This window comes from Nocardioides sp. AN3, assembly GCF_054653495.1.
The window spans coordinates 1-55,405 of record NZ_BAAIGC010000006.1 but is presented as its reverse complement, the minus strand read 5'-3'; the positions used below and the strand labels follow the sequence as shown (position 1 = coordinate 55,405).

General features: G+C 69.2%; 57 protein-coding genes and 1 riboswitch. Of the genes, 25 read left to right on the top strand and 32 right to left on the bottom strand.

Going from position 1 to position 55,405, the window contains the following annotated elements; all coding sequences use genetic code 11:
* Positions 1–9: 9 nt before the first annotated feature.
* The 4 genes from htpX to ACYQ1K_RS08950 are packed head-to-tail and all read left to right on the top strand — an operon-like array spanning position 10 to position 3,725.
* A complete protein-coding gene (gene htpX, locus ACYQ1K_RS08965) occupies positions 10–939 on the top strand; it encodes a zinc metalloprotease HtpX (RefSeq protein ID WP_459982499.1) in 930 nt (309 codons plus the stop codon).
* The gene (pspAB, locus tag ACYQ1K_RS08960) at positions 939–1,538 is read left to right on the top strand and encodes a PspA-associated protein PspAB (protein WP_459982498.1); all 600 of its coding nucleotides are present in this window, start codon (positions 939–941) and stop codon (positions 1,536–1,538) included. Before htpX ends, pspAB begins: the two co-directional genes overlap by 1 nt.
* A gap of 58 nt (positions 1,539–1,596) precedes the next feature.
* On the top strand, positions 1,597–2,319 hold the full coding sequence (locus ACYQ1K_RS08955; RefSeq protein ID WP_459982497.1) for a response regulator transcription factor: 723 nt from the start codon (positions 1,597–1,599) through the stop codon (positions 2,317–2,319).
* Positions 2,319–3,725, top strand: a complete 1,407-nt coding sequence (locus ACYQ1K_RS08950; protein ID WP_459982496.1) for a sensor histidine kinase — start codon at positions 2,319–2,321, stop codon at positions 3,723–3,725. The genes ACYQ1K_RS08955 and ACYQ1K_RS08950 overlap by 1 nt, the downstream gene beginning before the upstream one ends.
* A 22-nt stretch (positions 3,726–3,747) precedes the next feature.
* Here the strand turns inward: ACYQ1K_RS08950 and nadA are convergent, their stop codons facing one another.
* Together nadA and ACYQ1K_RS08940 are read right to left on the bottom strand one after the other, a co-directional pair.
* Positions 3,748–4,914, bottom strand: a complete 1,167-nt coding sequence (gene nadA, locus ACYQ1K_RS08945; protein ID WP_459982495.1) for a quinolinate synthase NadA — start codon at positions 4,912–4,914, stop codon at positions 3,748–3,750.
* Positions 4,915–5,046: 132 nt separating this feature from the next.
* Positions 5,047–5,919 (bottom strand): GNAT family N-acetyltransferase, encoded by an 873-nt coding sequence (locus tag ACYQ1K_RS08940; RefSeq protein ID WP_459982494.1) that lies wholly within the window; start codon positions 5,917–5,919, stop codon positions 5,047–5,049.
* Positions 5,920–5,954: 35 nt separating this feature from the next.
* Here ACYQ1K_RS08940 and ACYQ1K_RS08935 point away from each other — a divergent pair, with 35 nt between their 5' ends.
* Together ACYQ1K_RS08935 and erpA are read left to right on the top strand one after the other, a co-directional pair.
* Positions 5,955–7,028, top strand: a complete 1,074-nt coding sequence (locus tag ACYQ1K_RS08935; RefSeq protein ID WP_459982493.1) for a glycerate kinase family protein — start codon at positions 5,955–5,957, stop codon at positions 7,026–7,028.
* Between the two features lie 119 nt (positions 7,029–7,147).
* Entirely contained in the window at positions 7,148–7,501 is a 354-nt protein-coding gene (erpA, locus tag ACYQ1K_RS08930) for an iron-sulfur cluster insertion protein ErpA (protein WP_459982492.1), read from the top strand.
* 94 nt (positions 7,502–7,595) lie between these two features.
* Here the strand turns inward: erpA and ACYQ1K_RS08925 are convergent, their stop codons facing one another.
* Positions 7,596–7,850 (bottom strand): hypothetical protein, encoded by a 255-nt coding sequence (locus ACYQ1K_RS08925; RefSeq protein WP_459982491.1) that lies wholly within the window; start codon positions 7,848–7,850, stop codon positions 7,596–7,598.
* A gap of 64 nt (positions 7,851–7,914) precedes the next feature.
* Between ACYQ1K_RS08925 and ACYQ1K_RS08920 the strand changes: the two genes are divergently transcribed.
* The gene (locus ACYQ1K_RS08920) at positions 7,915–8,895 is read left to right on the top strand and encodes a carbohydrate kinase family protein (RefSeq protein ID WP_459982490.1); all 981 of its coding nucleotides are present in this window, start codon (positions 7,915–7,917) and stop codon (positions 8,893–8,895) included.
* A gap of 4 nt (positions 8,896–8,899) precedes the next feature.
* On the opposite strand, the gene ACYQ1K_RS08915 is transcribed toward ACYQ1K_RS08920, so the two are convergent.
* Entirely contained in the window at positions 8,900–9,133 is a 234-nt protein-coding gene (locus ACYQ1K_RS08915; RefSeq protein ID WP_459982489.1) for a sulfurtransferase TusA family protein, read from the bottom strand.
* Positions 9,130–10,284, bottom strand: a complete 1,155-nt coding sequence (locus ACYQ1K_RS08910) for a cysteine desulfurase family protein (protein WP_459982488.1) — start codon at positions 10,282–10,284, stop codon at positions 9,130–9,132. Before ACYQ1K_RS08910 ends, ACYQ1K_RS08915 begins: the two co-directional genes overlap by 4 nt.
* A 211-nt stretch (positions 10,285–10,495) precedes the next feature.
* On the opposite strand from ACYQ1K_RS08910, the gene ctaC reads away from it, so the two are divergent.
* From ctaC to ACYQ1K_RS08890, 4 genes are all read left to right on the top strand, one after another.
* Positions 10,496–11,380, top strand: a complete 885-nt coding sequence (gene ctaC / locus ACYQ1K_RS08905) for an aa3-type cytochrome oxidase subunit II (RefSeq protein ID WP_459982487.1) — start codon at positions 10,496–10,498, stop codon at positions 11,378–11,380.
* Positions 11,377–13,089: an aa3-type cytochrome oxidase subunit I gene (gene ctaD / locus ACYQ1K_RS08900; protein WP_459982486.1), complete on the top strand. Its 1,713-nt coding sequence runs from the start codon at positions 11,377–11,379 to the stop codon at positions 13,087–13,089. The genes ctaC and ctaD overlap by 4 nt, the downstream gene beginning before the upstream one ends.
* On the top strand, positions 13,086–13,502 hold the full coding sequence (locus tag ACYQ1K_RS08895) for a cytochrome c oxidase subunit 4 (RefSeq protein ID WP_459982485.1): 417 nt from the start codon (positions 13,086–13,088) through the stop codon (positions 13,500–13,502). The genes ctaD and ACYQ1K_RS08895 overlap by 4 nt, the downstream gene beginning before the upstream one ends.
* Positions 13,503–13,666: 164 nt before the next feature.
* On the top strand, positions 13,667–14,887 hold the full coding sequence (locus ACYQ1K_RS08890; RefSeq protein ID WP_459982484.1) for a L,D-transpeptidase: 1,221 nt from the start codon (positions 13,667–13,669) through the stop codon (positions 14,885–14,887).
* Here ACYQ1K_RS08890 and ACYQ1K_RS08885 read toward each other — a convergent pair.
* The 5 genes from ACYQ1K_RS08885 to ctaE form a co-directional block, all read right to left on the bottom strand.
* Positions 14,876–15,970 (bottom strand): LLM class flavin-dependent oxidoreductase, encoded by a 1,095-nt coding sequence (locus tag ACYQ1K_RS08885; protein WP_459982483.1) that lies wholly within the window; start codon positions 15,968–15,970, stop codon positions 14,876–14,878. The genes ACYQ1K_RS08890 and ACYQ1K_RS08885 overlap by 12 nt on opposite strands.
* 160 nt (positions 15,971–16,130) lie before the next feature.
* Positions 16,131–17,894, bottom strand: coding sequence for a cytochrome bc1 complex cytochrome b subunit (gene qcrB / locus ACYQ1K_RS08880; protein ID WP_459982482.1), 1,764 nt, complete (start codon positions 17,892–17,894; stop codon positions 16,131–16,133).
* Positions 17,891–18,964 (bottom strand): cytochrome bc1 complex Rieske iron-sulfur subunit, encoded by a 1,074-nt coding sequence (qcrA, locus tag ACYQ1K_RS08875; protein ID WP_459982757.1) that lies wholly within the window; start codon positions 18,962–18,964, stop codon positions 17,891–17,893. Before qcrA ends, qcrB begins: the two co-directional genes overlap by 4 nt.
* A gap of 47 nt (positions 18,965–19,011) precedes the next feature.
* The gene (gene qcrC, locus ACYQ1K_RS08870) at positions 19,012–19,896 is read right to left on the bottom strand and encodes a cytochrome bc1 complex diheme cytochrome c subunit (protein ID WP_459982481.1); all 885 of its coding nucleotides are present in this window, start codon (positions 19,894–19,896) and stop codon (positions 19,012–19,014) included.
* 38 nt (positions 19,897–19,934) lie between these two features.
* Positions 19,935–20,573, bottom strand: a complete 639-nt coding sequence (gene ctaE / locus ACYQ1K_RS08865) for an aa3-type cytochrome oxidase subunit III (protein ID WP_459982480.1) — start codon at positions 20,571–20,573, stop codon at positions 19,935–19,937.
* A gap of 73 nt (positions 20,574–20,646) precedes the next feature.
* Between ctaE and ACYQ1K_RS08860 the strand changes: the two genes are divergently transcribed.
* The 4 genes from ACYQ1K_RS08860 to ACYQ1K_RS08845 all read left to right on the top strand — a co-directional run bounded on the left by ACYQ1K_RS08860 (position 20,647) and on the right by ACYQ1K_RS08845 (position 24,636).
* Complete coding sequence (locus tag ACYQ1K_RS08860; protein WP_459982479.1) at positions 20,647–21,594, top strand: cytochrome c oxidase assembly protein; 948 nt, start codon at positions 20,647–20,649, stop codon at positions 21,592–21,594.
* A gap of 10 nt (positions 21,595–21,604) precedes the next feature.
* Entirely contained in the window at positions 21,605–22,012 is a 408-nt protein-coding gene (locus ACYQ1K_RS08855) for an Rv3143 family two-component system response regulator (RefSeq protein WP_459982478.1), read from the top strand.
* Between the two features lie 2 nt (positions 22,013–22,014).
* A complete protein-coding gene (gene trpD / locus ACYQ1K_RS08850) occupies positions 22,015–23,046 on the top strand; it encodes an anthranilate phosphoribosyltransferase (protein ID WP_459982477.1) in 1,032 nt (343 codons plus the stop codon).
* 90 nt (positions 23,047–23,136) lie between these two features.
* Entirely contained in the window at positions 23,137–24,636 is a 1,500-nt protein-coding gene (locus tag ACYQ1K_RS08845) for a DUF2142 domain-containing protein (protein ID WP_459982476.1), read from the top strand.
* Here the strand turns inward: ACYQ1K_RS08845 and ACYQ1K_RS08840 are convergent.
* On the bottom strand, positions 24,565–25,311 hold the full coding sequence (locus ACYQ1K_RS08840; protein ID WP_459982475.1) for a class I SAM-dependent methyltransferase: 747 nt from the start codon (positions 25,309–25,311) through the stop codon (positions 24,565–24,567). The two genes, ACYQ1K_RS08845 and ACYQ1K_RS08840, sit on opposite strands and share 72 nt — an antisense overlap.
* A 344-nt stretch (positions 25,312–25,655) precedes the next feature.
* Between ACYQ1K_RS08840 and ACYQ1K_RS08835 the strand changes: the two genes are divergently transcribed.
* Positions 25,656–26,264 carry a class I SAM-dependent methyltransferase gene (locus tag ACYQ1K_RS08835; protein WP_459982474.1) on the top strand — a complete coding sequence of 203 codons (609 nt, stop codon included), beginning with the start codon at positions 25,656–25,658 and terminating at the stop codon, positions 26,262–26,264.
* Here ACYQ1K_RS08835 and ACYQ1K_RS08830 read toward each other — a convergent pair.
* The 8 genes from ACYQ1K_RS08830 to ACYQ1K_RS08795 all read right to left on the bottom strand — a co-directional run bounded on the left by ACYQ1K_RS08830 (position 26,216) and on the right by ACYQ1K_RS08795 (position 33,856).
* Positions 26,216–27,610: a lipopolysaccharide biosynthesis protein gene (locus ACYQ1K_RS08830; RefSeq protein ID WP_459982473.1), complete on the bottom strand. Its 1,395-nt coding sequence runs from the start codon at positions 27,608–27,610 to the stop codon at positions 26,216–26,218. The two genes, ACYQ1K_RS08835 and ACYQ1K_RS08830, sit on opposite strands and share 49 nt — an antisense overlap.
* Positions 27,611–27,668: 58 nt before the next feature.
* Positions 27,669–28,784, bottom strand: a complete 1,116-nt coding sequence (locus ACYQ1K_RS08825) for a glycosyltransferase (RefSeq protein ID WP_459982472.1) — start codon at positions 28,782–28,784, stop codon at positions 27,669–27,671.
* Complete coding sequence (locus tag ACYQ1K_RS08820; protein WP_459982471.1) at positions 28,781–29,653, bottom strand: glycosyltransferase; 873 nt, start codon at positions 29,651–29,653, stop codon at positions 28,781–28,783. The genes ACYQ1K_RS08825 and ACYQ1K_RS08820 overlap by 4 nt, the downstream gene beginning before the upstream one ends.
* Entirely contained in the window at positions 29,646–29,999 is a 354-nt protein-coding gene (locus tag ACYQ1K_RS08815) for a DUF2304 domain-containing protein (protein ID WP_459982470.1), read from the bottom strand. Before ACYQ1K_RS08815 ends, ACYQ1K_RS08820 begins: the two co-directional genes overlap by 8 nt.
* Positions 29,996–30,688 (bottom strand): glycosyltransferase family 2 protein, encoded by a 693-nt coding sequence (locus ACYQ1K_RS08810; protein WP_459982469.1) that lies wholly within the window; start codon positions 30,686–30,688, stop codon positions 29,996–29,998. The genes ACYQ1K_RS08815 and ACYQ1K_RS08810 overlap by 4 nt, the downstream gene beginning before the upstream one ends.
* 105 nt (positions 30,689–30,793) lie before the next feature.
* Complete coding sequence (gene galE, locus ACYQ1K_RS08805) at positions 30,794–31,792, bottom strand: UDP-glucose 4-epimerase GalE (RefSeq protein ID WP_459982468.1); 999 nt, start codon at positions 31,790–31,792, stop codon at positions 30,794–30,796.
* A gap of 2 nt (positions 31,793–31,794) precedes the next feature.
* Positions 31,795–32,073, bottom strand: coding sequence for an Lrp/AsnC family transcriptional regulator (locus ACYQ1K_RS08800; RefSeq protein ID WP_459982467.1), 279 nt, complete (start codon positions 32,071–32,073; stop codon positions 31,795–31,797).
* 4 nt (positions 32,074–32,077) lie between these two features.
* Entirely contained in the window at positions 32,078–33,856 is a 1,779-nt protein-coding gene (locus tag ACYQ1K_RS08795) for a DEDD exonuclease domain-containing protein (RefSeq protein WP_459982466.1), read from the bottom strand.
* 110 nt (positions 33,857–33,966) lie between these two features.
* On the opposite strand from ACYQ1K_RS08795, the gene ACYQ1K_RS08790 reads away from it, so the two are divergent.
* From ACYQ1K_RS08790 to ACYQ1K_RS08775, 4 genes are all read left to right on the top strand, one after another.
* Complete coding sequence (locus tag ACYQ1K_RS08790) at positions 33,967–34,173, top strand: hypothetical protein (RefSeq protein WP_459982465.1); 207 nt, start codon at positions 33,967–33,969, stop codon at positions 34,171–34,173.
* Positions 34,174–34,315: 142 nt separating this feature from the next.
* A riboswitch (cyclic di-AMP (ydaO/yuaA leader) is annotated at positions 34,316–34,503 on the top strand.
* Positions 34,504–34,583: 80 nt separating this feature from the next.
* Positions 34,584–35,522: an NlpC/P60 family protein gene (locus ACYQ1K_RS08785; protein WP_459982464.1), complete on the top strand. Its 939-nt coding sequence runs from the start codon at positions 34,584–34,586 to the stop codon at positions 35,520–35,522.
* A 259-nt stretch (positions 35,523–35,781) separates the two neighbouring features.
* The gene (locus ACYQ1K_RS08780; RefSeq protein WP_459982463.1) at positions 35,782–36,768 is read left to right on the top strand and encodes a hypothetical protein; all 987 of its coding nucleotides are present in this window, start codon (positions 35,782–35,784) and stop codon (positions 36,766–36,768) included.
* Positions 36,765–38,021 (top strand): M48 family metalloprotease, encoded by a 1,257-nt coding sequence (locus ACYQ1K_RS08775; protein ID WP_459982462.1) that lies wholly within the window; start codon positions 36,765–36,767, stop codon positions 38,019–38,021. Before ACYQ1K_RS08780 ends, ACYQ1K_RS08775 begins: the two co-directional genes overlap by 4 nt.
* A gap of 3 nt (positions 38,022–38,024) precedes the next feature.
* On the opposite strand, the gene ACYQ1K_RS08770 is transcribed toward ACYQ1K_RS08775, so the two are convergent.
* From ACYQ1K_RS08770 to ACYQ1K_RS08720, 11 genes are all read right to left on the bottom strand, one after another.
* Positions 38,025–38,207: a Flp family type IVb pilin gene (locus tag ACYQ1K_RS08770; RefSeq protein ID WP_459982461.1), complete on the bottom strand. Its 183-nt coding sequence runs from the start codon at positions 38,205–38,207 to the stop codon at positions 38,025–38,027.
* A 75-nt stretch (positions 38,208–38,282) separates the two neighbouring features.
* Positions 38,283–38,486: a Flp family type IVb pilin gene (locus tag ACYQ1K_RS08765; RefSeq protein WP_459982460.1), complete on the bottom strand. Its 204-nt coding sequence runs from the start codon at positions 38,484–38,486 to the stop codon at positions 38,283–38,285.
* Positions 38,487–38,847: 361 nt separating this feature from the next.
* Positions 38,848–39,051, bottom strand: coding sequence for a Flp family type IVb pilin (locus ACYQ1K_RS08760; RefSeq protein ID WP_459982459.1), 204 nt, complete (start codon positions 39,049–39,051; stop codon positions 38,848–38,850).
* Positions 39,052–39,221: 170 nt separating this feature from the next.
* Complete coding sequence (locus ACYQ1K_RS08755) at positions 39,222–39,896, bottom strand: response regulator (protein ID WP_459982458.1); 675 nt, start codon at positions 39,894–39,896, stop codon at positions 39,222–39,224.
* Positions 39,893–41,497 carry a sensor histidine kinase gene (locus ACYQ1K_RS08750; RefSeq protein WP_459982457.1) on the bottom strand — a complete coding sequence of 535 codons (1,605 nt, stop codon included), beginning with the start codon at positions 41,495–41,497 and terminating at the stop codon, positions 39,893–39,895. The genes ACYQ1K_RS08755 and ACYQ1K_RS08750 overlap by 4 nt, the downstream gene beginning before the upstream one ends.
* Positions 41,497–42,423 (bottom strand): type II secretion system F family protein, encoded by a 927-nt coding sequence (locus tag ACYQ1K_RS08745; protein WP_459982456.1) that lies wholly within the window; start codon positions 42,421–42,423, stop codon positions 41,497–41,499. Before ACYQ1K_RS08745 ends, ACYQ1K_RS08750 begins: the two co-directional genes overlap by 1 nt.
* A gap of 1 nt (position 42,424) precedes the next feature.
* Positions 42,425–44,326, bottom strand: coding sequence for a type II secretion system F family protein (locus ACYQ1K_RS08740; protein WP_459982455.1), 1,902 nt, complete (start codon positions 44,324–44,326; stop codon positions 42,425–42,427).
* Positions 44,326–45,867: a TadA family conjugal transfer-associated ATPase gene (locus ACYQ1K_RS08735; protein WP_459982454.1), complete on the bottom strand. Its 1,542-nt coding sequence runs from the start codon at positions 45,865–45,867 to the stop codon at positions 44,326–44,328. Before ACYQ1K_RS08735 ends, ACYQ1K_RS08740 begins: the two co-directional genes overlap by 1 nt.
* A complete protein-coding gene (locus ACYQ1K_RS08730; protein ID WP_459982453.1) occupies positions 45,864–47,045 on the bottom strand; it encodes a CpaE/TadZ family protein in 1,182 nt (393 codons plus the stop codon). Before ACYQ1K_RS08730 ends, ACYQ1K_RS08735 begins: the two co-directional genes overlap by 4 nt.
* 6 nt (positions 47,046–47,051) lie before the next feature.
* The gene (gene cpaB, locus ACYQ1K_RS08725; RefSeq protein ID WP_459982452.1) at positions 47,052–47,792 is read right to left on the bottom strand and encodes a Flp pilus assembly protein CpaB; all 741 of its coding nucleotides are present in this window, start codon (positions 47,790–47,792) and stop codon (positions 47,052–47,054) included.
* A 276-nt stretch (positions 47,793–48,068) separates the two neighbouring features.
* Complete coding sequence (locus tag ACYQ1K_RS08720; RefSeq protein WP_459982451.1) at positions 48,069–49,877, bottom strand: AMP-dependent synthetase/ligase; 1,809 nt, start codon at positions 49,875–49,877, stop codon at positions 48,069–48,071.
* 170 nt (positions 49,878–50,047) lie between these two features.
* Between ACYQ1K_RS08720 and ACYQ1K_RS08715 the strand changes: the two genes are divergently transcribed.
* From ACYQ1K_RS08715 to ACYQ1K_RS08695, 5 genes are read left to right on the top strand one after another with little or no spacing between them, the layout of a single operon-like run.
* On the top strand, positions 50,048–50,485 hold the full coding sequence (locus ACYQ1K_RS08715; protein ID WP_459982450.1) for an SRPBCC family protein: 438 nt from the start codon (positions 50,048–50,050) through the stop codon (positions 50,483–50,485).
* Entirely contained in the window at positions 50,482–51,693 is a 1,212-nt protein-coding gene (locus tag ACYQ1K_RS08710; RefSeq protein ID WP_459982448.1) for an ArsA family ATPase, read from the top strand. Before ACYQ1K_RS08715 ends, ACYQ1K_RS08710 begins: the two co-directional genes overlap by 4 nt.
* Positions 51,690–52,103, top strand: a complete 414-nt coding sequence (locus ACYQ1K_RS08705; protein WP_459982447.1) for a hypothetical protein — start codon at positions 51,690–51,692, stop codon at positions 52,101–52,103. The genes ACYQ1K_RS08710 and ACYQ1K_RS08705 overlap by 4 nt, the downstream gene beginning before the upstream one ends.
* Positions 52,100–53,035, top strand: a complete 936-nt coding sequence (locus ACYQ1K_RS08700; RefSeq protein ID WP_459982446.1) for an ROK family glucokinase — start codon at positions 52,100–52,102, stop codon at positions 53,033–53,035. The genes ACYQ1K_RS08705 and ACYQ1K_RS08700 overlap by 4 nt, the downstream gene beginning before the upstream one ends.
* Positions 53,036–53,039: 4 nt before the next feature.
* Complete coding sequence (locus ACYQ1K_RS08695) at positions 53,040–54,137, top strand: ROK family protein (RefSeq protein WP_459982444.1); 1,098 nt, start codon at positions 53,040–53,042, stop codon at positions 54,135–54,137.
* Here ACYQ1K_RS08695 and ACYQ1K_RS08690 read toward each other — a convergent pair.
* Positions 54,085–54,549 carry a hypothetical protein gene (locus ACYQ1K_RS08690; RefSeq protein WP_459982443.1) on the bottom strand — a complete coding sequence of 155 codons (465 nt, stop codon included), beginning with the start codon at positions 54,547–54,549 and terminating at the stop codon, positions 54,085–54,087. The two genes, ACYQ1K_RS08695 and ACYQ1K_RS08690, sit on opposite strands and share 53 nt — an antisense overlap.
* A 75-nt stretch (positions 54,550–54,624) precedes the next feature.
* A complete protein-coding gene (locus ACYQ1K_RS08685) occupies positions 54,625–55,398 on the bottom strand; it encodes an alpha/beta hydrolase (protein ID WP_459982756.1) in 774 nt (257 codons plus the stop codon).
* Positions 55,399–55,405: the final 7 nt, after the last annotated feature.

Here is a 55,405-nt window from a genome sequence, read left to right as displayed (position 1 = left end):
ACTTGCCTCATGGCACGCACACGGTTCGTGGGAGACCCGGGCCTCTCCGCGCGGATGACGCTGGTGATGGCTCTTCTCGGGTCCCTCTTCGTCGCGCTCATCGTGATCCTGATGAGCCTCTTCTGGAACTCGAGCCCGGGCATCGCGGTGCTCATCGGACTCGCCGGCCTCGGGGTGGCGTGGTGGCAGTGGTACTCCTCCGACACCCTGGCCATGCGGGCGATGCGCGCCCGCGAGGTGTCCCCGCAGGAGGCGCCCGAGCTGCACGGCATGATCGAGCGCCTCTGCGTGCTCGCCGACATGCCGAAGCCGCGGGTGGGCATCGCTGACACCGACATGCCCAACGCCTTCGCCACGGGGCGCTCGCCGAACCGCTCGGTCGTCGTGGTGACGACCGGGATCCTGCGTCGGCTCAACGCCGAGGAGCTCGAGGGCGTGCTGGCGCACGAGCTCTCCCACGTCGCTCACCGCGACGTGCTCGTCATGACCGTCGCGTCGTCGGCGGGCATCGTGGCCGGCATGCTGACCCGAGGCGCGCAGTACGGCGCCTTCTTCGGCGGCGGACGTCGCGACAACCGGGACAACAACGGGCTCCCGATCTGGCTGATCGTGCTCGTCGTCAGCCTCGTGGTCTACGCCGTCAGCTTCATCCTGCTGCGCCTCCTCTCGCGCTACCGCGAGCTGTCGGCCGACCGCGCCGGCGCGCAGCTCACCATGAAGCCGCGTGCGCTCGCCAGCGCGCTGCAGAAGATCACCGGCGAGATCAACCAGATCCCGAACGCCGACCTGCGCCAGTCGCAGGCCATGAACGCGTTCTTCATCGCCCCCGCCGTCAGTGGGCTCTCCCTCAAGACCCTCACCTCGACCCACCCCTCGCTCGAGCAGCGCCTCGAGCAGCTGGCACGGATCGAGGCCGAGCTCGGCAGGCCCAGCGCCTGATGGGCCTCTGGGACACCATCACGGGCCGTTCGCGGCCCAAGCAGGCGAAGCTCGACGCGCTCTTCCACGTGCCGAGCGCGGCCATCACCCTGCAGACGGCGCTCGGGCGCACGCCGACCGGCGACGGTGCGGTCTGCTACCGCGGCGCGGCCGGCGCGGGCTTCGCCACGACCCAGGCCGACCTGGTCAGTCTGGTCTCGTCGGGGCCCGAGGCCCCGCGCGTGACGACCAGCACCGACGAGTTCGGGTTCACCTGGCTCGAGGTCGACAACGACCCGATCGACCCCGCCAACCCTGACCTCACGTCGCTGTGCACCGACCTGCATGCGGTGAACTCGACGCTCGAGGAGCAGGGGTATGGTCCCGGGCTGCTGTGCTCGCTCGTGCCGTTCACCGGCGCGGACGGGCGCCGAGTGGGACTCGTCTACCTCTACAAGCAGGGCACGTTCTACCCGTTCGCCCCCGCTGCTGGCGGCCACGGCGGTCAACAGCGCGACAACCTGCTCGAGCTCCAGGTGCGCGACACGCTGGCCGGCGAGCTTCCGATGGAGGCCGACCTCAGCCGCTGGCTGGCGATCTGGGGCGCCCCGGGACTCTGAGGCAGGGTCCACAGATGCTTCACAGACTTCTCACAGATTGCGAGGAGACTGTAGAGCCATGACCGACGCCGAGACCCTGTCCCGCCCCGACGGCTCCCCGCTGCGGGTCCTCGTCGTCGACGACGAGGTCAACATCGCCGAGCTGATCGGTCTGGCGCTGCGCTACGAGGGCTGGCAGGTCCAGACGGCGCACACGGGCACCAAGGCGGTGGCCGCGGCCAAGGAGTTCGAGCCCGACGCGGTCGTGCTGGACATGATGCTGCCCGACTTCGACGGCCTCGAGGTGCTGCGCCGCGTGCGGACGACCCAGCCCGACCTTCCCGTCGTCTTCCTCACCGCCAAGGACGCCGTCGAGGACCGGGTCGCGGGGCTGACGGCGGGTGGCGACGACTACGTCACGAAGCCGTTCTCGCTCGAGGAGGTCGTCGCCCGGCTGCGGGGCCTGATGCGGCGTGCCGGCGCACGGCGGCAGGCGTCCAGCTCGGTGCTCACCGTCGGCGACCTGCGGCTCGACGAGGACAGCCATGAGGTCTTCCGCGGCGAGGACGAGATCAGCCTGACGGCGACGGAGTTCGAGCTGCTGCGCTACCTGATGCGCAACCAGCGTCGCGTGCTGTCGAAGGCCCAGATCCTCGATCGCGTGTGGAACTACGACTTCGGTGGCCAGGCCAACGTGGTCGAGCTCTACATCTCCTACCTGCGCAAGAAGATCGACGCCGGCCGGCCGCCGATGATCCACACGCTGCGTGGGGCGGGCTACGTGCTCAAGCCGGCCACCTGATGAGGCTCTTCGCCACGCTCACCTCGCGGCTGGTGGTCACGGCCGTCGCCCTCGTGGCCCTGGTGTGCCTGCTCATCGGCACGGTCACGACGGTCGCGATGCGCAAGCAGCTGATGGACCGCCTCGACGGCGACGTACGCTCCCTCGCCCACCCGGGCCCCGAGAGCGGCCGCAACTTGGGCCCGGGGACGCTGCGCGTCGTGCTCCCCGCCGCTGGCAGCTCGTTGCGGGGCCAGGGACAGATCCTCGGCCGCGACGCCGAGGAGTTCTCGACGATCTCGGACCTGAGCGAGTTCGGCGACGTGCCCGCCGACCGCACGCCGCACACCGTCGACGTGCCGGGCCACGGCTCCTACCGCGTGGTCGCCTTCGACGCCCGGCTGCCGTCCGGCGAGGCGGTCACCGCGGTGACCGGTCTGCCGACGTCCACGGTGGACGACACCATCGGCGGTCTCATCCGCTGGGAGGCGCTCCTGACGCTCCTGGGCGTGCTGGTCGCGGCCGGCGCCGGCACGGTCGTCGTACGCCGCCAGCTCCGACCGCTGCGCGAGGTGGCCGCCACCGCCCACACCGTCGCGGGCATCCCGCTGGCCACGGGTGACGTCGAGGTGACCGAGCGCGTGCCCGAGCGGCTCACCGACGCCCGCACCGAGGTCGGTCAGGTGGGCAACGCCCTCAACACGCTCCTCGAGCACGTGGAGTCCTCGCTCGCTGCTCGGCACCGCAGCGAGCAGCAGGTGCGTCAGTTCGTCGCTGACGCCTCCCACGAGCTCCGCACGCCGCTCACCACGATCCGCGGCTACACCGAGCTGGCTCGCAAGCACCCCGAGGACGGCGAGGCGGCGGCGCTCGCGTTCGCGAAGGTCGAGGAGGAGTCCGGCCGGATGACCTCGCTGGTCGAGGACCTCCTGCTGCTGGCGCGGCTCGACGCCGGCCGACCGCTCGAGCACCACCCGGTCGACCTCACGCGCCTGCTCATCGAGGCGGTCTCCGACGCCCGCGTCGTGGACACCGAGCGGCGTTGGCAGCTCGTGCTGCCCTCCAGCGCCGATCCCGAGGCCCAGGCCGAGGTCATCGTGCCGGGCGACGAGCAGCGCCTGCACCAGGTCGTGACGAATCTGCTCAGCAACGCCAGCCGCTACACCCCACCCGGGACGACCGTGACCGTCCGGGTCCTGGCCGACGGGTTCGACGTCCACGACGACGGACCGGGGTTCCCGCCCGCCATCGCGGCGCATGCGTTCGAGCGGTTCGTCCGGGGCGACGAGTCCCGCAACCGCGCCGGTGAGTCAGGAGCAGGCCTCGGCCTGGCGCTCGTGCAGGCGATCGTGCAGTCCCATGGCGGCACGGTCGGGCTCGAGAGCCGCCCCGGCGACACGACGATCCGGGTGCGCCTCCCGCGCTGAGGACGCCAGAAGGAGAGAGGGGTCAGTCCTTCTCGGTCTTGCCCGGCAGCTCGAGCATCCGCTCCAGGGCGACCTTCGCGTAGTGCTCGGTGTCGGGGTCGACCTCGATGACGTTGGGCACGACACCGTTGACCAGCGACTCCATCGCCCAGACGAAGTGGGGCAGGTCGATGCGGTTCATCGTGCTGCAGTAGCAGACGTTGCGGTCCAGGAAGACGATGCGCTTGTCGGGGTGGGCGGCTGCGAGCCGCTTCACGAGATTCAGCTCGGTGCCGACCGCCCACGCGGAGCCCGCCGGCGCGGCCTCGATCGTCTTGATGATGAACTCGGTCGAGCCCACGAGGTCGGCCTTGAGCACGACCTCGTGCTGGCACTCGGGGTGCACGAGGATCTGGATGCCCGGGATGGTCGCGCGCAGCTCGTCGATCGTGTCGGGGGAGAAGCGGCCATGCACCGAGCAGTGGCCCTTCCACAGGATCATCGTCGCGTCGGCCAGCTCCTCGGCGGTGAGGCCGCCGTTGGGCAGCCACGGGTCCCAGACGACGCACTTGTCGAGACCGATGCCGAGCTTGAGCACCGCGGTGTTGCGGCCCAGGTGCTGGTCGGGCAGGAAGAGCACCTTCTCGCCGCGCTCGAACGCCCAGGTCAGCACGGTCTCGGCGTTCGACGACGTGCACACGACCCCGCCGTTGCGGCCACAGAAGGCCTTGATGTCGGCGCTGGAGTTCATGTAGGTCACGGGGACGACCTGGTCGGCGATGCCGGCGGCCTTCAGCGCCGCCCAGGCAGCCTCCACCTGGCCGAGCCGCGCCATGTCGGCCATCGAGCAGCCCGCGGCGAGGTCGGGCAGGATGACCTTCTGCTCGGGGCCGGTCAGGATGTCGGCCGACTCCGCCATGAAGTGCACACCGCAGAAGACGATGTACTCGGCGTCCGGGCGCGCCGCCGCGTCGCGGGCGAGCTTGAAGGAGTCGCCGGTGACGTCGGCGAACTCGATGACCTCGTCGCGCTGGTAGTGGTGACCCAGGACGAACACCCGATCTCCGAGGGCCGCCTTGGCCGCGCGGGCACGCGCCACCAGGGAGGGGTCGGAGGCCGGAGGCAGGTCGCCGGGGCACTCGACGCCGCGCTCGGAGTCGAGGTCGATGCCACGGCCCAGCGGCAGCAGCGGGAGGTCGACGGTCGTCATGACCGCATCGTACGTTCACGTCGTCAGGTGCTGGACCCGGTCCCACGAGGCGTCAGGCGTGACCTGCACCTCCACCCTCCCCTCCTCCCAGGTGAACGATGCTCGGCGCAGCCGGTCGGCGGCACCAGCACATCAAAGCAGCGCGCCGTGGTGGATGTACGGCGCCGGCGGCTTGAGGCCCTTCAGCCCGAGGTAGCCCGACTGGCCGAGCCGCAGGCGCGCGGCGATCCCGACGTCGAGCGCCCACTGGTTGGCCGCCGTGAGGTGAGGGACGACCACTGGCCCGGTGGCGTCGGCCAGAGCGGCCCAGAGCAGCCGGGTCGCGGTGCGCCGGTTGTCGGCCGCCAGCAGCGCCACCCGGCCGCGGTGGTCGAGGTAGGCATACCCGGACCCGGTCGTGCTGTCGGAGACCAGCAGCCGCATGGTCGAGAGCAGGTGCTCGTGGTCGGGGCCGTGCGCCGCGCCCCGAGCGGCGCGATCGAGGGAGTCCATGAGCTCGACGTCCGATGCACTGCCCTCCCGCACCTTCTCGATGATCGGGATGGTCGTGCGGTCGACCTCGCCGCTCAGATGCATCTGGGGGTGCAGGTCGAAGCCGGCGAGCTTGTAGCGCCGTACGGCCCGTGGGTCCTCCGACGCCGACAGCATCGCGTGCAGGCAGGCGCGACCATGGTGCTGGGCCGCCGCCAGCAGGGCGGTCCCGATGCCCTGCCCTTGGAGGCTCGGCCGGACGGCGTACGTCGCCAGGAACCACGTCGTCTCCCGCACGAACGACGTCGCGAAGCCGACCATCCCCTGATCGCCGTCCGCGACCCAGCACCCGCCGGGGTCGGTCGCGAGCAGGTGCTGGGTGCGCCTGAGCCACTCGGCGGAGTGGGCCGGTGCACGCCGCTGTGGGTCTGCGGCGCCACGGCTTCGGCTGCTGAGCTCCAGCTCGAAGAACGCGTCGTCGCTGAGCGCCTCGGCCGCGCTCACGTCCTCGGGGCGCATGGGCCTGATCTCCACCGCCGTCAGCGTAGAGAGGTCTTAGGGTGCTCGCCATGAGGATCCTCGTGGCGCCCGACAAGTTCGCCGGCACGCTGACCGCCGTCGAGGCGGCGGACGCCATCGCCGAGGGCTGGCGGCGCCACGCGCCCGGCGACGAGATCGACGTGGCACCCATGGCCGACGGCGGACCCGGGTTCGTCGACGTCCTGCAGGCGACGCTGGGCGGCGAGCTGCTCGCGGTGACCGTGACCGGTCCCCACGGCGGCTCCGTCCCGGCCACGATCCTCCTGGCCGGGACCACGGCGTATGTCGAGTCCGCCCAGGCGTGCGGACTCGCGCTCACGGGCGGCAAGGAGGCGGAGAGCGCCACGACGTACGGCGTCGGTGAGCTCCTTCTCGCCGCCGGGGACGCTGGCGCCCGGCGTGTCGTGGTCGGGCTCGGCGGCAGCGGGACGAACGACGGCGGCGCCGGCCTCCTGGCGGCCCTCGGTGCGACGGCCGACCGGCCGCTCGACCAGGGCGGCGCCGCGCTCGCGGGCATCACGCGGCTGACGCTCCCGCAACGCCCGGACCTCGAGATCGTCGCCGCCACCGACGTCGACAGCCCGCTGACCGGCCTCTTCGGCGCGACGAAGACGTTCGGGCCGCAGAAGGGTCTCACCGAGGAGCAGCTGCCAGCGCTCGACGGCGCCCTGCAGGATCTCGCCGGCGCGGCGGACCGGCGGCTGGCGCTGAGCCGGGGCGCCGGCGCGGCAGGCGGTCTCGGCTACGCGCTGATGCTCCTCGGCGCCGTGCGCCGGCCCGGCATCGCCCTGGTCGCCGAGGCCGTCGAGCTGGCTGAACGGGCCCGTCGGGCCGACCTCGTCATCACCGGGGAGGGCGCGTTCGACTTCTCCAGCCGCTCGGGCAAGGTTCCCTACGGCGTCGCCGAGATCGCCGGAGCGGCCGCCCGCCCGTGCGTGGTGCTGGCCGGGCGGGTCGACGTCGGCTCACGAGAGATGCGGGCGCTCGGCGTCGAGTCGGCGTACTCCCTCGTCGACCTCCTCGGGGAGGAGCGCGCTCTCGCCGACCCTGCCGGGTCGTTGGCCGCCCTCGCCCAGCGGGTGGCGCGCAGCTGGTCGCGCTGAGTCTCGCGCTGAGCAGCCGAGTCAACTGGGCACCTCGCGCGATCGGGGGGGAATAACCGACGGTGTGCGAGACTTGACCCCAGGACAGACCCCCGCACCCGATCAACCAGGGAGCCACCATGACCGACACCGCCTTCGAGCGCCGCGCCGACAGCATCAACCTGAGCCCCGTGGCGGCCGCCAAGGTGAAGAGCCTGCTGGAGCAGGAGGGTCGTGACGACCTCTCGCTGCGCATCTCCGTGCAGCCGGGTGGCTGCTCCGGCCTGCGCTACCAGCTCTTCTTCGACGAGCGCACCCTCGACGGGGACGTCGTCACCGACTTCGACGGCGTGGGCGTCGTCGTCGACCGGATGAGCGTGCCCTACCTCAACGGCGCGATGATCGACTTCGTCGACACGATCGAGAAGCAGGGCTTCACGATCGACAACCCGAACGCCACGGGTTCCTGCGCCTGCGGCGACTCGTTCCACTGAGCCGCCACTGAACGCCGCCACTGAACCACACAACAGCCCCCGCCCGGATCACGGGCGGGGGCTGTTGCCATCACAAGGAGATGATGCGGAGGGGTCAGTCGAGGTCCAGGTCGAGTGCGGCGGCGATGCGTCGGGCGGCCACGGCAGGGTGGATCTCCGCCTTCGCGACCTCCCGAGGGAAGTCCTCGAAGCGGATGCTGGGTGCGGGTCGGGCGGCGGCCCGCGCGATCGTCTCGAGAGGGGACCGGGGCGAGAGCCGGGCGTCGGCCGCGCGGCAGTCCGCGTGGAGCTCCGACGGGGTCGCCGGGTCCTCGTAGGCGAGTCCCGTGGCCGGCTGCTCGTCACTCATACAGACGACGTTAGGCACTACCGATGGGTACTCCTAGCGGTACCTGCGGGTAGTGTCTCGGCACGTGTCTGGAGCCCTTCTGATCGCCGCCTCGATCGCGACCGACCACCTGATGACCTTCCGTGGAAAGTTCGCGGACTCCCTCGTCGTCGAGCAGCTCGACAAGCTGTCGGTGAGCTTCCTCGTCGACGACCTCGAGATCCGTCGCGGCGGCGTCGCGGCCAACATCTGCTTCGGCCTCGGCCGGCTCGGGCTGAACCCCGTGCTGGTGGGCGCGGTGGGCGAGGACTTCGGGGACTACCGGTCCTGGCTCGAGCGCCACAACGTCAACTGCGACCACGTGCACGTGTCGGAGTCCAAGCACACCGCCCGCTTCGTGTGCACCACCGACGACACGATGGCGCAGTTCGCCAGCTTCTACCCGGGCGCCATGTCGGAGGCGCGGCTCATCGAGCTGGCGCCGATCGTGAAGGCGGTCGGCGAGCCGGCCTATGTCCTCATCGGAGCCGACGACCCCGACGGGATGCTGCGCCACACCGAGGAGTGCCGCCAGCGCGGCTATGCGTTCATCGCCGACCCGAGCCAGCAGCTGGCCTTCGGCAGTGGCGACCTGATCCAGAAGCTCGTGGACGGCGCTGCGTTCCTGTTCTCCAACGAGTACGAGTCCCACCTCATCGAGTCCAAGACCGGCTGGAGCGCCGCGGAGGTGCTCGCGCGTGTCGGCACGCAGGTGACCACGCTGGGTGCCGACGGCGTCCGCATCACCCGCCAGGGCGAGGACCCCATCGTGGTCGCGGCGTGCAAGAACGTGGCGGCCCTCGAGCCCACGGGCGTCGGCGACGCCTTCCGGGCTGCGTTCCTCGCGGCCACCACGTGGGGCCTCGGCGTCGAGCGGGCCGCTCAGGTCGGCTGCACCCTCGCGGCGTACGTCGTGGAGACGGTCGGCACGCAGGAGTACTCCTTCACCCACCAGCAGTTCCTCGACCGGCTGAGTGAGAGCTACGGCGACGAGTCGGCCGCCGAGGTGGCGCCGTTCCTGGCCTGACCCGTCAGGTCACGCGCCTGACCAGGTAGACCGGGACGCCGTCGGGCGCGGTCTCGACGCCGGCGTACTCCTGGCCCCGCAGCCGACACCACGCCGGCACGTCGTGCCGCGCCGCCGGGTCGTCCGCGGCCACCGCCAGCACGTCGCCCACCGCGACCTCGGGCAGGTGGCGCGCCAGCTCGATGATCGGACGCGGGCAGGGCAGGCCACGGCAGTCCAGCAGTCGCTCGCCGCTCACAGCGCGACCTCCGCGCGGAGCGCCCTCACCACGTCGGGCAGGACGGCCAGGAACCGCTCGACGTCGTCGCGGGTGGCATCCCGGGCGAGCGAGAGCCGCACGTTGCCATGCGTGAGCGCGCCCATCGCACCGAGCACGCGCGACGGCTCCCGGGTGTCGACGGCGCAGGCGGACCCGCTCGCGATCCCGAAGCCGCGCCGGTCGAGCTCGGTCACCAGCGCCTCCCCGTCAACGTAGAGGCACGAGAACGTCACCAGGTGGGGGAGCCGGTCGACCGGGTCCCCGACGAGGTCGACGTCCGGGATCCGGGTGACGCCGGCCCGCACCAGGTCGATGAGCTCGCGCTGCCGCGAGCCGACCTCGTCGCGCTCGGCGACCATCGCCTGCAGGGCCGCGGCCGCCGCCAGCGCGCCCGCGACGTTGGTGAAGCCCTGCTCCGCCGTGCCGTGCGGGTCGCCGGGGAACGGCCAGGTCCAGGAGGCGCCCTTGCGCACGAGGAGTACGCCGACCCCACCCGGACCGCCCCACTTGCGGGCCGACCCGGCGAGTGCGGTCCACCCGTCCGGCAGCGGCAGACGGCCCATGGACGCGCATGCGTCGACGAAGAGCGGGCCCGACGTCGTCGCGGCCAGCTCGGCCACCGGCTGGACCGTCCCCACCTCGTGGTTCGCCTGCTGCAGGGCGACCAGTGCGGCCCCGCTCGCCAGGCGTGACATCTCGTCCAGGTCGACCCTGCCAAGGCGGTCGACCGGCGCCTCGACCACCTCCATCGCGGGCCGCTGCGCCACCTGCGGGGACACCCACTGGGCGAGCCACTGGGCGATCCACTGGGCGGCGTCGGTCACCGACTGGTGCTCGACCGCCGACGTCACGATCCCGCCGGCACCGGCAGTGACCGCCAGCCCGGCCACTCCGGCGTGGACGGCCGCGGTCCCGGACGACGTGAACATCACCTCGTCGCGGCGCACCCCGAGGCTCTCGGCAACGACCTCGCGAGCGTTGTCGAGCAGCAGCCGAGCGTCCCGGCCGGGCCCGTGCAGCCGGCGCGGGTCGGCGTACCCACGCTCGTGAGCGGCCGAGAGGACGGCCAGCGCAGCGGGATGCAGCGGCTCGGCAGAGGCCGCGTCGAGGTAGACCGCGGGAGAGGTCACAGACCAAACCTTAGGAGGTCGCCCGCGGGGGCACCCCCCGGGCGGTTGGAGGGACCGCTTCCGCTAGTCTGCGACCTGTGAACTCGTGCCCGCATGCGGGCCCGGGTCACTAGCCGTGACTGCTCGAGAGAGAGGCTCGTTCGTGGGTCTGCACTTGCCCGGAAAGACGGGGGGCCGGCGACCGGCGGGGAAGACGTCCCTGCTGGCCGTGATGGCTTCCGCCGCCGTCGTGCTGCTGTCCGGCTGCGCGGCCGAGACCAGGGCCGAGTGGCGGCGCGCCGCGATGCCCGACCCGGCCTCGGCACAGGGCGAGCACAACCTGTCCCTGTGGCAGGGCGCGTGGATCGCCGCGCTGGTCACCGGCGTCATCGTGTGGGGCCTGATCCTCTGGGCGATCTGGCGCTACCGCCGCCGCAGCGAGGCGGACATCCCGATCCAGACCCGCTACAACCTGCCGATCGAGATCTTCTACACGATCGCGCCCGTCCTCATGGTCATCGTGTTCTTCACGCACACGGTCCGCACGCAGAACGAGATGCTCGACGAGGGCCACGTCGACAACACCATCGAGGTCGTCGGCCAGCAGTGGCAGTGGACCTTCAACTACGGCCTCGGCACCCGCGACGGCTCGGCGGACAACGACCCGACGGACGACAAGTTCCCGTACTCCAGCTATGTCTACGAGCTCGGCACGGCGCAGCACATCCCGACACTGGTGCTGCCGCTGGGGGAGACCACGCGGTTCAACCTGCACAGCCCCGACGTGATCCACGACTTCGGCGTCCCCGCCTTCCTCATGAAGATGGACGTCGTCCCCGGTCGCGTGAACCACTACGCGATCACCCCCACCCGCACCGGCACGTTCGCCGGCAAGTGCTACGAGCTCTGCGGCGTCTCGCACTCCCGCATGCTGTTCAACGTCAAGGTCGTCAGCCCCCAGGAGTACCAGGCCTACCTTCAGGGCCTGCAGAGCAAGGGCCGGGAGACCTCGAAGCCGTTGCTCGGTGGCGAGGACGCTCACACCCAGGCCGGCCTGAACGAGCTGGCCGGCAGCGAGGGTGGCCAGAGCACCGAATCTGAAGGAGCGAACAAGTGACCGCGACAGCATCGCCCACCACGGCGACTCCGGGCGGCCGGCGACCGCTCGGTCAGCAGGCCTACCGGCTGCTGACGACGACGGACCACAAGCTCATCGGCAAGCTCTACTTCGTCACGGCGTTCTGCTGGTTCCTCCTCGGCGGCGTGATGGCCCTGATCATCCGTGCCGAGCTCGCGTTCCCGGGCAACCAGATCGTCAACGACGAGCTGTACAACCAGCTGTTCACGATGCACGGCACGATCATGCTGCTGCTGTTCGCCACGCCGCTGTTCTTCGCCTTCGGCAACGCGATCATGCCGCTGCAGATCGGCGCTCCCGACGTCGCCTTCCCGCGGCTGAACATGTTCAGCTACTGGCTGTTCCTCTTCGGCGGCCTCATCGCCGCCTCGGGGTTCCTGACTCCCCTCGGTGCGGCCGACTTCGGCTGGTTCGCCTACACGCCGCTGTCGGACGCCGTTCGCAGCCCCGGTGTCGGCGGTGACCTGTGGATCATGGGTCTGTGGATGGCCGGTCTGGGCACCATCCTCGGTGCGGTCAACTTCATCACGACCATCATCTGCATGCGTGCGCCCGGCATGACGATGTTCCGGATGCCGATCTTCGTGTGGAACACGCTCATCACCTCGCTGCTCGTGCTGATCGCGTTCCCCGTGCTCGCCGGCGCGCTGCTCTCCCTGGAGGCCGACCGCCAGCTCGGCGCTCACGTCTTCGACGCCTCGCACGGCGGAGCCATCTTGTGGCAGCACCTGTTCTGGTTCTTCGGGCACCCCGAGGTCTACATCATCGCGCTGCCCTTCTTCGGCATCATCACCGAGATCCTGCCCGTCTTCAGCCGCAAGCCGATCTTCGGCTACATCGGCCTCGTCGGCGCGACAGTCGGCATCGCGATCCTCTCGGTCGCCGTGTGGGCGCACCACATGTTCGTCACCGGCGCGGTCGACCTGCCGTTCTTCTCCGGCATGACCTTCCTCATCGCAGTCCCGACCGGCGTGAAGTTCTTCAACTGGATCGGCACGATGTGGGGCGGCTCCGTCAGTCTGGACACCCCCATGCTGTGGTCGATCGGCTTCCTGACCACCTTCCTCTTCGGTGGCCTCACCGGCGTCATCCTGGCCAGCCCGCCGCTCGACTTCCACGTGTCGGACTCCTACTTCGTGGTGGCCCACTTCCACTACGTCGTCTTCGGCACCGTCGTCTTCGCGATGTTCGCCGGGTTCTACTACTGGTGGCCCAAGCTGACCGGCAAGATGCTCAACGAGCGCCTCGGCAAGATCCACTTCTGGATCCTGTTCGTCGGCTTCCACACCACCTTCCTCGTGCAGCACTGGCTCGGCGTCGAGGGCATGCCCCGGCGGTACGCCGACTACCTGCCCTCCGACGGCTTCGAGACGCTCAACCAGATCTCGACGGTCGGCGCGTTCCTCCTGAGCCTGTCGATGGTCCCGTGGTTCCTCAACCTCTGGGTCACCCGCAAGGCGCCCAAGGTCGAGGTCGACGACCCGTGGGGCTGGGGCCGCTCCCTGGAGTGGGCGACCTCCTGCCCGCCGCCGCGCCACAACTTCGTGACCCTCCCGCGGATCCGCTCGGAGGCCCCGGCGTTCGACCTGCACCACCCGGAGATCGCGGCCCTCGAGCTCGAGTCCGAGGACGAGCTCCTCGTTCACGTCCCCGGCAAGTCCACGCGCACGGAAGGTGAGGACCGATGAAGTCCGAGACCTGGATCTTCGTGGCCTGCACCATCTTCCTGGTGCTCGTCACGCCGGCCTACGCGCTGGTCACCAGCGCCTCCGAGCACGGTCTCGACTGGACGGGCACCTCGGCGCTCACGATGACCACGCTGCTGACCGGCATGGTGTCGCTCTACCTCGGGTTCCACGCCAAGCGCATGGACCCGCGTCCGGAGGACCGCAAGGACGCTGAGATCGCCGACGGCGCCGGCGAGCTCGGCTTTTTCCCGCCGTACTCCTGGTGGCCGCTGTGGTGCGCCGCAAGCCTCGCGGTCATCACCTACGGCGGCGCGCTGGGCGCCTACTGGCTGATGATCATCGGTGGCGTCCTCGGTGCCCTCTCGCTCGCTGGCCTGGTCTTCGAGTACTACCGAGGCGAGCACGCCCACTGAGCGACGCCTGGGACGCACACCACTTGATCACGAACTGATCACGAAAGCCCCGCCGATGACAACCCTTCGGCGGGGCTTTTCGTCTCAGAGGGCAGTGGAAGTTAAGGTGGCCGCGGTCTAGCCCAGCGGCCTGACCGATCGAGTCATCCTGTCTGGAGATCGCCATGGGGATCATGCGCACGGCCCGACCTGGCGTGCTGCTGCTCGCAGCCGTCACCGCCGCGACCCTGCTGACGGCGTGCAACGCCGACACCAGCGTGCCGACCGCGGGTGGGACCGAGCCGTCCTCCACCAGCTCCGCGACCCCGTCGACCTCGGCGCCGTCGGACCCGGTCGCAATCTCCTCCAACGTCAGCCGGGGCGAGCGGGATGTTCCCGTCGACCGCCGGGTCAGCCTCACGGCGACCGCGGGGCACCTCGAGGACGTCAGCATCTCCGGCGGCACGACCACGGTCACGGGCTCCCTGGCCGCGGACGGTGCCTCCTGGACGGCTGACGACCTCCTGGAGCCCAACACGCTCTACACCGTGCGAGCCACCGCCCGCGGCGAGCAGGGCGGCACGACCCAGCAGCGGGTCCGCTTCCGCACGCAGGCGCTGACGCTGGCCCAACAGACCTACCCCTCGGTCGCGCCACTCAACGGCGAGACGGTCGGTGTCGGCATGCCGGTGATCGTGACCTTCGACGTCGCCGTCACGAACAAGAAGGCCATCCAGCGGCACATGACGGTGACCAGCACGCCCGCTCAGAAGGGCACGTGGCACTGGATCAGCGACCACGAGGCCCACTGGCGGCCGGCGTCGTACTGGCAGCCCGGCACCAAGGTCGCCGTCGACGTCGCCATCCGCTCCGTGCCCGCCGGCAACGGCGTCTACGGTCAGGAGAACCGCAAGCTCACGTTCCACGTGGGCGACGCCCACGTCTACCGCGTCAACACCCAGACACACCAGATGAAGGTGTGGGTCAACAAGAGGCTGCTGCGCACGCTCCCGATCACCACCGGCAAGGCCGGGTTCACGACCCGCTCGGGGACGAAGGTCATCATCGAGAAGTTCGCGAGCAAGCGGATGCGCTCGGAGACCATCGGGATCGGCAAGAACAGCTCCGAGTACTACGACCTCGACAACGTCCAGTGGGCGATGCGCCTGACCTACTCCGGCGAGTTCATCCACGCCGCGCCGTGGTCGGTCGGGTCCCAGGGCTACGCCAACGTCTCGCACGGCTGCACCGGCATGAGCACGGCCAATGCGAAGTGGCTCTACGACCTGAGTCGCCGCGGCGACGTCGTGGAGTACACGGGCACGGACCGCCCCATGACCCTCACCAACGGCTACGGCGACTGGAACGAGCGGTTCAGCCAGTACGCGAAGGGCTCAGCTCTCTGAGGGCCGTGCCGGCGCCTGTGCCGGCGCCTGGGCGAGCAGTTCGCGCACACGGGGGACCACCTTGGTCCCGTAGAGCTCGATCGAGCGCATCAGCTGCTCGTGCGGCATCGTGCCGTTGCTGTACTTGAGGTCGAACCGGGTCGCTCCCAGGACCTGGATGGTCCGCGCGATCTTGCGTGCCACCGTCTCGGGCGAGCCCACGTAGAGGGAGCCGTGGGCGATCTCGTTGTCATACTCGGCACGAGTCGCCGGCGGCCAGCCACGCTCGGCGCCGATGCGGTCCCGGTTGGCCTTGAAATGCGGGAAGAGCTGGTCCGCGGCCTCGGCGTCGTCCTCCCACACGAAGCCGGGGGAGTGGACGCCGATCGGCAGGTCGACGGCGTCGTCGCCGCCGTCCGGCGGGACCAGCTCGTCGAGCGCGCGGTGGAAGAGCTCGGCGTACGGCGCGAAGCGTGCCGGGTCGCCGCCGATGATGGCCAGCATCAGCGGGAACCGGTAGCGCGCCGCGCGGACGACCGACTCCGGTGATCCACCGACGCCCACCCAGGCGCGCACGGAGCCGCGCTCGGTCTTCGGGTGGACCTCGGCGTCGACCGGGCCCCGCACACTGCCCTTCCAGGTCACGTGCCGCTCGCTGCGCAGCTGGGCGAACAGGTCCAGCTTCTCGCTGAAGAGGCGCTCGTAGTCGGCGAGGTCGAACCCGAACAACGGGAACGACTCGGTGAACGAGCCGCGGCCCAGGGTGACCTCGGCTCGCCCGCTCGAGAGCGCGTCCAACGTCGCCGTCCTCTCGTAGACGCGCACCGGGTCGTCGGAGCTGAGCACCGTGACGGCGGTGCCGAGGAGGATGCGCTCGGTCCTCCCCGCGATCGTGCCCAGCACGACCTCGGGCGCGCTGATCGCGAAGTCGGGGCGGTGGTGCTCGCCGACGCTGAAGGCGTCGATGCCGACCTGGTCGGCCAGCACCGCCTCCTCGACGACGTGGCGGAGCACCTGGGCGTGGGGGAGGGGGTTGCCGTCGGCGCCCCACGTCACGTCACCGAAGGTGTCGAGTCCGAACTGCACGTCCACAGGATCTGACACGTCAACCCTCCGCATCGAGAGACCGTTGCTCCGGCGCTCTCGTAGGTCGATCCGGTGCTCTGGTCGGTCGAGTAGCCCGAGCCGCTAGGCGAGACCCGTATCGAGACCCGTTCTCGATACGGGTCTCGATACGCTCGCTACTCGACCAACGAGACTCAGCTCAGTGGTGGTATCCGCCTTCGGGACGGATGGGCTCCTCGGAGACCGCGTGGCGGCCGTCGAAGTGGTGACCCTCAGCGGAGTGACCGTCGAGCGCGGCCAGCTCGTGAGCCTCGTGCTCGGCGTGGTGACGCGCCTCCTCGAGCTCCTCGGGGGTCGGCTTGTCGATGTCGTCGGCGTAGTACATCGTGCGGACCTTGGTGCGGAGGCCGGCCAGCGCCCGCTTCGGCGCCCGTACGCCGTTCCCGTCGGCACCGGGCGCCGGCTCGAGCTGCCCGGCGCTGCGGTCGCGAACGGTGATCGTGTAGGCCTCCGCCTCGGGAAGCGGGAGGTGCTTCTCGTAGTAGGAGCCCTCCGGTGTCCGCATGATGACGCCGGTCTCGTAGCCGTGGAGCAGCGTCTCGTTGTCGTGACGCTGCAGGCTGACGCAGACCCGGCGGGCGATGATGAAGGCGATGATCGGGAAGATGAAGACGCCCGCCCGGAGGATGTAGGTGATCTGGTTGATCGAGGCGTGCAGCTTGATCGCGATCAGGTCGTTGCCGCCGGCCATCCAGAACGACGCGTAGAGCGTCATCAGCGCGACCATCGTCGCCGTGCGGGTCGGCGCGTTGCGCGGACGCTGGAGCAGGTGGTGCTCGCGCTTGTCCCCGGTGATCCAGGCCTCGACGAACGGCAGCAGGAGCAGCACGGTGAAGAGCAGACCGGGCAGCACGATGATGGGCAGGAACACGTTCCACGACCAGGTCGAGCCCCAGAAGTGCGACTCGATGCCCGGCATGATCCGCAGTGCGCCGTCAGGCCAGCCCATATACCAGTCCGGCTGGGAGCCGGCGGTGACCTTCGTCGGGTCGTAGGGCCCGAACTTCCAGACCGGGTTGATCGACATCAGGCCGCCCATGACCGCGGTGATGCCGAAGACCACGAAGAAGAACCCACCGGCCTTGGCGGCGTACACCGGGAGCATCGGGAAGCCGACGACGTTCTCCTCGGTGCGGCCGGGGCCGGGCCACTGCGTGTGCTTGTGGTAGACGAGCAGCAGCATGTGAGCGGCGATGAGCGCCAGCAGCAGGCCCGGGATCAGCAGCACGTGGATCGTGTAGAGACGCGGGATGATCGAGTCACCCGGGAACTCGCCTCCGAAGAGGAAGAACGAGACATAGGTGCCGACCACCGGGATGGACTTGATGAAGCCGTCCGCGGCCCGGATGCCGGTGCCGGAGAGCAGGTCGTCGGGCAGGGAGTAGCCGGTGAAGCCCTCGAGCGTGCCGAGGAGCAGCAGGAGGCAGCCGATCACCCAGTTGAGCTCGCGCGGCTTGCGGTGCGCGCCCGTGAAGAACACGCGCAGCAGGTGGATCATCATCGCCGCGATGAAGAGCATGGCCGCCCAGTGGTGCATCTGCCGCATGAGCAGTCCACCGCGCACGTCGAAGCTGATGTGCAGCGCCGAGGCGTAGGCCTCGGACATCGAGATGCCGCGCATCTGGTCGTAGGAGCCCTGGTAGGTCACCTCGGCCATCGACGGCCGGAACCACAGCGTCAGGAAGACGCCGGAGAGCAGCAGCACGACGAACGACCACAGGGCGATCTCGCCGAGCATGAAGGACCAGTGGTCGGGGAAGACCTTGCGCAGGTTCTTCTTGCCCATCGCCGCGAGGCCGAGGCGCTCGTCGGCCCAACCGGCGGCGGCCCCGACCTTCGACGGCTTGCCAGCGACGGCAGCGGTCCTGTTGGAGCTGGCCACCTTGGAAGTATCGATGCTCACTGGAGCTCCTTAGCAACTTCTTCGGGGCTCTTGGTGTCGCGCTGCCAGTAGCTCGGGCCGACCGGCTCGAGGAAGTCACTGAGCGCGATGAGGTAGCCCTCGTCGTCGACTCCCAGCGGAAGCTGGGGGAGGTGCCGACCGGCCGGTCCGAAGACGACCTTGCCGGAGTCGGCGAGGTCGAAGGTCGACTGGTGGCAGGGGCACAGCAGGTTGTGTGTCGTGCGCTCGTTGAGCGAGATCGGGCAGCCGACGTGGGTGCAGATCTTGGAGTAGGCGACGATGCCCTCGACCGACCAGTTGCGGGTGACCTCGCTGACGATGTCGGCCGGGTCCATCCGCAGCATCACGATCGCGGCCTTGGCCTTGGCGATCTGCTTCTGGTCGCCGGGCAGCTCCGGGTAGCCGTTCTCCTGAGTCGGGAAGAGGAACTCGGGCTCGGCGTTGAACAGGTCGCCGATCTCCATGTCGGAGGCCTTGACCGGCGTGCCCACGACGTCGCGGACGACCCGCATGCCCTTCTTCCAGACCGTGTGCTCCAGACCGGCGCCCGGGTAGGTCCCGACGACCTCGTTGGGCAGCGGGCCGAGGTCGCGCAGCATGACGATCGCGGGGGCCGCGAGGAGGGCCACCGAGCCGATCAGCGAGTTCCGGACGAGGGGGCGACGACCGATGCCGGACTCCTCGAGGCCGGCGTTCAGCGCGGCGAGGGTCTGGGTGCGGTCGGCCTCCGAGGACGCGGCGGGGTGGCGCTGCTCGACGATCTCGTGGTCGCCCATGAGCTTGCGTGCCCACTGGATGACGCCGACGCCGATGAAGAGCAGGGCCAGGCCAAGGGTGACGCCGAGCGCCACGTTGGAGGCCCCGAGGCCGATGAAGGTCGGACCGTCGACGCCGGTCTCGAGCGTGATGTAGAAGACGACGAAGAGGACGGTCGCGATCGCGGAGAGGCCGAACAGGGTGGCGACCTGACGCTCCGCGCGCTTCTCTGCCTTGGTGTCGACATCGGTCGGACGCCAGTGGTGCCCCGGGAGGCCCGGGTCGGGCAGGAGCGCGTCCGTGCCCACGTTCATGGGCTCGTGCCCGGGCTCGTGTGCCGTGTCGTGGCTGCTCTCGGCGCTCACGCCTGCGACTCCTTCTTCTTCCTGGTCGAACGGGTGGTGTGGGCCGCGATCCAGACCGCGAACGCCACGCAGGCGCCGAGGCCGACGAGCCAGGCGAACATGCCCTCGCTCACGGGGCCGAGGTTGCCGAGGCTGAAGCCGCCGTAGCCGGGCTGGGCCTTCATCGACTCGATGTAGGCGATGACGTCGCGCTTCTCCTCGGGCGAGAGGTTGCCGTTGGAGAAGACGTCCATCGGGCCGGGGCCGGTGAGCATGGCCTCGTAGATGTGGCGCGGCGAGGTGTTGAGGATGCTCGGGGCGTAGCCGCCGCGCGGCATGGCGCCGCCCTCACCGGTGAAGTTGTGGCAGGCGGTGCAGTTGGTCAGGAAGATCTGGCCACCGCGGACGACCGCCTCCTCCTTCTCCTTGTCGGTCATCCCCGCGGTCGAGTAGTCCTCCGAGGTCGGGATGGCGGGGCCGGGGCCCAGGGAGGCGACGTACGCCGCCAGCGCCTGGATCTCCTGCTCGTTGTAGGCCTGCGGCTTGGAGGGGCCCTGCTGGCCGGGGCGCGCGAGCGGCATGCGGCCGGTGCCGACCTGGAAGTCGACGGCCGCGGCGCCGACGCCGACGAGGCTCGGACCGATCAGCTTGCCGTTGACGTCGGTCTGGCCCTGGCCGTTCTCGCCGTGGCAGAAGGAGCAGCCGACCAGGAAGAGCTCACGGCCCTGCTTGATCAGCTCCTCGTCGTTCGCGGCCGAGGAGGCCGACGAGCTGGGGGAGAGCGCGGCGTAGAGCCCGCCCGTGAGCATCAGGCCGAGAACGAGCACCACCAGTCCGGCGACGGGGCCGCGACGGTGCCGCGAGAGACGACCGGCGGAGCGGCTCAGGAAACGCCCGGGCAATTGAAGCACAGTGAAGTCCTCACTCAGTCTGCGACGCGTCACTTGATGATGTAGATCGTGGCGAACAGGCCGATCCAGACCACGTCCACGAAGTGCCAGTAGTACGAGACGACGATGGCGCTGACGGCCTGCTCGTGGGTGAACGTCCGCGCGATGTAGGTCCGACCGAGGACGAACAGGAAGGCGATCAGTCCGCCGGTGACGTGGAGACCGTGGAACCCGGTCGTCAGGTAGAACATCGTCCCGTAGGCCGAGCTCGGGATCGTGATGCCCTCCTGGATCAGGGAGGCATACTCGGTGGCCTGGCCGGCGATGAAGATCGCGCCCATGATGTAGGTCAGGACGAACCACTCGCGCAGGCCCCAGCCGGCGACGTTCAGCAGCCCGCCGGAGCGGCCGACCTTGCCGGCCTCGGCCTTGAAGACGCCCATCTGGCAGGTCACCGAGGAGAGCACCAGGATCGTCGTGTTCACGGAGGCGAACGGCACGTTCAGGTGGGAGGTGTTCTGGGCCCACAGCTCCGGGCTCACCGAGCGGATCGTGTAGTACGCCGCGAAGAGGGCCGCGAAGAACATCAGCTCGCTGGAGAGCCAGATGATCGTCCCCACGCTGACCATGCTCGGTCGGTCGTGCTGACCCGTCAGTCGGGATGCCGGAAGAGCGGAAGCAGTCGCCACGGGCCCATTATGGCGGTCCTCATTCCCGAGGGCACCCCGGCCCCCTCTCCGCGCCCGTCATAGAGTTCACAGGGTGGTCGTCCCCCCGCTCAGCACCGCTCCGGACCTCCCTGCCTTCGGGCTGTCGCGGCTGGTCACGGAGTGGGGGATCGCCCCGATCCCGTTCATCGTGACCGTCTGGGGGGCGGGCCTCTACCTCTGGGGCGTGTCCACGCTGAGGCGGCGCGGCGACCGCTGGCCGGTGGGTCGCACGATCGCCTTCGTGGTCGTCGGGATGGGGTTCTTCTACCTCGCCACGTCGTCGGGCCTGGCGGCGTACGACACCACCCTGCTCTCGGTGCACATGGTCCAACACATGGTGCTCTCGATGGTGGTGCCGCTCGCGCTCGCTCTCGGGGCACCCGTGACCCTCGCGCTGCGCACGCTGCGGGGCTCCCCGCGGCGGTGGCTGCTCGCCGTGCTCCACTCCCGCGCGGCGAAGGTGCTGTCCTTCCCGCCGCTCACCCTGATGCTGTACGTCGTCTCCCCGTGGGCCCTCTACTTCTCGGGGTGGTATACGGCCTCGCTGCACTCCGACTACGTGCACGAGATGATGCACCTGCACCTGGTGCTCGTCGGCTCCCTGTTCTTCTGGCCGCTCATGGGCATCGACCCGGTGCCGGGGCGGGTGGCCTACCCCTTCCGGCTCCTGCTCATCTTCCTGACGCTGCCGTTCCATGCGTTCCTCGGCATCGCGATCATGAGCCAGACCGACCTGCTCGGCGGCTCCTGGTATCCCGACCTGCACCACGGCCCGATGGGCTCGTGGCTGCCCGACCCTCACGCCGACCAGCACCTGGCCGGCGGCATCCTGTGGGGCGCCGGCGACCTCGTCGCGCTGGCGTTCTTCGGTGTGCTCTTCACCCAGTGGGTGCGGGCATCGCTCAAGGAGGCCGCCCGCGAGGACCGGCGGCTGGACCTCCTGGAGGCGCGCGAGCAAGCGGCGCGCCACTCCCAGGCCAGCCACGCGCCGGGGGAGTAGAGTCCGGCGCGTGACCGCGCAGAAGCCGCCCCAGTCGTTGAGGGTGCTCGTGTACAGCGACGACATCGACGTCCGCCAACAGGTCATCCTCGCGCTCGGGCGGCGCCCGCACCCGGATCTCCCCGAGGTGGAGTACGTCGAGGTCGCGACCGAGCCCATCGTCATCCAGAACATGGACGCCGGCGGCATCGACCTGGCCATCCTCGACGGTGAGGCGGTCCCGGCGGGAGGCATCGGCATCGCCAAGCAGCTCAAGGACGAGATCTACGAGTGTCCGCCGCTGGTCGTCCTGACCGGGCGGCCGCAGGACGCGTGGCTGGCCACGTGGTCACGCGCGGACGCGGCGGTCTCGCACCCGATCGTCCTCGCCCAGACAGTGGTCGCGCTGCTGCGCAGCCGCGTGCCCGCCACCGCCTGACGATGGCTGACGTCACCTGGCCCGACGTGCTCGGGGCCCTCGTCGCGCGCGAGGACCTGTCCGCCGGGCAGGCGGCCTGGGCGATGGGGGAGATCCTCGGCGGCCAGGCGACGGACTCCCAGATCGCCGGCTTCGCCGTCGCTCTGCGCGCGAAGGGCGAGACAACCGACGAGGTCCGGGGACTGGCTGACGCCATGCTCGCCCGAGCCAACCCGATCGCGGTGCCCGGGCGGCTCCTCGACGTCGTCGGCACCGGCGGTGACCGGTCGATGTCGGTCAACATCTCCACCATGTCGGCGATCGTGGCGGCCGGTGCGGGCGCGAAGGTCGTCAAGCACGGCAACCGGTCGGCCTCGTCCAAGTCGGGGTCCGCAGACGTCCTCGAGGCGCTCGGCATCCGGCTCGACCTTCCGGTCGACCGTGTCGCGTCCGTCGCGGAGACGGCCGGCATCACGTTCCTCTTCTCGGCGGCCTTCCACCCCGCGATGCGCTATGCGGCCGTCCCGCGCCGCGAGCTCGGGATCGGGACGACCTTCAACTTCCTCGGGCCGCTGAGCAACCCCGCCCGTCCGCAGGCGAACGCCATCGGGTGCGCCGACCTCCGGATGGCGCCCGTCATGGCCGGCGTCTTCGCTGAGCGAGGCGTCGACGCGTGGGTCTTCCGCGGCGACGACGGGCTCGACGAGCTCACCACCACGACGACCTCGCAGATCTGGCAGGTGTCCGGCGGCTCGGTGACGATGCACTCAGTCGACCCGCGCGACCTCGGCATTCCGCTGGCTAGCGCGGAGGCGCTCCGCGGCGGCGACGTCGCCTTCAACGCCGACGTCGTACGCCGGGTGCTGGCCGGGGAGCAGGGGCCGGTCCGCGATGCCGTGGTGCTCAACGCCGGTGCCGCGCTCGCGGTCTACGCGCACGACGCCGGAGCTGACCTGCGCGATGCGCTGTCCGCGGGGCTCCTGGAGGCCTCCAAGGCTATCGACTCCGGAGCAGCGCAGGCCGTCCTCGATCGGTGGGTTGCTGCCTCGGAGTGATCAGCGGGCGCAGGTGGTTGGATCGGGCTACCCGAATGGCCCGTTCGGAGGCTGATCGCCGAGGCTGTCTCGCCTAGTCTGCGAGATGACATGAGGACGCTCTTCCTAGCCCCTTCGACTCCGCGGCTGTTCGTCATTCGAATGGTCCTGGCGGTTGCCTTGCTGCAGGCGCTCTGGATCGCCGTCGTCCCGCCTTTCCGTGCGAGTGACGAGTTCGACCATGCCTACCGTGCCGCCGCCGTCGCGGACGGGCAGTGGCGGGCGACGCAGCCGGTCAGGGTCGGTCGCGGCATCCTCGTCCGAGCGCCGGCGGATCTGGTGGACGCGGCTGAGAACCAGTGTGCATCTCTCGGCTACGTCGGCTACGACAACTGCCACTCCGCGGGCGACGCCGGCGACGGCCATGTCTGGGTCGGCTCTGGAGCTGGCACGTACAACCCGCTCTTCTACTGGGTGATCGGCACCGCAGCGCAGCCTTTCACTGGTGATGCTGCTCTCTACGCCATGCGGATCACGTCTGCGCTTGTGTGCCTCCTGTTCATCGGGCTGGGCGCCTGGGCGATCTCGCGGCGCGGACCACCAGGTTGGAGTGGGATCGGATTCGTCCTCGCGCTCACACCTGTCCTCGTGTTCTCGACGGTTGTGGCCGCTCCGAACGGCCTTGAGATGGCCGCCGGACTTGCGCTTTGGTGCAGTCTCATCGCCGTGCCCGATGTAGCCGACGTGCGCCTCGAGCGGCGGATGTTGGTCGTTGCGGCTCTCGCCGCGGTCCTACTCGGGTTCCTGCGACTTCTCGGGCCCCTCTTCATCCTGCTGATCGTCGCGACCGCCGCGATCCTGCACGGCCGACGTGCGATCGACGTGATTCGTCGTCATATCCCGACGGCCCTCTGCTGCGTCCTGGCGGTGGCCTTGTCCGTCGTGTGGGCTGTCGGCTGGCTGTGGTTGGTGCGTGGCGTCGGCGGTGGCGAGCAACAAGGGGGCAGCGACTGGCCGTGGGCCACCGTGATCCTGTGGCCCCTGCAGACGATCGCCGCCTTTCCCTTCCGCGATCAACCCGGTGCAGCGATCGTCTACCCAGTCGTGGTGCTGGCGGTGTCAGCCCTCGTGGTCGGAGCGGTTCGCCTCGCGCGTCGTCGTGAAGCCCTCGTCGTCATCGCGTCCGCGGTCCTCGCCATGGCGCTGCCGTTCGGCCTGACGGTGGTGACGAAGGCCGGCAAGGGTGTCATGTGGCAGGGACGCTACGGCCTCCCGCTCGCCGTGGGCTTCGTGTTGCTCGCGGGGATCGTCATCGAGCGTCGCGCCACGCGGCCGCCGAGCCTCAAACTACTGGTGCCCTGCGCGGCAGTGCTGGCGGTGTCGTGGGTCGCCTGTCTCCTGAAAGTGCTCCGGGACGAGGACGGCCGCTGGGAATCGACCTCGGATGCGGCTTGGCATCCGCCGGGTCTGGCCCTCCTGGCGATCGTGTGCGGGCTGTCGTGGTGTCTGATCGTTGCGGCCATGTCTCGCCGAGCGACATTAGGCGGCGGCGCGTTTCCGAGCGACCATGCCGTGGCCGAGCGGGAAGTGAGTCTCAGTCCTCTTTCGTAGCGCCGTCGCGATGGGTCCGTTCCTGCGTGAGACAGCGATCCCCTGAAGGAGCCGGACGCAGATCGATCCCAGCACGGGCACGCCGAGGAGGCACTTCGACACGATGTCGACGAGGACGTCCCCGGCGCCGCCGAGGCCGGCGACCTCGACGACATCCAGCCGACTCTCCTCAGCGAGCCGGGTGAGCGAATAGCGGCTATGGCGCAGGTAGTCGTGAGGCGCCTCGTGGATCCAGTACATGAACGGGGTGTTCATGAGAAGCACTCCACTCGGTGCGAGGATCCGGGCGATCTCCCGAAGAGCCAGCGCCGGATCGGGAAGATGCTCCAGCACGTCGCTGAACAGCACCGTGTCGAACGAGCCGTCCCTGAAGGGAAGCGGCTGCGTGAGGTCGCAGAAGGCGTCGATGTTGCTTGTCGCGTGCAGGGACGAGGGCCAGTCGGCCGCGACGGCGTAGGAGACGCGGTTGCGATATGCGCCGTAGAGGGGCTGGGCGCCGCAGCCGAGGTCCAGCAGCCGTCCGCGGGCGTACACCGGGAGAACGCGAGCATAGAAGTCTGCGACGAGCTGGGCAGAGAGCCGCGACGACGGCGCCAGCGCCTGAGGGTCCCGGGATGCACTCAGCGTGGCGATGCCGTCGTACTTCGTTGCGCGCCATGCGAGGGGATTGCGCACCACGTCTCCGATCTCGAATCGCCGTTCGACGATGACGCGCACACGATAGCGTCGCCTCGTCCACCGGAAGGCACATCGACTCCTGGAAATCGTCTCCAGCGGAGGAGCATCACGTGAAACTGTCGGACCGGGCCCGCGAAGCCGCGCGACGCAACAAGCTGACATTGGCTGCCTACCGTTTAGTTCGCTCACGTCAGCCGGTGCTATCCGGCCTACCCGCCTACGTCCCCTATTCGTCGGGAAGTCTGAGGCAGCTCAACCACCTGACGCTCCTCGCTGCCCAGCAGACTCCCGCGCTCTTGGCGGAGCTTGCGCGCCGATGTGGGTCCAAGCCGCTCCGGCGCTTGTCGGTCGCCGAGTTTCACGCCGAGATGGGCTATGCATCCGCTGACAAGCTCGGTGAGCTGTTCGCGCACTACGGCAGTGACAAGTCCGGGCGTCACAACTACCACTTGGTCTACGCCGCGATTCTGGCGGAGATGGGGACGGTGTCCAGTCTGCTGGAGGTTGGCCTCGGGAGCAGCAACACCAACGTTCCCTCCAACATGGGTCCGCTGGGTCGGCCTGGCGCATCGCTCCGGGCCTTCCGCGACTACCTTCCCGGTGCGGCGATCTACGGTGCCGACGTCGACGAGCGAGCTCTGTTCGCCGAGCCGTCCATCTCGACGTTCCACGTCGATCAGACGGACCTCTCCAGCGTCGAGCGGCTTGGCGACCACTTGCCCGACCGCCTCGACCTGGTGATCGACGATGGCCTGCACAGTCCGAACGCGAATCTTGCGGTGCTGCTGCTAGGGCTGGACAAAGTTCACCGGGGTGGTTGGATCGTCATCGAGGACATAGCGCCCGCCGCAGCTGCGATGTGGGAGGCAATCGCAGCCTTGATCGGGAACCGAGGCGACTGCTACCTGATCGACTCGCGCGCCGCTCTGATGTTCTGCGTACGCTGCTGACGCCCAAGGTCGGCAGCGGCCCGGGCGTCCGGGCGCGCCAGGACCACCCAGGAGGCGAGCGTCCCGGCAGTGAGGGCCAGCAACACGAAAGTTCCCGTCCAATGTTGGTGCATCAGGACGGCGACGGTGAAGATCGCGGCGCCTGCCGCAGCGCGCAGGACCAGCAGGCTCCAGCTCATACATTCCGCGCGCCAGACGGCCGCGGTGCTCATTGCGGTGCTCAGAACGGATCCGATGATCATTCCCCATGCCGCGCCCGCGCTGCCTGACAGCTGAGCGCCGATGGCGCCGACCGTCAGGCCTGCCACGAGGCCTGCGACGTTTGAGATGGCGAGCACACGTGGCCCCCAGGTTCGCGTCGCGCTCAACCAAGCCTGCGCGGCGTTCAGGCATGTCGCCGCCACTCCGGTCAAAAGCAGGAGGAACGTTCCGCGCGCACTGGCGAAGGTGGAAGGGTACAGCCAACCGAGCAGATTGTCGGACCACAGAGCAAGCAGACCGGCCATGGGGACGAACAGCACCACCATCGCGCGCATCAAGCGATCAGTCGACTCGCGCACCAGATCGTCCCGCCCACTCGCATGCGCGCGGGCGAGGAATGGTTCGAACGACACCCTCATCGCCGTCGACAGCAGGTAGAGCGGTGTCGCGATCGATGCGGCGGCGGCGAAGTCGCCGAGGTCATCAGCGGACACCGTCGAAGCAACGACGAGGGTGAGAGCAGGCAGAAGTCCGCCAGCAGCAACGATGTGCGCCGACGTCCATGCCGTGTACCGAGTGATCTCTCGTCGAGCCGGCGAGCGAAGTGATGGCCGGCCCGGCACGAGACCCGTCAACACTCCGGGCAACGATGACGCGCAGATCGCGAGTAGCGCGAGCGCCTCATGGCCGCTGCCGAGAAGTGCGAACATCAAGAGCACGCCGAGCAGGGCTCCGGCGATGTCCCAGCCTGCGATGGCGCCGAACTGCTGACGACCGCTACGGATCCCACGCACGACCGCGGCCGCACCGAGGGTGAGGACCAGCACGGCGGCCGTCCACGACGACGTCCAGCCTGCTGCTACTTGTCGCTGGGCAACGACCAACGCGACGCCGGCCAGTCCCAGCGAAGGGAGCACGCCGACGGCCTGAACCGTGCGCGCTACCGGCTCGCTGTCCTCGGACCGCCCTCGCGCGGCGGCAACGAAACGAGCTGCCGCGACTCCACTGGCCTGCGGCCAGCACAGCACGAGGAAGGTCGCAAGCGAGAGCAAGCTGTTGGTGATGCCCAGCCATTCCTTGCCAGCGAGCCTTGCGACGACGACCGACAAGGTGATGCGGGTGGCCCCCTGCACGGCCTGGCTCACCGACGTCCAGAGGAACGCGCTTGACCATCCGCCGCTTCGCAGGAGGCGCCGCGCCCCGTCACGAGCCACTGCGTGCCGCCCGATCCGCATACGCGGCGAGGAGCGCTTCCCCGACCGCAGCTCGCGAGAAGCGACCGACAACCGTGCGTGCCACCGTCGAAGGGTCTGTCCTTGTCAGCCGGTCCTTCGCCGCAAGTATCGCTGCGCCGAATTCTCCCGCCGAGTGGTCGCGGCAGAGGACCGAGTTCTCGTCGGTGCAGTACTCGACGAAACCGCCGCTTCTCGGGAGCACGACCATGCGCCCACTCGCAATGGCCTCAGCGGCGGCCGTGAGGAAGTTCTCTTGGCGGCTCGGCACGAAGAAGAGGTGGGCTTTGCGCACATGGCCGCGCACCTGCTCGGGAGGCACCGCTCCTACCAGCGTGACGATCGCCTGGAGGCCGAGTGCCCGCACTCGATCATGCACTTCCTCGCGCAGCGGTCCGTCACCTACCCAGGCATACCGGACGTCGGAGCCCTGGTCGACGAGCCATCGGATCGTGTCGAGAGCCGTCAGAGGGTCCTTGCGCGCGATGAGATGGCCGACCCCGACGATGCGGAGCGGCGTCGGAGGGGGATAGGGCGCGAGTTCAGCATCGGTCTCGACAACACATGGCACGACACAGACGGCCTGCGGCCGGGCGAACGGAGCCATCGCCGCGGCGAGCTCCGCGGTCACACCCGTGACCCGGTGCGGTAGGCGAAGGGCGTGGCGCAGGAACGCGAGACGTACCCACCAGGGACCGACGCTCGCCGGGTCGACGACGCCGTTCCAGTGCTCGGTGTGCACCCACCACCTCCGCCTGCCGAGCCATGCGCCAGCTGCGACCAGAATGGATGAGAACGCCATGGTGTGCAGCACGTCGACGTTGCTCAATTGGCGACGCAGGAATCGAGTCGTGGTCAGCCACGAGCGAGGACTGCGCGGCTGCAGGCCGAGCCGATGTACCGTCAGACCGTCATATGTCTCCTGCCGTGGCTCGCAATGACGACCCAGGGCCACGTGGACCACCTCGACGATGGCCCCGGCCGTCTGGGCGGCCTTGGCGTGCTCCAGGCAGAATGGAGTGCGCGATGGCGCCTCACGGTCAGGGAACCACGTCGTGGCAACCAGAACGCGGGGGGTGTCCGTCATTGCGTCGACACCAGCGGGCGACCGTCATGGCGGTCGGTGAACACCGCTGTGTAGACGCGGCGCAGAACAGGCGTGGGCAGCATGCGGTAACCGAGCCGAACCGCCAGGTTGAGCCGTCGGCGTAGCGGCCCGATCAGCCCACACTCCTCGAGGATGCGCTGGATCTCGAACTCACACGACATGACTGCTCGCGCCTTGCGTCGTTGCAGCATGGAGGCATCGGCCCGGAACAGGACCACGGGGTCGTCGTCGTTGTACATCGTCGCGCCGAAGGCGAGCATGCGCGCGAAGAGCCCATAGTCCTGTAGATAGCGCAGATGCGGATAGCCGCCCGCCGCCAGGGCTGCCTCCCGGCGATAGAACGCGGTCGGGTGGTTGATGGGGTTGTTCCAGGGCATGCGACGAACGATCGCCTCATGGCTGCCTGGGGCGTGGCGAATTCGGGTGATGTGGGTCTCGTCGCCGTCGAACTCCGCCATCGCCGCGCCCAGAACGTCGACGTCGAGACCTTCGGCGAGCTGGTGCTGCCGCTCGATCCGTTGAGGAAGGGCGACGTCATCGGCGTCCATCTTCGCGATCCAGGTGCCCCTCGCCTCCCGCAGACCCCGGTCGTTCGCTGCCCCGGCACCCTGGTTCGTCGCCAGTCGGACACGGCGCGTGATCGGTGAGATCGCCGCGTGGGCGCTCAAGGCACGCTGGAGGGAAACCGGCAACGGCCCGTCCTCGACCACGATGATCTCGTGCGGGGGCTCCGACTGCTCCTCCAGACTCCGCAGTGCACGAGTGAGATGGTCGGCTGCGAGCCCGCCGTGGACAGGAAGGACGACGGAGACTGTCGAGTTGCTGACCGGTTCGACAACCTCATTCATGAACGCGAGTCTCGCGCATCTCCATCTGGGCTGCGAGTAGGGCCTGGCCGCGAGTCAGCTCCGATAGCCGGGCCTCGAGACGACGCATGCGAAGCGCCGTGGCGATGGTGGAGAAGGCGAACACTACGACCAGGGCGTAGAGCACCAGGTCAGCGCCACGGCCGACGCCGAGCGCGTTCGCGATGTCGGTCAACGCGTTCGGCGCCAGCACGGCGGCGATGGCAGCGACGGTGAGGCCGCCGGTGATCATCCGGGTCATCGCGAGCTGCCGCCCGCGCTGCTGGCCTCGGAGCAGCCACCAGCCGGCGCCGAGAACAGCCGCGATGAGAAGCGCCTTGATGATCATGCGGACGTCTCCAGGCGCGCCGCCAGCATGTCGTAGACGACGTTGACCGCGTTGAGCGCCGACTGGCCCTTCTGGCGGGAGTAGGCGCTGTACTCGATGGTGACTGGGTGCTCCACCCAGCTCAGCCGGTGGCGTGCGATCAACGACTCGAGCTCGGACGCGTGCGCGCTGCCCTGCTGGCGCAGGACGACGCGGTCGAGCACCTGTCTCGTGAGCACCCGCAGCCCGTTGTGCGTGTCGGTGAGCGCGAGGCCGGAGACCGCCCGCGAGTAGCGCAGTGCGCCACGGAGGAGCAGCTTGCGTGCGCGCGTCTGCCCCTCGGTCCGTCCGAGGTTGCGCGAGCCGAGCACGACGTCGACCCCGGTGGTGCGCGCTTCGGCAACCATCGCCACGGCGTCCTCGACGCGGTGCTGCCCGTCGGAGTCGAACGTGACGACGAACCTGGCGGTGGAGTGCCTCCGGACGAACTCGAAGCCTGTCTGCAGCGCCGCTCCTTGGCCGAGATTCACGGTGTGGACCAGGACGGTCGCGCCCGCCTCTCGGGCAACGGCGGTGCTGTCGTCGGTGCTGCCGTCGTCGATGCAGACGATGTTCGAGAACGCCCCGCGGAGACCGGTGACAACGGTGCCGACGGCGACCGCCTCGTTGTACATCGGGACGACGACTACGACATCGTCATGCAGCGTCACCTCGAGCTCCTCTCCTCGTCACTAGAAGGCTAGGAGCCGTCTTCGTCGGACACGAGAGAAGCACGGGAAGTATGACCGCGCGCGCCGGCAGATGACCCGAACGGGCTATGCCGACGATGCTGCCTGCGCTTGGCGGGCGGCCCAGGCGGAAGCGACTGCCTGCGAGAGCGTATGGCGGCTGCGCCAGCCGAGCTCCCTCTCGATCCGACGCACATCGGCGACGAGGCTGGCGGGATCGCCGACGCGCCGATCGGACACCTGGGCCTCGACCGGCAGGCCGGTCGCATCGGCGATCGCAGCCAGCACCTCGCGGACCGAGCTGCCCCGACCAGTGCCGACGTTGAAGATCGGTAGAGGTCCGTCGGCCGCACCCGCGTGCCGCAGCCAGTCCAAAGCGGCGAGGTGGGAGTCTGCGAGGTCGATTACGTGCACATAGTCGCGCACGCCCGTGCCGTCCGGCGTGGGGTAGTCGTCCCCGAACACCGTCGGCGGCTCCGAGCGATCGATCGTGTCGAACACCAACGGGACGAGGTTCTGCGCCGCGCAGTCGCCGAGGTCGTCCGCACCGGCGCCCACCACATTGAAGTAGCGGAGGGCACACCAGCGAAGGCCCCACGCATGCTCTGCGTCGCGACACAGCCACTCGCCGACGAGCTTCGTCTCTCCGTAAGGACTGATCGGCCCGGGCGGAACCGTCTCGTCAACGGGACCTTCGCAGGCTTGGGTCGGATTCCCGTAGACGGCGGCTGACGAAGAGAAGACCAGTTGTCGGGCGTCCGCAGCGTGCATGGCGTCGAGGAGGTTCACTAGGCCGCCGACGTTCTGCCTGAAGTAGTACGTCGGCAGGGCGACCGACTCGCCGACCTGCTTCTTGGCGGCGAGGTGCACCACCGCGTCGACGTCGTGATCCCGCATGAGCGCGGTGAGGGTCTCGGTGGATCCGATTGCGGCTAGATCGACCTGCGCCATCGCAACGCCGGCGACTCGGCTGGCCACTCCGGTGCTCAGGTCGTCGACGATGACGACTGCGTCCCCTCGGCCCACCAGCCGGCGTACGACGTGTGCGCCGATGTAGCCGGCTCCGCCCGTGACGAGAACGGACATGGTCAGTCGAGACCGATCGAGAACGCTGATTCGAGATCGTGCTTCGAGTACGCCCGGAACGCGATGTGGGTCTCCGTGTCGGTGACGCCGGGCACCTTGTTGAGCCGGTCCGCGACGACCGCAGCGATGTCATCGTGGTTGCGGACGCGCACCAGCGCGATCAGGTCGATCTGCCCGGTCGTGGAGTAGACCTCGCTGACGCCGTCGAGAGCGGCGATCGCCTCGGCCACCTCGGGGATCCGAGCGGTGTCGGCCTGCACGAAGACGATGGCGGTGATCACAAGGTCACCGTACCGGCTGATGGACCGTCGCGAGGTCTCGTCTGTCGTCGAACGGCACGAGGCTCTTGCGTGACTCGTGGACGGCGTCATGAACCGCCAGGTGCCGGCTCGCACCCGCGACGGGGCATGTCCACGCGCCCTCCACGTCGACCAGGCGGATGCCGGGTGCCTCCAGCCAGCGCAGGATCACCTCGCTCTCCTCAGCCGTTGCGGCGGGCGTCGGGCCCGGACCCGGGCGCACCGTCTCGGCGCTCGCACGCAACTGAGCGACGTAGGCGTGTGCGTCCGCGCCTGGAGGAAGCACGCCAGCAGCCGCGAGTCGGCCGAAGCGGATGACATGAACGCTCCAGCGTCCATTGTCCTCCCGGCGGGTAGCGATGATCTCGCCACACCTGGTCAAGGCCGACAGGCGCTGGGTGCGAGCCGCGGCGCGGATGAAGGCCGCCAGGCGATCGCGGTGCACCCCTGCCTCCTCGAACCGCTCGTCGGCCGCGAGCGCGCCCATGCGCGCCGAGAGGGACTCGACCACGCGGTCGGGCTCTCGGGACAACGTCTGCTTGAGCTGCGCGACGACCTCTCCGTAGGCCCTCTCATCGGCGCTGCCGTCGCAGGGGGAGAGGCACTTGCCCATCTCGGCCAGGACGCAGGGCGTCTTGGACGGACGTCGGGCGAGGCGCTCCGAGCACTGCCGGATCGGAAAGCTGTCGTGCAGCGCCTGCAGCGCCTTCTCCGCCACCTTCTTGGAGCTGAACGGGCCGAGATAGTCGGCGTCGTCGTCGAGCACGCGCTTCACGAGGGCCAAGCGTGGCCATGGCTCTCGGGTCAGCTTGATGAAGTGCACCTTCTCGGGGAAGCGCGACCGACGGTTGTAGCGAGGCTTGTGCTGGGCGATCAGGCGGAGCTCGCGGACCTGCGCCTCGAGGGGGGTCGCGCACTCGATGCCCGTCACACGCTCGGCGACACCGACCATCTCACCCATCCGTGTCCGCGTCTCCGACGAGGTGAAGTAGGAGCGGACCCGGTTGCGCAGGTCACGGGAGGTGCCGACGTAGAGGACCCGCCGGCGCTCGTCCTCGAAGAGGTAGACCCCGGGGGCGTGGGGGAGCGCCTCGGCGAGGTGACGCTTGCGGCGCTGGGCCGGCGTCACCCGTCCCGAGAACGTCTGCAGCTCCTCGAGGGTGTGCACGCCGAGGCCGCCGAGGCGCTCCATGAGCCCGTGCAGCACGTCGACGGTTGCGCGCGCGTCTGACAACGCCCGGTGGTTGGGTGTGGTCGTGGAGTTGAAGACCTTCGCCAACGACGACAGCTTGCAGTTGGGCGCATCGTCGCGTGTGATGACGCGACGGGCGAGCTTGGCAGTGTCGAGCACCTCGAAGCTCGGCCACGGACGGCCCTGACGGTCGGCGAAGTGGCGCAGGAACCCGACGTCGAACGGGGCATTGTGGGCGACCAGCACGGACCCCTGTGCGAACTCCAAGAACGCCGGAAGTGCTGACTCGATCGAGGGGGCGTCCACCACCATCGCGTTGCTGATCCCGGTGAGGACGGCGATGAAGGCCGGGATCTCGCTGCGCGGGTTCACCAGTGTCTGGAACTCGCCCAGCACCTCGCCGCCGCGCACCTTGACGGCCCCTATCTCGGTGATCATCGAGCCGCCCTCCGCAGAGCCGCCGGTCGTCTCGAGGTCGACGACGCAGAAGGTGATGTCGCGCAGCGGTCGGCCCAGCTCGTCGAAGCTGCGCTGGCTCTCCCAACGGGCGCCGGCCGTCCGAGTGATGCTCATGAGGGCGACGTTAGGAGCGAGCTCCGACATTCCTGGGACGACGCGCGGCGTCCCGCCGTCCCCTAGCGCTGTCGCAGTGATTGTCGGTGGTGCCTGTCAGCCTGTTCGACATGACCACGAGGATCGACTGCGACACGTGCATGGTGCGCGGCCTGGCCTGTCATGACTGCGTCGTGACGGTGTTGCTCGGCCCCCCGCCGGAGCTGGGGTTCGACGACGACGAGCGCCGCGCGCTCGACGTCCTCGCGCAAGGCGGCCTGGTGCCTCCTTTGCGCATGGTGACTCCCACGTCGAGTGGTGATGTCGAGTCGGCGTGACTGCTGGGGCTGGTGTGACGGAGATGGTCTGGATGGACCCCAACACGCACGCTCGACCGATTGGCTGCACTCGCGACGGGCGGCTAGAGTTCACCACTCAGATGTCCGTGGAAGTGGGTCGACCGACTCGCGCGGGCATCGCGCTCAATCTCGGCTGGATCGGGCCAGTCGGGAGCCGGGGAACCAACCGACACCGCCGCGAGGCGGGGTCATCTGGGGTGAATCGCCCACGAGGTGCAGTTGCTGGTGACAGTGGCCGCGAGGAGTGGGGGTAGGGCCAGTCGTGCCCGAATCCGTCAGCTCACTCGGTAGGCGTACGACACAGCAAGGGAGACGGCCCGCTCGTGCTGAACGGCCGGAAACGAGTCACCGCAGCGGTGGCAGGCGTCGCCATCGCCTGCACTTTCGGAGTGACCACCACCACCCCCGCCGAGGCGAAGCCGAACATCAAGGATGTCCAGGTGCGCGTCGACAAGCTCTATCAGGACGCTGACCAGGCGACCGAGAACTACAACGAGGCGCGCCTGCGCCTCGACACGCTGCAGCGGGAGCTCACCAGCGTCCGCGCCGACCAGGCGCGCCAGGAGTCCGCTTTGTCTGCCGTCCGCGTGCAGCTGCGCGACACCATGCTCCAGCAGTTCGAGGGGTCGAACCTCTCGGCAGTGGGCCAGGTGTTCGTCTCAGACGACCCCAAGGCGTTCCTCGGCCAGCTCTCCACCATCTCGGCCTACGACAGTCTTCAGGCCGGCCTCTACCGTGACTACTCGACTCAGCTCGACGCCCTGCGGCTGCGCCGCAAGGCGACGGAGCAGCGGACCGCCGAGGTCGCCGCGACCGAGCAGAAGCTCGCGTCGGACAAGAAGGCCGTCCAGTCCAAGCTGGCCGACGCTAAGGCTCTGCTCGCCAAGCTCAAGGAGTCGCAGCGCAAAGCGCTCCTCTCGCGCGACAGTCCCCGAGCCGCCATCGGAGACATCTCTGCAGCGGTCGACGTCCCGGCGAGCGGGCGCGCTGCGGCCGCTGTCACGTACGCGAAGGCCCAGCTCGGTGACGCCTATGTCTGGGGCGCGGCCGGTCCCAGCGCATTCGACTGCTCAGGCTTGACGATGCGCGCCTGGGGAGCGGCCGGCGTTTCGCTGCCGCACTCCTCGCGTGCCCAGTTCAGCTCGGGCCCGCACGTCGCCGAGAGCGACCTGCAGCCGGGCGATCTGGTCTTCTTCTACAGCCCGATCAGCCATGTCGGTCTCTACATCGGCGGCGGAATGGTCCTACACGCCGCCAACCCGAGCGAGGGTGTGCGGATCTCTCCGTTGCACTCGATGCCTTACTCCGGCGCCGTCCGCCCTGGCTGAGTCGTCCTCAACGAGCGGCAAGACCGGTCGTCCACGCTGGTGGGCGGCCGGTCTTGTCACGTTTCTCTGCCTGGGGCTCGCCGGTATTGCGTGGGTCGCCTTCAAGCCCGATCCCTATGTCGCCTCCACCCCTCGCGCTGCTCATTCGCCGGCGCGTCCGGACCTGGCAGCGGTCGCGCTCAATCGGCTAGAGGCGGCGGTCTCGGCACGCGACCCTGCGGCTGCCGCGCGATTGGGAGTCGACTCGCGGGCTCAGACGTTGCTGCGCTCGATCGTCTCGAATGCGGTGGCGCTCGAGGTCACGGACTTCACGGCCCGCTACGTGGACGAGGCAGGTGCGACCGGACCGAGCGGTCGGTGGATCGCGTCCGTGGACATGACGTGGCGGTTCGGCCGCTATGACTCCGCGTCGACGCACGAGGAGGTCGCCGTTTCCTTCTCGTCGGCCGCGGGCGCCGCCTCGATCTCGGAGTTCGGTGGTGGGCCCCAGCGCACTCCGCTGTGGCTGAGGGGCCCCGTGCATGTCGACGCCGGATCCGGCGTGCTGGCGCTCGGACCCGACACCACGACGGTCGACCGCTACGCGCGCTTGGCGAGGCGCGCCGTGCCGATCGTCGGCCGCGTGATCAGAGGATGGCATGGGCCCCTCGTGGTCGAGGTGCCCCGTTCGGAGGCCGACCTGGACAAGGCGCTCGGCACCGCTGTGGGCACGTATGTCGGCGTCGCTGCCGTGACGGCTAGCGTCGATGGGTCCGGCGCGGCCAACGCCCCCGTCCATGTGTTCGTCAACCCCGAGGTCATGACCACGCTCGACACTCGAGGCGCGCAGATCGTGTTGAGTCACGAAGCGACGCACGCGGCCACGAAGGCCGCCACGGACCATCACCGACCCATGTGGCTGACGGAGGGCTTCGCCGACTACGTCGCCTTGCGCGACGTACGCCTCCCTCTGACCACGACCGCCGGCCAGATCATCGCTCAGGTTCGCAAGAGCGGTCCTCCCGACCACCTGCCCGAGGCCAGCGACTTCAACTCGCACTCGGCGAGCTTCGGTGCGGAGTACGAGGCCGCCTGGCTCGCGTGTCGAGTCGTGGCCGAGCGTGCTGGGGAGCGTGGCCTGGTCCGGCTCTACGATGCTGTCGGGGCAGGGCAGGACGTGGAGACGGCATTGCGGAAGGTGGTCGGCGTCGGCACACGAGGGCTGACGCGGATGTGGCAGAGTCGTTTGTCAGACTTGGCCGGGTGAGCGCGAGCGGGAGGACGAGCCTCCAGACCAACCGAGTATCGGCGCGCAGCGTCGCGATCGGCGTGCTCGGCACAGGATTGGTGCTGTTCGTGGCTCTTGCCGCCATCCGGGTGCCCTGGCACCCGTATCCGGGGGGTCCGCTCCATCCGCCGGTGGCCGACACCGTCTTCAAGAGCGCCCAGATCTCGGCGATGGAGTCCTACTCGTCCTTCGCCCGCTTCTGGTCGCGCGCCGGACTGAGCGTGTCAATCATCGTCGCGTGTGTCATCGGGTTCTCGCCGCTCGGCCGGCGCCTGATGACGTTAGCGCGTGGTCCGTGGTGGCTACGTGTGATCCAAGGAGTGGTCGTCCTCGAGGTGGTCGGAGCGATTGCCACGCTGCTGCCGGCTGTGATCCTGCGCCAACGTCAGCTGGAGGTAGGCCTCTCCCATCAGTCGTGGAGTGGCTTCGCCAGCGACCGGGCGCTCGACCTGCTGGTCTCGACGGTGGGGACCTCGCTCGGCGTTCTGGCGCTGATGGCGTGCGCGAGATATTGGCCGCGGCTCTGGCCAGCCATGGCGGGCGTTCTCCTCGGCGCGCTGGTGCTGCTCGGATCGTTCATCTATCCGCTGCTGGTAGAGCCGCTGTTCAACCACTTCACGCCGCTCCCGGCTGGCTCACTCAGGTCGGACGTCTTGGCGCTGGCGCAAGAGGAAGGCGTGCACGTCGACGACGTCCTCGTCGCCGATGCCTCGCGCCGGACGACGACGCTGAACGCCTACGTCTCTGGCTTCGGGGACACCCGACATGTGGTCCTCTACGACAATCTGGTCAAGGACGAGCCGCGCGCTGAGACGTTGTCGGTGGTGGCCCACGAGCTCGGCCATGCCAAGTACGACGACGTGCTGACGGGCTCCCTGCTCGGGGCCGCAGGGGCGCTCGTGGGCGTCGGGCTGGTGGGCGTGATCGTCGAGCGCCGCCGGAGTCGCACCGACATCGGCGATCCGACCAGCGTTCCGATGCTCCTGGCGCTGCTCGCGGTCGGCTCGTTCCTGGCGCTCCCGGTGCAGAACACCATCAGTCGGCAGATCGAGACGAGGGCGGATGTGGCCGCCCTGAGGACGACGAAGGACGCCGCTGCCTTCGTGACCCTTCAGCGTGAGCTCGCGCTGAGCTCGCTGTCAGATCCGACACCGGCGTCCTGGTCGCAGTTCTGGTTCGGGACTCACCCGACGGCGCTGCAGAGGATCGCGCTCGCCGAGCGTATCCGGTGAGTTTCAGCAGCCGGTGCTGCTGTGGATCGCCGAGTTGATCTTGACGCAGGTGGAGTCGAAGAGTGCCGACTGGATTGTGCTGCCGAAACCGAAGACGGCGACTGCGATGACGGCGGCGATGCCGGCGATGAGGAGGCCATACTCGACGGCCGAGGCGCCGCGCTGACGGGAACCGTCATGTTTCATGATCGATCTCCTCCGGGGGAATGCCGGTGGCCGGCAGGAATGACTGCCGGCCACCGACTTTGTGGCTCGTGCTGGCTACTTGCAGCTGCCAGCCGTCTTCGAGATGCTCTTGCAGGTCGACGAGAAGGCGTGCTTGACGACCGGGCCGAGGGCCATGACCGCGACGACGATGACGGCGGCGATGCCGGCGATGAGCAGGCCGTACTCGACGGCCGAGGCGCCGCGCTCCTCCATCTTGGCGAGGCGGGCGTTGAGCATGATGCGGAAGTAGTCCACCATGATTTTGTTCTCCCCTTGAGATTGTTGGTCAAGAGCTGGGCTCCGGACGCTGCTTTGCTGTTGTCCGTGGAGCCCCTGCCCCACGAAATCAATCTTCACGGAAGTGGAGGGTCTGCCGAATCGGGAGACTGTGTTGACCCGGATAGCCCGATCGGGCTACGAAGGTCCCGGTGTCAGTCAACGGGTCGCCCACCCGGACGGAACGCTTCGAGTAGTCCGTTGTGCACACCGGTGACCGACTGCCGGCGCTGCACTGCAGGCGGCACAGATGAAGGAAGACCGTGCCGGTGAACTCGACGAGGTATCACTCGCCAGGGCTCACCGGCACGGTCGGCCTGAATAACTACCAAACCTGCGTCGCTCAGCTGCAGCTGCCAGCCGTCTTCGAGATGCTCTTGCAGGTCGATGAGAAGGCGTGCTTGACAACCGGGCCGAGCGCCATGACCGCGACGACGATGACGGCGGCAATGCCGGCGATGAGCAGGCCGTATTCAACCGCCGAGGCGCCGCGCTCCTCCATCTTGGCGAGGCGCGCGCTGAGGATGATGCGGAAGTAGTCCACCATGATTTTTCTCCCCTGAAATCGTTGGTCAAGAACTGACGTCCGACGCTCGACTGCCGTCGTCCGTGGAGCCCATAGGCACCCGAAGTAAATATTCAGGCAAGAGGGAGAACGGCTGAATCGGGAAACAGTGTGGATCTGCGTAGCCCGATTGGGCTACGACGGGCCTGGTTTCAGCCGACGGGTCGACCACCCGGCTGCACGCTCGAGAGCAGTCCGATGCGCATGGCGGTGACGAGGGCCTGCGCCCGGTTGGCGGCGCCGAGCTTCTGGTAGATCTTCGCGATGTGTGACTTGGCGGTGGACTCCGAGAGGTACAGCTGCTGGCCGATCTGGGCGGCGCCGAGGCCATCGGCGAGCAGCAGAAGGACCTCGTGCTCGCGATCGGAGAGTCGCGTCGACTCCGAGGTGGCGCGCCGCATCATCGCTTGCGCCAGGCCGGCGCAGACGAACGAACGCGGCGAGACCGCTGCATGTCGGGCCGCGCGGACCACCTCGCCGGAGGGCGCGTCCTTGCCGACGAAGCCGGACGCCCCTGCCTCCATGGCGGCGAAGATCTGGTCGTCTCCTGAGTGCATCGTGAGGACGACGAGCCCGGTCTTGTCGTTTCCCTTGCGGATGCTGCGCACGATGTCGAGCCCCGTGCCATCCTGCAGTTGCAGATCGGCGATGACGACGTCGGGGGAGAGCGCGGCATACGCGCGGAGCGCCTCGGCGACGCTCCCCGCCTGCCCGACCACCTGCATGTCGTCCTCGAGCTCCATCACGCCCGCGAGGCCCTCACGGATGAGCTCATGGTCGTCCACCAGGAGGATTTTGATCCCCGGACTCTGCTGGTCAGTGCTCATGCTTTGACCCTCGTCTCCTCGTCGAAGTCAGGTTGAACCACAGTGATCTCCTCGGGGCCGCCATCGCCTCGGATCGTGACAGACACACAGAGGCCGCCGCCAGGGGCGCTGGTCAGCTCCAGCACTCCGTTGACCAGCAGTGCCCGCTCGCGCATGATCTTCAAACCGTGCGAGTCTCGTCGGCCCGGCTGCAGGCCGCGACCATCGTCGGTCACCGTGATGCGGGCCGCCGGCGCACGGACCTGGCAATGGACCTCGATGGAGTCGGCGTTGGCGTGCTTGACCGCATTGTTCATCGCCTCCTGGGCGATCCGGAACAGCTCTGCCTCCACCTCGGGCCGCAGGCGGTCGGTCAACTCGTCGGCCGTGACATGGATCGGCACGCCCGAGACCTCCGAGAGGTTGCGAGCGACCGAAGCGATCGCGGCGCCGAGACTCTCGCTCTCCCCGATGCTGGTGCGCAGGTTGACCAAAGAGCGGCGGATCTCGGCGACGATCGCTGTGACGCGGTTGCGCAGAAGCGCGATTCGCTCGTGCTGGGCCTCCGTGGTGGCCACCGCCGCAAGCGCATCGGCGAGATAGCCGAGCGAGGCGATGTCCTGCGCCACGCCGTCGTGCATCTCCCGCGCGAGGCGCCGGCGCTCCTCAGCGCTGGCGGCGTCGCGGAAGGCCGCGAACAGCAGGGCGGTGTCGAGATGCACGGCGCTGGGCTTGAGGCTGGTCGTCAGTCGCCGCACGGCGTCGTCGAGTCCAACGGCGCGGACGTCTGCGCCCTCGGGCAGAGCTCCGACCACGATGCCGGTCGAGCCCGAGTCCACCTGGAGCGGAAAGGCGAAGACGTGACCGCGTCGCACCGGCTGGCAGTCCTGCCAGCACTGGGAAGCCAGCGCTTCGAACTGTTGCACCTCATCCGGCGCCCCGATCGACTTGGTGACGAGGGGGAGCAGGGCATCGCCGCGGGCGACGTAGAGCGTCATCGCCACGGTGGGTACCTCGTCGCGGACGGCCGACAGGATCGAGCCCCCGAGTGCGACGGGATCCAGTCCGCTGTCGAGGCCCTCGGAGATGTCGATGAGCTGTCGCAGCAGGCTCTGGGCATAGTGGTAGGGGGCCAGCGGGTCGCTGCGCTCGACGAGGGCGCTGTGGAGGAACGTGCCGATCAGCCCGAGGCCGAGGCCGGTGACCGACCAGCTGAAGGCGGCTGAGCTCTGCTCTGCCGTGAGCGCCCCTCCGACCACGAAGGAGAACAGCACGAGCATCGCGATCTCGGCGCACAGGGAGGTCACCATGCCTCGGAACCCACGGAAGACCGAGGCTGTGAACGGAGGAACGCAGAGGGCACCGATGACTGCCACCGAAGCGTCCACGACGATCCCGCACACGGCGCCGATGAGGAGCGCCTCGGCGGTCGTCAGGACGCTGAGGGGAAGGACTCTGCGGAGGTCGACGATGGTCGCCAGCGTCCAGATGGCGCCGATCACGAGCAGCGCCAGCAGGGCGGCGGCGTCGCGCGTCCACAGCACGGGCCCCGTCAGGGCGATCAGAACGATGATGCGTGCTAGCGCCGCGACCCGAAACGGTAGCCGATCCGCGTCCAGCATCAGCGGCTGAACTGGTCCATGATGTTGATGGCGGCCGGCCCCATCACGGCGATGAACAGAGCCGGCAGGATGCAGAAGATCAGGGGAATGGTGATCTTCACGGGCACTTGCTGTGCCTTAGCCTCCGCTTTCTGCCGCCTCTTGACCCGCATCTCCGCCGACTGAACACGCAGCACCTGGGCGATCGGGATGCCGAAAGCGTCAGCCTGCACCATCGCCGAGACGAAGGACCGCAGGTCATCGATGTGCACGCGGTCACCGAGCGACCGGAGTGCCTCTCCGCGGCCCATGCCGAGCTGCATCTCGCGGATCATGCGGGCGAACTCGTCGGCGAGCGGGCCTTCGGTGTTCTGGGCTACCTGCTGCACGGCTGCGTCGAAGCCGAGCCCCGACTCGACGCTGATGGTCATCAGGTCGATGGCGTCGGGCAGCTCCTTCTCCAGCTTGTTCCCGCGGTCATAGCCCAGCTGGTAGAGATAGAGGTTGGGTCCGAAGAAGCCGATGACCAGGCCGCCAGCGGCGAAGATCAGCCGCATCGACAGACTGTCGGCGACGACCAGTCCTCCCGCGAGGCCCACGATGAATCCGAGGCCGGCGCCCATCACCTTCCCGCTCGTGACCCGGTCGACAGTCCAGCCGGCCGGGTTGCCGGCGATGTCGAGCTTCTTGCGGATCCGCTCAGCCGAGTCTGCGCCGGTGATGCGGCGGCCGAGGCCCAGCGCTCGCTCTCGAAGCGGCTGGAGCACTCGGTCGGCGAAGGGCTTCTCGAGGTCGGCCGTCAGCTCTCGCGGCGCCTCGGCCATCGCCTGGAGGAGGGCAAGCGAGCGATTGATGCCGCGAGTCTCCTCGGCTGGCTTCAATCCCATCGCCAACAGCGCGAGAGCGACGCCAACCAGCATCAGCCCCAGGACGAAGAGAAGCACCATGTCAGACCTCGACCTTCACCAGACGGCTCATCCAGAACACGCCCACCCCAAGCCACAGTGTGCCACCCGCAAGCATGACGATGCCGCGCATGTCGGTGAAGAGGGGCGAGGCGTAGTCCCAGTTCGTCAGGCAGAGGTAGAGGGCGAAGAGCGGCGGCAGCAGTGAGAGCACGAGCGCGGAGAGCTTGCCCTCCGCTGCGAGCGCGTTGACCTGACGGCGTAGGTAGCCTCGCTCGCGCATCGTTGCGGCGACCGTGTCGAGCAACTCGGCCAGGTTGCCGCCCACTTGACGCTGGATCTTGATCGCCATGACGACCCACTCGAAGTCTTTGCTCTCGAAGCGCTGAGCGATCCCCTCGAGAGCATCCTCGAGCGAGACGCCGAGGCGCGTCTCCACCAGCACGCGCCGGAACTCGCTGGCGATTGGCTCCACGCCGTCGTTGACGACCGTGTCGAGTGCTTGCGCGAGCGAGAGACCTGCGGCGAGGGAGCCCGAGATCAGCTGCAGGGTGTCCGGGAGGCCATGGCTGAACGCCTTGCGGCGTCGGCTTCGACGCAGGCCGAGATAGATCCAGGGCCCGGCGACACCGAGCGCCAGGAAGATGATGCCGAGGATGAGGTTGCCCCGGCCGAGCAGCAGTCCGAACAAGGCGACGACGAGGGCGACAGCCGTATGCACCAGCAGCCACTCTGCCGGCTTCAGCTCGCTCCCGGCCGCGTCGAGGCGGGCGGCGATGCGGGCCTCCAGGGTGGCGTTGCGCTTGAGCAGGTCGGCCGCGGCCGTCTTGGCGCCGGCCAACATCTCCTCCGGCTCGGCCTTGTGCCTGCGGCCCTTCCCGCGCTTGCTCGTCGAAGCGGTGTACGACGCAACCCGTTCCTCGGCGGTGAGAGGCGGGGCGGGTCGGGGGACGAGCATGACCAGGAGCACCATGAGACCGAGACCGAGGGCTCCGACACCGGCGTACATGCCCCACGACGGGACCACCATGCGCGAGGCTGCGTCCGCCACCGCCGCAGGCGATGCCGCCGCATGGGAGGGGCGGATCTGTCCGAACGCGCTTGCCGACACAGCGCCGAAGCTCACCGTGACGGTGGCCTGGTTCGCGGTGACGCTCGAAGGGACTTGCGCGGTGACGACCACCTGGCGTGCGAGTGCCTGCGCCTCGTTGTCGAACGTCTTCGCCAGGGCGGTGGGATCGGCCGAGAGCATCTGTCCGTGACCGGCCTGGGCGAGCGCCGACAGCGCCGTGTTGTCCGTGGTGCCGCCCACTGCGACGACGTCGACGAGCGCCCCGGCATCCGAGATCGCTGCCGTCGCCTTGGCAAGCGGCGTCTTGCTCACATCGGCACCGTCGGAGAGGACGAGCAGCGAGCGCTGGCCCTCGGAGCCGGACGCCTGCACGGCCGTCACGACGCCGTCGTAGAGGTGCGTTCCGGCGCTCAGCGTGAGCCCCTTGACGACGGCGGCGGCCGCCGAGCGATCCTGGGTCGGCTTCAGGTCTGTCGACACGCTGCTGTCGAAGGTGACGACGCCGACGTAGACATTGGCCGGCACTGACGAGAGGAACTGGAGCGCCGCCGCCTTGGCGGCGTCGAACTTCGCACCCTTCATCGAGTCGCTGGTGTCGATGGCGAGCATGGTGGTGCGGCGTACGTCGCTGGCATCGCCGGCCGACGTCGCGGTGGCGTGTGCGGTGGTGCCGTCGATGGTCACGGCGACGTCGCCCAGCTTCACGTTCGCGTCCGCCGGGACGGACACCAGCAGCTTCAGCCCATCGCTGGTCTGCTCGATGTGGGTGATGGAGGTGTCGCTGCCTGCGGCGAGGGCAGCGGACTCGCTCAACGCCAGGGCGCCGACCGTCAGCGTTCCGAGAGCCGCGGCTGCGGCGAGCAGGCGCTTCATCAGCCGCGATCCGGGACGAAGAGCATGGGGTCGACCGTCACATTGGCGTTCGCCATCTTCTCCAGGAACTTCGGTCGGAGGCCCGTGGCCTTCATCCGTCCGAGCGCACGACCCTCGCCGTCCCATCCCGCCGCGTTGTCGTAGACGAAGATGTCCTGGAGGGTGATGACGTCACCCTCCATCCGCTCCACCTCGGTGAGGTGGGTGATCTTGCGGGTGCCGTCCTTGAAGCGCGTCTGGTGGACGATGAGGTCGACGGCCGAGGCGACCTGCTCACGGATGGCGCGCACGGGGAGGTCCATGCCGGCCATGAGCACCATGGTCTCCATGCGGGCGAGCGTGTCGCGAGGGCCGTTGGAGTGCAACGTGCAGATGGAGCCGTCGTGGCCGGTGTTCATGGCCTGCAGCATGTCGAGCGCCGACGCGTCACGCACCTCGCCGACGATGATGCGGTCGGGGCGCATGCGGAGACTGTTCTTGACCAGGTCGCGGATGGTGACCGCGCCCTTGCCCTCGATGTTCGGCGGCCGAGACTCGAGCCGGACGACGTGGTCCTGCTTGAGCTGGAGCTCCGCCGCGTCCTCGATGGTGACGATGCGCTCGTCGTAGGGGATGAAGGACGAGAGCACGTTGAGCGTCGTCGTCTTGCCTGCACCGGTCGAGCCCGACACGATCACGTTGAGGCGCCCGCGCACGCACGCCTCGAGGAACTGCCGAGAGGCGGGCGTGAGTGACCCGAAGCGGACCAGGTCGTCCGCAGTCAGCGGGTCCGTGGCGAACTTCCGGATCGTCAGCGCCGAGCCGTCGATGGACAGCGGTGGCACCACCGCGTTGACACGGCTGCCGTCGGGAAGGCGGGCGTCGACCATCGGGCTGGACTCGTCGACGCGCCGCCCGATGCGGGAGACGATCTTGTCGATGGTCCGGCGCAGATGCGCCTCGTCGCTGAACTGGCCGTCCGCCTTGACGAGCTTGCCGCCCCGCTCGAGCCAGATGTCGGCATGGCCGTTGACCATGACCTCGGAGACATCAGGGTCGCGCAGGTAGGGCTCGATCGGGCCGTTGCCCAGGATGTCGTCGCTGATCTCCTGGATGACGCGCTGCCGGTCGCTGTTGGACAGCGGCCGGTCCTGCGCGGCGAGCACGTCCTGCAGCACGCTGCGGACGGCCTGGTCGAGCTCCTTGGCGTCCAGGTCCGACTCGTACAGCTGCGGGCCGAGGGTCTTGAGCAGCTCGGTGTGCACGGTGCTCTTGATCGACTCGAAGCGGTCGGTCTGCTGCTGACCGGTGGACAGCAGGCGTCGCGAGACATCGGCGGTCGGCGGGGCGGTCGGCGGGGCGGAGGACGGGGCCGGCGCGGTGGCCGTGGCTGTCGCCTGCTCTGCGGCGCCGTCCGACGCCTCGGCGCGGCGCTTGCCGGACGCCTCGGATCCGTCCTCGCCGCGCGACGGCTCGGCGGCCGGGTCTACGTCGTCGAGTGGCGCGTCACTCTCCGGCCCGGAATGGCGACGCGCGGCTGCGATACGGTCGGCGAGACTCATCGGCGCCTCCTCAGACGACGCTTCGGCTGGTCTCCGGCGGGCTGCTCGCCGCCGGCGGTCACGGGCGTGGCGATGTCCTCACCGGCCAGCTGGGAGGCGAGCGCGATGATCGCCGTGCTCGTCGGGTGATAGGGGTTCTTCGCCACGATGGGGTTGCCGGCGTTGGTCGCGGCCGCCACCTCGAGCGAGGTGGTGACACGGGCGGCCGGGCGCATGCCGAGGATGCTCTCGACCCGGTCGGGACTGATCCCCACCTCGTCGTCGGCTCGGTTGAGCAGCAGGTGGCGCCGGTCCTGGGCGATGTTGAGCATGTCGAGCGTCTCGAGCGCGACCTTGACGTTCTTCAGGGTCGGCACGTCGAGCGTCGCCACGATGACGATCTCGTCGGTCTCGTCCAGCGCCGTCAGCGTCTGCTCGTCGAAGGCAGGGGCCGTGTCGACCACGACGTAGTCGAAGGACTCCTTCAAGGTCCGCAGGATCTGGGACACCAGCGTCGGCGAGACCCGGTCGCGCACGTCGGGATGCGACGGGGCCGCCAGGATCATCATCGAGTCCTGGTGTCGGGTCAGCAGCCCGTTGAGCAGTTCGGCGTCGATCGAGCTCTCGGAGCCGATCGCGTGCTCGATGGAGTGCGTGGGGAAGAGCTGCATCGTGATGGCGACGTCACCGAAGGCCAGATCGAGGTCGACGAGGCAGATCCGGCGGGCGCCACCCTCGGTGAGCGCCAAGCCGAGGTTGACCGACATGGTGGTCTTCCCGACGCCGCCCTTCGGTGACCACACCGTGATGACCTTGCCCGTGTGGGTGGCGCCGCCCGGGCCGCGCAACGCGACGTAGAGCTGGTAGGCGCGAGTCACCGCGGCAGTCACGGCCTCAGGAGAGCCGCTAGGGATGACGTCACGAGCGCCGGCCTGCATGGCGGCGGTGAGGACCTCGGTGGTCAGCTCCTCGCGGATGAGGACCACGCTGACCGTCGGGCGCGTCGTCCGGAGGTGGTCGCACAGGGCGAGCGCCTCAGAGACCGCAACCGTCGGACCGAGGACGACGACGTACTCCTCGTGGTGCTGCCCGAGCCAGGCGCGCACGCGGTCCATGGTGGCGACGCCCTGGGAGCCCGCTGGCAGTGCGCGGAGCAGAGCGGCGACGACATCGGAGTCAGGATCGACGATGACCGGCATAGGGAATCACCCGAAGAGGTTGTCGTTGCTGGTGCGCAGGTCCGGCTTCAGCGCGGCCTTGCCGTCCGAGGGCAGCAGGCCGAAGGCGAGCTCGCCGTTGCCTTGGCTGAAGAGGATCTTCTGCGCGTCGGTCTGGCTGAGCGCGAGCGTCATGAGCGTCCGTGGCAGCTGCTCAGTGGTCTGCGCACCTGCCTGGTTGGTGGTCGTGGTCGACACCGGCGTGGTCGAGCCGACGCCGATGACGGTCACGTTCTGCAGGAGCATCTGCGTGAACGGCGTGCCCTTCTTCGGGTCGGTGCCGTTGAGGAAGATGGCGACCTTCGAGCCGGGGTTGACGAACCCGGCGACGCGGGCGGTGTCGGTCAGGTTGACCGAGATCGCGATCTGGTCGTCGGGGATCTGCAGCGAGCTGGTCGGCGCGGCGCTGGTGCCGAACTTCGAGGCGATGATCTGCTCGCCGGGGTAGATCGTCGTGAGGGCGACCTTGCCGGTCAGTCCGGTGAGATCTGTCTGGTAGTCGGGCAGCAGCGAGTTGTTCGTCACCGCCTTCTTCGTGATCTTGCCCGCGCTCTGGGCGGCCTCGACCGTCTCGCCGGCCTGGATCGCCTGCGTGGCGACCAGGACGTCGGTGGTCTGGAACTGGTCCTCGGCCCGGGTGTCGGCCCCACGCACATACATGAACACCAGGACCGCGCCCAGCGCTGCCACCAGCGCTGCGGCGACCACGAGGATTCTGCGTCGTTCCATGGACGACCTTTCGACTCAGGGGTCGAACCCAGCTCGTCCCCGCACTGGCCAGAACTTTAGGCACTGGGTCGGGCTGATGTAGCGGAACGGAAGTCAAAGTCGGAGCGCGTCGGAAGTGGGTCCTCGCGGCACCCTGTCTCGACCTGCTGGGTCCCACGTCCGCGAGCGTGACGTCCTCATCCGGCATAGCCCGTTCGGGTGGTCCGCATAGCCCCGCCAGCGCTCAGATCCCGTCCGTTTGCCACGCCGCCGATGTCCACGATGTGGGACGGCCGGTCAGGCGTGGTAAAGCGCCTCCACCTGGTCGCGGAACTCCTTCATGACGACGTTGCGCTTGAGCTTGAGGCTCGGCGTCAACTGGCCGCCCTCTTCGGTCCAGGAGTCGGGCAGGATGGCGAACTTCCGGATGGACTCCGCCTTCGAGACCGCCTTGTTGGCATCGTCGACGGCCGACTGGATCTCGGCGACGAGGTCGGGGTCCTCGACGAGCCTCGCGAGGTCGGTCGCCTTGCCACGCGACTCGGCCCAGGCCGGCAACGACTCGGTGTCGAGGGTGACCAGGGCAGCGATGAAGGGCTCGCCGTCGCCGACGACGATGCACTGGTCCACGAGGGCATGTGCGCGCAGGCGGTCCTCGAGGACGGCAGGGGCGACGTTCTTGCCGCCCGCGGTCACGAGGATCTCCTTCTTCCGCCCGGTGATCCGGACGAACCCCTCGTCGTCCACCTCTCCGACGTCGCCGGTGTGGAACCACTCGCCGCCTGTCGCATCGTCGGGGGTCTTCGCCTCGGCCGTCGCCTCCGGGTTGTTCCAGTAGCCGTGGAAGATCTGACCGCCCTTGAACAGCAGCTCGCCGTCGTCGGCCACGCGGACCGTCGTGCCTTCGATGGGTCGACCGACCGTGCCGATCTTGAGTGCATCGGGCAGGTTCACGGTGAGGGCGGCGGTGGTCTCGGTGAGGCCGTATCCCTCGAGCACGGTCAGCCCGAGGCCGCGGTAGAAGTGGCCCAGCCGCTCGCCGAGCGGTGCTCCACCCGAGACGGCGTAGAGGCAGTTCCCGCCCAACGCCGCGAGGAGCTTGCTGTACACCAGCTTCGCGAAGATCGCGTGCTGAGCGCGCACCAGCAGCGGGACCCGGCCCTTCTCGCTGGCGCGCGAGTAGGCGATCGCCACCTCGGTGGCCTTGTCGAAGATCGTGCCATGGCCGTCCGCGGCCGCCTTCTGGGACGCCGTGTTGAAGACCTTCTCGAAGACCCGGGGCACCGCGAGGATGAACGTCGGCTTGAACTCGCCGAGGTCGTCGAGCAGGTTCTTGATGTCGGGGGAGTGCCCGAGCTTCGTGCGCGACTTCACGCAGCCGATCTGGATGATCCTCGCGAACACATGCGCCAGGGGCAGGAAGAGCAGCGTGCTGCGCTCCTCGGCCTGGAAGAGCCGGTCGAGCTCGTGCACGGCGACACCCAGCTCGAACATGAAGTTGCCATGCGTCAGCACGCAGCCCTTGGGGCGCCCTGTCGTGCCCGAGGTGTAGATCAGGGTGGCGATGTCGTCGGGCGTGAGCGACGTACGCCGCTTCTCGATCTCCTCGTCGGACAGGTCCGCGCCGAGCCGGGTGAGCACGTCGACGCCGTTGTCGGCGAAGGACCAGACATGGTGCAGCGCGGACAGGTCGCTGCGGATCTCCGCGAGGCGCGCCACATGGTCGTGGCCCTCAGCGACGACCGCCTTGGCCCCGGAGTCCTCGAGGATCCAGCGGACCTGCTCGGCCGACGACGTCTCGTAGACGGGGACCGTGACCGCACCGGCGAACCAGATGGCGTAGTCGAGCAGCGTCCACTCATAGCGCGTCTTGGAGAAGAGCGCGACGCGGTCGCCGCGCTCGATCCCCGCCGCGACGAGCCCCTTGGCGACCGCGGTGACCTCGTCGAGGAACGTCGTCGAGGTCACGTCCTCCCAGGCGCCGTCGGCCCCACGCCTGCTGAAGAGCGCGACATCCGCAGCCTCCCGGGCGTTCGTGACGACGTCGTCGGTGAGGTTGCCGACCGTGGGCAGATCGATCGTCAACGGCGTGGAGAACTCGCGCACCAGGGTCTCCTGTCGGGGCTGCCTTGCGGGGGTGCCTGTTCTGGCTACTCGGAGGTAATCGCCCAGCACATTACCGCCGCTAGTCGAAGCGTCGGCATCCGGTACGCTCGCCGAGCGCGCCGGCCGCACGCTGACGCCTCCGCCTGCCGACCTCGCTGGGACACCGACACATGGCTGAACAGACCACCTCCTCGATCGTCGTCGATGCTGCGCCGGCCGATGTCATGGCGGTCATCGCGGACTTCGGCTCCTATCCCTCGTGGGCCAAGGGCGTGAAGGTCGCCGACGTGGAGTCGACGGGCGCCGATGGTCGCGCCAGCGAGGTGCACTTCGTGCTGGACGTCGCACCGATCAAGGACGACTACACGCTGGCCTACACCTGGGAGGGCGACCGTCAGGTCACCTGGACGCTGGCACGGGGCAACATGCTGCGCGCACTCGACGGCGCCTACATCTTGCGCGACCTCGGGGGTCGCACGGAGGTCACCTACCGGCTCGCGCTCGACCTGACCATTCCCATCATCGGCATGCTGAAGCGGCGCGGCGAGAAGATCCTCATCGAGACGGCGCTGCGCGGGCTGAAGATGCGCGTCGAGTCGGTGTCTTGAGGATCCTGCTCTTCACCGGCAAAGGGGGCGTCGGCAAGTCCACGCTGGCCGCCTCGACCGCCGCGCTCGCCGCGGCGTCCGGCCTGCGCACCCTCGTGCTCTCGACCGACGCGGCGCACTCGCTCGCGGACGCGTTCGGAGCTCAGGTCGGAGCCGAGCCGACTCAGGTCGCCCCAGGCCTGTACGTCGAGCAGGTCGACGCCCAGCTGAGGTTCGAGCAGTCCTGGGCCGACATCCAGCGCTACCTGCTCTCGGTGCTGGACGTGGCCGGCATGGACCCCGTTGCGGCCGAGGAGCTGACGGTCATCCCCGGAGCCGAGGAGGTGCTAGCGCTCCTCGAGCTGAGGTTGCACGCCCGCTCGGGTGAGTGGGACGTCATCGTCGTCGACTGCGCGCCGACCGCCGAGACGCTCAGGCTGCTCGCGCTTCCCGAGGCGCTCGGCTGGTACATGTCACGCGTCTTCCCGATGCAGCGGCGGCTCGTGAAGGCGCTCAAGCCCGTGCTCACGCGTGCTGCAGGCGTCCCGATGCCCGGTGAGACCGTCTTCGACGCCCTCCAGCGGCTGCACGACGAGCTGCTCGAGGTGAGAGACCTGCTGACCGGCCCGGCGGCCAGTGTCCGCCTGGTGCTCACGCCGGAGACCGTCGTCGTCGCGGAGGCACGCCGTTCCTACACGATGCTCTCCCTCTACGGCTACCGCGTCGACGGCGTCGTGGCGAACCGCGTCTTCCCGGCGGACGGCGCCGACGACTGGCGCGCCGGGTGGGTCCTGGCCCAGGACGGCGTGCTCGCCGACGTGGACGCCTCCTTCGTGGGCCTGCCTGTGTGGCGCTCGGTCTACCGGGCCGGCGAGCCCGTCGGCGTGCCAGCGCTCGAGGAGCTCGCGCGGGAGGTGTACGCCGGCCAGCGGGTCGACCCGCTCGGGCCGCCCTCCGGCCAGGGACCGTTCCGCGTGAGCAGGAGCTCGGCCGGAGCGATCGCACACCTGGCTCTCCCTGGTGCCACCAAGGACCAGGTCCACCTTGCGCGCAACGGCGACGACCTCGTCGTGACGGTGGGGTCCTACCGGCGACTGATGACACTGCCGCAGGGTCTTGCGCGGCTTCGCATCGCCGGCGCCCGGGTGGAGGGCGGTGAGCTGCAGGTCCGCTTCGTGGAAGGATCGGGCGACCGCATCGACGCAGCGACGGGAGGGGAGAGGCAGTGACGGGTTCGGACGAGGGGTCCGCGGGAGGGCATGACCGGATCGGGTCCGCAGCCGAGGAGGCGGCGAAGCTCTTCGGCGCGCTGTCGGGCTGGGCGAGCGACCTCGGCCACGGTCTCGACGCGCACCTGGCGACGGGCGCGCCGGAATGTACGTACTGCCCCATCTGCCGTACTGTCCACGTCCTCCGCGAGGCCAGCCCTGAGATCAAGTCCCACCTCGCGAGTGCGGCTGCCTCGCTCTTGCAGGCCGCGGCGGGCGTGCTGGCGGCCGCCGCGTCCTCGACCGGCCAGGAGCGTGACCGGTCCGCCGGGGTCGAGAACATCGACCTCGACGGTGACCAGGACTGGCCGGAGACCGACGGACCTGAGACCGACCAACCCGACACTGGGCAACAGGAGGAGAGCCAGTGAGCCTGGCGTGTGGAGTGGACGTCGGCGGGACGAAGATCCTCGCCGGCGTCGTCGACGACGAGGGCTCGATCGTCGAGGAGGTCCGGGTGGTGTCGCCGGCGACCGACGTCGACGCCATCACGGCTGCCATCGCGGGGCTCGTCGACGACCTGGCGGCGCGGCATGCCTTCGACCGCGTCGGCGTGGGCGCGGCCGGCTACATCGACAAGTCGCGCAGCACGGTCCTGTTCGCCCCCAACATCGCCTGGCGCGATGTCGACCTGCGTGCCCTGGTCGAGGAGCGGACCGGCAAAGGTGTCGTGGTCGAGAACGACGCCAACGCCGCCGCCTGGGGCGAGTTCGCCTTCGGTGCCGGCGCCGACATCGACGACTTCCTGCTCGTCACGGTGGGGACCGGCGTCGGCGGCGGGCTGGTGCTCGACGGATCGCTCTACCGGGGTGCATTCGGCATCGGCGCCGAGATGGGTCACATGCGCGTGGTGCCCGGGGGCATCCTCTGCGGCTGCGGAAACCTGGGCTGCTTCGAGATGTATGCCAGCGGCAACGCGCTGGTGCGGATGGCGCGCGAGGCCGCCGAGGCGGGGCGTGCCGACGACCTGCTGAAGAGGGCGGGCGGCGTGGTCGACGCCATCAACGGACCGCTGGTCACCGTCGCCGCCCGTGAGGGCGATCCTGTCGCTGCCGGCCTCCTCGGTGAGCTCGGGCGCTGGCTGGGCGAGGGCATCGCCTCGCTCACGGCGGTGCTCGACCCGGCGATGGTCGCGATCGGCGGCGGAGTCTCCGAGGCCGACGAGCTCCTGCTGGAGCCCGCTCGGGAGGGCTTCCTCAGCCAGCTGACCGGCCGCGGTCATCGGCCGGAGCTCGTCATCCGGAAGGCGACGCTCGGAGATCGCGCCGGTCTCGTGGGCGCGGCGGACCTGGCTCGTCGGTGACGGCGTGACGCTCTACATCGGCGTCGACATCGGTGGCACCAAGGTGCTCGCCGGCGAGGTGCTCCCGGACGGCACCGTGGGGCGCACGGCGCGCCGGTCGACGCCCGGCCGTCAGGTGGACGTCGCCCTCGTGGAGGACGCACTCACCGAGGCGGTCTTCGAGGTCGCCGACGGGCGACGGATCGACGCCGTGGGTCTCGCGGCTGCGGGCTTCGTCGACGCCGCCGGCGAGCGAGTCATGTTCGCTCCTCACCTCCCGTGGCGGATGGATCCCACCCGGGCCCGCCTCGAAGCACGCTGGGGTGTCCCCGTGGCGCTCGACAACGACGCCAACTGCGCTGCGCGGGCCGAGTATGCCCTGGGCGTCGCCCGCGGCTACACCGACGTCGTCATGATCACCCTCGGCACCGGCATCGGCGGCAGCCTGATCCTCGGGCGCACGCTGTTGCGCGGGCACAACGGCATGGCCGGGGAGTTCGGCCACATGCAGGTCGTTCCCGAGGGGCAGTCCTGCGAATGCGGCGGGTTCGGCTGCTGGGAGCAGTACTGCAGTGGCAACGCGCTGGTGCGGTTCGCCCGGGCGCAGCTCGGAAGCCGGCCGACCCTACTCCACGACGCGTGCGGGGGCGATCCGGCTGCCCTCACCGGTCCGATGGTCACCGAGGCCGCTCACCTCGGGGACGCGGTCGCGCAAGAGGCCTACACGTCCGTGGCGAGCTGGCTCGGAGTCGGAGTGGCCAACCTCGTGGCCGCGTTCGACCCTGAGCTCGTCGTCATCGGCGGCGGTGTCTCCGCCGCCGGCGATCTGCTGTTGGAGCCGGCGCGAGAGGCGCTCGCCCAGTCATTGGTCGGAGCCGGCCACCGCGAGATCCCGCCGCTGCGGCAGGCACGGTTCGGTCCCGAGGCCGGGATCGTCGGCGCCGCCGATCTGGCACGGACCGAAGCCGTGCGGCCGCTGTTCCGCCGCCGCCGCGGCGAGCGGGTGCGGCGCGCGAGGCGTCGCGAGCGCCTCCAGCGCTTCCGTGACCTGGTGGCGCCCGAGGTCCCGGCTACAGCCGAGCGCCGTCGTCCCAGGGGTCGTCGCGGTCCTTCGGCATCGTGACGACCAGGTAGCCGAAGCCGCCGAGGAACGCCGCGACCAGCAGCCAGCCGAACCAGGAGGGCACCGACACGTCCGAGGACGTGACGACGACGGTCGCGATGAGGGCGAGGACCGGCGCACCGAGGACCCCGGCCCACGCCACCGTGCGGGCGGTGCCGAGGTGGAACGGCTCGGGGTCAGGGGGGACGAAGCCCTCGTCGAGCGGGTCGCCACTCGGCTCGAACGGCTCGTCCACATCGTCGTCGAACTCGCCGAAGCGGGCGCCGTACGACGACCCCGGCTCCGCGACGGGCTCCCGTGGCTCCACCTCGATGCCGACCTCCGGCGGCAGCTCGGCGCGGTCGCCGTAGTGCTCCACGATGTCGCGCCAGGCCATCAGGTCCGGGTCGTCGGGTTCGGAGTTCGCGGGCACGCCATGAGCGTAGTCGGCTCGGCCGCTCGAGAACTATCCGTCGGGGGCCACGAAGCGGGTGTCGGGGTGTGCTGCCTACGTCACTCGCGCGATGAACGCGGCCGACTCCTCGAAGATCTGCTGGGCGTCGTTGTCCACGGTCGCGACGTGGTAGCTGTTCTCGAGCCGCGTCACGGTGACGTCGGTGGAGCCGATCCGCTCGAGGATCAGCGGCTCGGAGAGCTCGTCGACGACGTGGTCGACGCTCGAGCGGAAGTAGAGCAGGGGCGCCTTGATGCTGCCGAGGTCGGCGACCAGCACCGGCCACGCGCTCATCATCGAGTGGGCGGCCTTCAGCGGGGTGTGGGTGTAGGCGTCCTCGATGACGCCGTCCTTCTTGATGTCACTGCCGATGCCGGGCATGGCGCCGAGCAGGTGCTTGAGCACCGGCAGGAGCTTCACGTCCCAACGCTTGGTGGCCACGGCGGGGTTGACGACGATGACCCCGGCGATCCGGTCGCCGTTGCCCTGGGTCGCCTGGTCGGCGGCCAGTCGGAGCACAAGCGCCCCGCCCATCGAGAGACCCGCGACCACGACGGCGTCGTTCTCGCCCGCGAGCTTGTCGAAGGCGCGGCTGATCTCGCCGTACCAGTCCGCCCACGTGGTGGTGTTCATGTCGCGCCAGGTCGTGCCGTGGCCCGGCAGGCGCGGCACCTCCACGGCGTACCCCTTCGCGGCGAGATGCTCTCCCCAGGCGCGCATCGAGCCAGGAGAGCCGGTGAAGCCGTGGGACAGGAGCACGCCGACGCGTCGGCCACCGGTCAGATCGGGGCGCGCGGGCACGGAGAGCGGCACGGCAGTGGGAAGCACGGGCGGG

Excerpts from the sequence above, each read along its gene's own strand:
- htpX (WP_459982499.1), top strand. The coding sequence starts at position 10 with ATGGCACGCACACGGTTCGTGGGAGACCCGGGCCTCTCCGCGCGGATG.
- pspAB (WP_459982498.1), top strand. The coding sequence starts at position 939 with ATGGGCCTCTGGGACACCATCACGGGCCGTTCGCGGCCCAAGCAGGCG.
- ACYQ1K_RS08955 (WP_459982497.1), top strand. The coding sequence starts at position 1,597 with ATGACCGACGCCGAGACCCTGTCCCGCCCCGACGGCTCCCCGCTGCGG.
- ACYQ1K_RS08950 (WP_459982496.1), top strand. The coding sequence starts at position 2,319 with ATGAGGCTCTTCGCCACGCTCACCTCGCGGCTGGTGGTCACGGCCGTC.
- nadA (WP_459982495.1), bottom strand. The coding sequence starts at position 4,914 with ATGACGACCGTCGACCTCCCGCTGCTGCCGCTGGGCCGTGGCATCGAC.
- ACYQ1K_RS08935 (WP_459982493.1), top strand. The coding sequence starts at position 5,955 with ATGAGGATCCTCGTGGCGCCCGACAAGTTCGCCGGCACGCTGACCGCC.
- erpA (WP_459982492.1), top strand. The coding sequence starts at position 7,148 with ATGACCGACACCGCCTTCGAGCGCCGCGCCGACAGCATCAACCTGAGC.
- ACYQ1K_RS08925 (WP_459982491.1), bottom strand. The coding sequence starts at position 7,850 with ATGAGTGACGAGCAGCCGGCCACGGGACTCGCCTACGAGGACCCGGCG.
- ctaC (WP_459982487.1), top strand. The coding sequence starts at position 10,496 with ATGGCTTCCGCCGCCGTCGTGCTGCTGTCCGGCTGCGCGGCCGAGACC.
- ACYQ1K_RS08895 (WP_459982485.1), top strand. The coding sequence starts at position 13,086 with ATGAAGTCCGAGACCTGGATCTTCGTGGCCTGCACCATCTTCCTGGTG.
- ACYQ1K_RS08890 (WP_459982484.1), top strand. The coding sequence starts at position 13,667 with ATGGGGATCATGCGCACGGCCCGACCTGGCGTGCTGCTGCTCGCAGCC.
- qcrA (WP_459982757.1), bottom strand. The coding sequence starts at position 18,964 with ATGAACGTGGGCACGGACGCGCTCCTGCCCGACCCGGGCCTCCCGGGG.
- trpD (WP_459982477.1), top strand. The coding sequence starts at position 22,015 with ATGGCTGACGTCACCTGGCCCGACGTGCTCGGGGCCCTCGTCGCGCGC.
- ACYQ1K_RS08845 (WP_459982476.1), top strand. The coding sequence starts at position 23,137 with ATGAGGACGCTCTTCCTAGCCCCTTCGACTCCGCGGCTGTTCGTCATT.
- ACYQ1K_RS08825 (WP_459982472.1), bottom strand. The coding sequence starts at position 28,784 with ATGACGGACACCCCCCGCGTTCTGGTTGCCACGACGTGGTTCCCTGAC.
- ACYQ1K_RS08820 (WP_459982471.1), bottom strand. The coding sequence starts at position 29,653 with ATGAATGAGGTTGTCGAACCGGTCAGCAACTCGACAGTCTCCGTCGTC.
- ACYQ1K_RS08815 (WP_459982470.1), bottom strand. The coding sequence starts at position 29,999 with ATGATCATCAAGGCGCTTCTCATCGCGGCTGTTCTCGGCGCCGGCTGG.
- galE (WP_459982468.1), bottom strand. The coding sequence starts at position 31,792 with ATGTCCGTTCTCGTCACGGGCGGAGCCGGCTACATCGGCGCACACGTC.
- ACYQ1K_RS08795 (WP_459982466.1), bottom strand. The coding sequence starts at position 33,856 with ATGAGCATCACTCGGACGGCCGGCGCCCGTTGGGAGAGCCAGCGCAGC.
- ACYQ1K_RS08790 (WP_459982465.1), top strand. The coding sequence starts at position 33,967 with ATGACCACGAGGATCGACTGCGACACGTGCATGGTGCGCGGCCTGGCC.
- ACYQ1K_RS08770 (WP_459982461.1), bottom strand. The coding sequence starts at position 38,207 with ATGAAACATGACGGTTCCCGTCAGCGCGGCGCCTCGGCCGTCGAGTAT.
- ACYQ1K_RS08765 (WP_459982460.1), bottom strand. The coding sequence starts at position 38,486 with ATGGTGGACTACTTCCGCATCATGCTCAACGCCCGCCTCGCCAAGATG.
- ACYQ1K_RS08760 (WP_459982459.1), bottom strand. The coding sequence starts at position 39,051 with ATGGTGGACTACTTCCGCATCATCCTCAGCGCGCGCCTCGCCAAGATG.
- ACYQ1K_RS08755 (WP_459982458.1), bottom strand. The coding sequence starts at position 39,896 with ATGAGCACTGACCAGCAGAGTCCGGGGATCAAAATCCTCCTGGTGGAC.
- ACYQ1K_RS08750 (WP_459982457.1), bottom strand. The coding sequence starts at position 41,497 with ATGCTGGACGCGGATCGGCTACCGTTTCGGGTCGCGGCGCTAGCACGC.
- ACYQ1K_RS08745 (WP_459982456.1), bottom strand. The coding sequence starts at position 42,423 with ATGGTGCTTCTCTTCGTCCTGGGGCTGATGCTGGTTGGCGTCGCTCTC.
- ACYQ1K_RS08740 (WP_459982455.1), bottom strand. The coding sequence starts at position 44,326 with ATGAAGCGCCTGCTCGCCGCAGCCGCGGCTCTCGGAACGCTGACGGTC.
- ACYQ1K_RS08735 (WP_459982454.1), bottom strand. The coding sequence starts at position 45,867 with ATGAGTCTCGCCGACCGTATCGCAGCCGCGCGTCGCCATTCCGGGCCG.
- ACYQ1K_RS08730 (WP_459982453.1), bottom strand. The coding sequence starts at position 47,045 with ATGCCGGTCATCGTCGATCCTGACTCCGATGTCGTCGCCGCTCTGCTC.
- cpaB (WP_459982452.1), bottom strand. The coding sequence starts at position 47,792 with ATGGAACGACGCAGAATCCTCGTGGTCGCCGCAGCGCTGGTGGCAGCG.
- ACYQ1K_RS08715 (WP_459982450.1), top strand. The coding sequence starts at position 50,048 with ATGGCTGAACAGACCACCTCCTCGATCGTCGTCGATGCTGCGCCGGCC.